The sequence below is a fragment of the Streptomyces sp. NPDC005878 genome (assembly GCF_040629815.1).
Lineage (GTDB): Bacteria > Actinomycetota > Actinomycetes > Streptomycetales > Streptomycetaceae > Streptomyces.
The window spans coordinates 617,719-672,930 of sequence record NZ_JBEXWK010000001.1; the positions used below are offsets into that span (position 1 = coordinate 617,719).

Annotated in this window: 55 protein-coding genes, 2 pseudogenes and 1 riboswitch (1 of these 58 only partly in view); of the genes and pseudogenes, 35 read left to right on the top strand and 22 right to left on the bottom strand. The window is 72.6% G+C overall.

Going from position 1 to position 55,212, the window contains the following annotated elements:
• The first annotated feature begins 29 nt into the window (after positions 1–29).
• Entirely contained in the window at positions 30–680 is a 651-nt protein-coding gene (locus tag ABZ404_RS02965; RefSeq protein ID WP_358990055.1) for a TetR family transcriptional regulator, read from the top strand.
• A 437-nt stretch (positions 681–1,117) separates the two neighbouring features.
• On the opposite strand, the gene def is transcribed toward ABZ404_RS02965, so the two are convergent.
• Positions 1,118–1,675, bottom strand: coding sequence for a peptide deformylase (gene def / locus ABZ404_RS02970; RefSeq protein WP_358836096.1), 558 nt, complete (start codon positions 1,673–1,675; stop codon positions 1,118–1,120).
• A gap of 117 nt (positions 1,676–1,792) precedes the next feature.
• On the opposite strand from def, the gene ABZ404_RS02975 reads away from it, so the two are divergent.
• From ABZ404_RS02975 to ABZ404_RS03005, 7 genes are all read left to right on the top strand, one after another.
• Positions 1,793–3,031: a MurT ligase domain-containing protein gene (locus ABZ404_RS02975; protein WP_358836097.1), complete on the top strand. Its 1,239-nt coding sequence runs from the start codon at positions 1,793–1,795 to the stop codon at positions 3,029–3,031.
• Between the two features lie 22 nt (positions 3,032–3,053).
• Entirely contained in the window at positions 3,054–3,782 is a 729-nt protein-coding gene (locus ABZ404_RS02980) for a glutamine amidotransferase (protein WP_358836098.1), read from the top strand.
• 172 nt (positions 3,783–3,954) lie between these two features.
• Positions 3,955–4,980, top strand: coding sequence for a 6-phosphofructokinase (locus tag ABZ404_RS02985; protein WP_358836099.1), 1,026 nt, complete (start codon positions 3,955–3,957; stop codon positions 4,978–4,980).
• Between the two features lie 105 nt (positions 4,981–5,085).
• Positions 5,086–6,036, top strand: coding sequence for a cytochrome c oxidase assembly protein (locus tag ABZ404_RS02990; protein WP_358836100.1), 951 nt, complete (start codon positions 5,086–5,088; stop codon positions 6,034–6,036).
• 83 nt (positions 6,037–6,119) lie between these two features.
• The gene (locus ABZ404_RS02995; protein WP_180357116.1) at positions 6,120–6,278 is read left to right on the top strand and encodes a hypothetical protein; all 159 of its coding nucleotides are present in this window, start codon (positions 6,120–6,122) and stop codon (positions 6,276–6,278) included.
• Positions 6,279–6,318: 40 nt separating this feature from the next.
• Positions 6,319–7,020, top strand: coding sequence for a lysophospholipid acyltransferase family protein (locus tag ABZ404_RS03000; RefSeq protein WP_358836101.1), 702 nt, complete (start codon positions 6,319–6,321; stop codon positions 7,018–7,020).
• Between the two features lie 64 nt (positions 7,021–7,084).
• Positions 7,085–8,113, top strand: a complete 1,029-nt coding sequence (locus ABZ404_RS03005; RefSeq protein WP_358836102.1) for an NAD-dependent epimerase/dehydratase family protein — start codon at positions 7,085–7,087, stop codon at positions 8,111–8,113.
• A 61-nt stretch (positions 8,114–8,174) separates the two neighbouring features.
• Here ABZ404_RS03005 and ABZ404_RS03010 read toward each other — a convergent pair whose 3' ends face one another.
• The 8 genes from ABZ404_RS03010 to ABZ404_RS03045 all read right to left on the bottom strand — a co-directional run bounded on the left by ABZ404_RS03010 (position 8,175) and on the right by ABZ404_RS03045 (position 15,091).
• Positions 8,175–9,737 carry an alpha/beta hydrolase gene (locus tag ABZ404_RS03010; RefSeq protein ID WP_358836105.1) on the bottom strand — a complete coding sequence of 521 codons (1,563 nt, stop codon included), beginning with the start codon at positions 9,735–9,737 and terminating at the stop codon, positions 8,175–8,177.
• A gap of 124 nt (positions 9,738–9,861) precedes the next feature.
• Positions 9,862–10,647: an urease accessory protein UreD gene (locus ABZ404_RS03015; RefSeq protein ID WP_358836103.1), complete on the bottom strand. Its 786-nt coding sequence runs from the start codon at positions 10,645–10,647 to the stop codon at positions 9,862–9,864.
• Entirely contained in the window at positions 10,635–11,312 is a 678-nt protein-coding gene (ureG, locus tag ABZ404_RS03020) for an urease accessory protein UreG (protein ID WP_358836104.1), read from the bottom strand. Before ureG ends, ABZ404_RS03015 begins: the two co-directional genes overlap by 13 nt.
• Positions 11,313–11,495: 183 nt before the next feature.
• Positions 11,496–12,170 (bottom strand): urease accessory UreF family protein, encoded by a 675-nt coding sequence (locus ABZ404_RS03025; RefSeq protein WP_358990058.1) that lies wholly within the window; start codon positions 12,168–12,170, stop codon positions 11,496–11,498.
• A gap of 76 nt (positions 12,171–12,246) precedes the next feature.
• Positions 12,247–13,968, bottom strand: a complete 1,722-nt coding sequence (locus tag ABZ404_RS03030) for an urease subunit alpha (RefSeq protein WP_358833499.1) — start codon at positions 13,966–13,968, stop codon at positions 12,247–12,249.
• Complete coding sequence (locus ABZ404_RS03035) at positions 13,961–14,272, bottom strand: urease subunit beta (protein ID WP_358833498.1); 312 nt, start codon at positions 14,270–14,272, stop codon at positions 13,961–13,963. Before ABZ404_RS03035 ends, ABZ404_RS03030 begins: the two co-directional genes overlap by 8 nt.
• Before the next feature lie 15 nt (positions 14,273–14,287).
• Complete coding sequence (locus tag ABZ404_RS03040; protein ID WP_358833497.1) at positions 14,288–14,590, bottom strand: urease subunit gamma; 303 nt, start codon at positions 14,588–14,590, stop codon at positions 14,288–14,290.
• 219 nt (positions 14,591–14,809) lie between these two features.
• Positions 14,810–15,091, bottom strand: a complete 282-nt coding sequence (locus ABZ404_RS03045) for a type II toxin-antitoxin system Phd/YefM family antitoxin (protein ID WP_358833496.1) — start codon at positions 15,089–15,091, stop codon at positions 14,810–14,812.
• Positions 15,092–15,173: 82 nt separating this feature from the next.
• Here ABZ404_RS03045 and ABZ404_RS03050 point away from each other — a divergent pair, with 82 nt between their 5' ends.
• The 3 genes from ABZ404_RS03050 to ABZ404_RS03060 all read left to right on the top strand — a co-directional run bounded on the left by ABZ404_RS03050 (position 15,174) and on the right by ABZ404_RS03060 (position 17,097).
• Complete coding sequence (locus ABZ404_RS03050; protein ID WP_358833501.1) at positions 15,174–15,806, top strand: ATP-dependent Clp protease proteolytic subunit; 633 nt, start codon at positions 15,174–15,176, stop codon at positions 15,804–15,806.
• Between the two features lie 5 nt (positions 15,807–15,811).
• The gene (locus ABZ404_RS03055; RefSeq protein ID WP_358833495.1) at positions 15,812–16,120 is read left to right on the top strand and encodes a hypothetical protein; all 309 of its coding nucleotides are present in this window, start codon (positions 15,812–15,814) and stop codon (positions 16,118–16,120) included.
• Between the two features lie 333 nt (positions 16,121–16,453).
• Positions 16,454–16,620, top strand: a riboswitch (cyclic di-AMP (ydaO/yuaA leader).
• Between the two features lie 3 nt (positions 16,621–16,623).
• Positions 16,624–17,097 (top strand): C40 family peptidase, encoded by a 474-nt coding sequence (locus ABZ404_RS03060; RefSeq protein ID WP_358833494.1) that lies wholly within the window; start codon positions 16,624–16,626, stop codon positions 17,095–17,097.
• Between the two features lie 98 nt (positions 17,098–17,195).
• Here the strand turns inward: ABZ404_RS03060 and ABZ404_RS03065 are convergent, their stop codons facing one another.
• Positions 17,196–17,627 (bottom strand): ATP-binding protein, encoded by a 432-nt coding sequence (locus ABZ404_RS03065; protein ID WP_358833493.1) that lies wholly within the window; start codon positions 17,625–17,627, stop codon positions 17,196–17,198.
• A gap of 242 nt (positions 17,628–17,869) precedes the next feature.
• Between ABZ404_RS03065 and ABZ404_RS03070 the strand changes: the two genes are divergently transcribed.
• Positions 17,870–18,727 (top strand): helix-turn-helix transcriptional regulator, encoded by an 858-nt coding sequence (locus ABZ404_RS03070; protein WP_358833492.1) that lies wholly within the window; start codon positions 17,870–17,872, stop codon positions 18,725–18,727.
• 10 nt (positions 18,728–18,737) lie between these two features.
• The gene (locus ABZ404_RS03075; protein ID WP_358833500.1) at positions 18,738–18,983 is read left to right on the top strand and encodes a DUF397 domain-containing protein; all 246 of its coding nucleotides are present in this window, start codon (positions 18,738–18,740) and stop codon (positions 18,981–18,983) included.
• 16 nt (positions 18,984–18,999) lie between these two features.
• On the opposite strand, the gene ABZ404_RS03080 is transcribed toward ABZ404_RS03075, so the two are convergent.
• A complete protein-coding gene (locus tag ABZ404_RS03080) occupies positions 19,000–20,142 on the bottom strand; it encodes an 8-amino-7-oxononanoate synthase (protein ID WP_358833491.1) in 1,143 nt (380 codons plus the stop codon).
• A 144-nt stretch (positions 20,143–20,286) separates the two neighbouring features.
• Here ABZ404_RS03080 and bioB point away from each other — a divergent pair, with 144 nt between their 5' ends.
• The 9 genes from bioB (at position 20,287) to ABZ404_RS03125 (ending at position 31,326) form a co-directional block, all read left to right on the top strand.
• Positions 20,287–21,474 (top strand): biotin synthase BioB, encoded by a 1,188-nt coding sequence (gene bioB, locus ABZ404_RS03085; protein ID WP_358833490.1) that lies wholly within the window; start codon positions 20,287–20,289, stop codon positions 21,472–21,474.
• Positions 21,467–22,774, top strand: coding sequence for an adenosylmethionine--8-amino-7-oxononanoate transaminase (locus tag ABZ404_RS03090; protein WP_358833489.1), 1,308 nt, complete (start codon positions 21,467–21,469; stop codon positions 22,772–22,774). The genes bioB and ABZ404_RS03090 overlap by 8 nt, the downstream gene beginning before the upstream one ends.
• Position 22,775: 1 nt before the next feature.
• Complete coding sequence (gene bioD, locus ABZ404_RS03095; protein ID WP_358833488.1) at positions 22,776–23,468, top strand: dethiobiotin synthase; 693 nt, start codon at positions 22,776–22,778, stop codon at positions 23,466–23,468.
• Positions 23,468–23,821 (top strand): VOC family protein, encoded by a 354-nt coding sequence (locus tag ABZ404_RS03100; RefSeq protein WP_358833487.1) that lies wholly within the window; start codon positions 23,468–23,470, stop codon positions 23,819–23,821. The genes bioD and ABZ404_RS03100 overlap by 1 nt, the downstream gene beginning before the upstream one ends.
• A gap of 217 nt (positions 23,822–24,038) precedes the next feature.
• Positions 24,039–24,710: a class I SAM-dependent methyltransferase gene (locus ABZ404_RS03105; protein ID WP_358833486.1), complete on the top strand. Its 672-nt coding sequence runs from the start codon at positions 24,039–24,041 to the stop codon at positions 24,708–24,710.
• 130 nt (positions 24,711–24,840) lie between these two features.
• Entirely contained in the window at positions 24,841–25,848 is a 1,008-nt protein-coding gene (locus ABZ404_RS03110) for an ABC transporter ATP-binding protein (RefSeq protein WP_358833485.1), read from the top strand.
• 6 nt (positions 25,849–25,854) lie between these two features.
• Positions 25,855–28,419 (top strand): FtsX-like permease family protein, encoded by a 2,565-nt coding sequence (locus ABZ404_RS03115; RefSeq protein WP_358833484.1) that lies wholly within the window; start codon positions 25,855–25,857, stop codon positions 28,417–28,419.
• Between the two features lie 304 nt (positions 28,420–28,723).
• Positions 28,724–30,310, top strand: a complete 1,587-nt coding sequence (locus tag ABZ404_RS03120) for a hemolysin family protein (RefSeq protein ID WP_358833483.1) — start codon at positions 28,724–28,726, stop codon at positions 30,308–30,310.
• Positions 30,307–31,326, top strand: coding sequence for a hemolysin family protein (locus ABZ404_RS03125; RefSeq protein ID WP_358833482.1), 1,020 nt, complete (start codon positions 30,307–30,309; stop codon positions 31,324–31,326). The genes ABZ404_RS03120 and ABZ404_RS03125 overlap by 4 nt, the downstream gene beginning before the upstream one ends.
• Before the next feature lie 72 nt (positions 31,327–31,398).
• Here the strand turns inward: ABZ404_RS03125 and ABZ404_RS03130 are convergent, their stop codons facing one another.
• On the bottom strand, positions 31,399–31,689 hold the full coding sequence (locus ABZ404_RS03130; RefSeq protein ID WP_358833481.1) for a holin: 291 nt from the start codon (positions 31,687–31,689) through the stop codon (positions 31,399–31,401).
• Between the two features lie 605 nt (positions 31,690–32,294).
• Here ABZ404_RS03130 and ABZ404_RS03135 point away from each other — a divergent pair.
• Genes ABZ404_RS03135 through mug form a run of 3 tightly spaced genes read left to right on the top strand, consistent with a single transcriptional unit; the run spans position 32,295 to position 35,222 of the window.
• Positions 32,295–33,122, top strand: a complete 828-nt coding sequence (locus ABZ404_RS03135) for an SGNH/GDSL hydrolase family protein (RefSeq protein ID WP_358833480.1) — start codon at positions 32,295–32,297, stop codon at positions 33,120–33,122.
• A gap of 59 nt (positions 33,123–33,181) precedes the next feature.
• Positions 33,182–34,624, top strand: coding sequence for an adenylosuccinate lyase (gene purB, locus ABZ404_RS03140; RefSeq protein WP_358833479.1), 1,443 nt, complete (start codon positions 33,182–33,184; stop codon positions 34,622–34,624).
• Between the two features lie 40 nt (positions 34,625–34,664).
• Positions 34,665–35,222 (top strand): G/U mismatch-specific DNA glycosylase, encoded by a 558-nt coding sequence (gene mug / locus ABZ404_RS03145; RefSeq protein WP_358833478.1) that lies wholly within the window; start codon positions 34,665–34,667, stop codon positions 35,220–35,222.
• Positions 35,223–35,267: 45 nt separating this feature from the next.
• On the opposite strand, the gene ABZ404_RS03150 is transcribed toward mug, so the two are convergent.
• The 4 genes from ABZ404_RS03150 to ABZ404_RS03165 all read right to left on the bottom strand — a co-directional run bounded on the left by ABZ404_RS03150 (position 35,268) and on the right by ABZ404_RS03165 (position 37,996).
• Positions 35,268–35,708 carry a hypothetical protein gene (locus ABZ404_RS03150; protein WP_358833477.1) on the bottom strand — a complete coding sequence of 147 codons (441 nt, stop codon included), beginning with the start codon at positions 35,706–35,708 and terminating at the stop codon, positions 35,268–35,270.
• 90 nt (positions 35,709–35,798) lie between these two features.
• Positions 35,799–36,236, bottom strand: coding sequence for a hypothetical protein (locus ABZ404_RS03155; protein WP_358833476.1), 438 nt, complete (start codon positions 36,234–36,236; stop codon positions 35,799–35,801).
• 68 nt (positions 36,237–36,304) lie between these two features.
• Positions 36,305–37,051, bottom strand: a complete 747-nt coding sequence (locus ABZ404_RS03160; protein ID WP_358833475.1) for an ABC transporter permease — start codon at positions 37,049–37,051, stop codon at positions 36,305–36,307.
• 3 nt (positions 37,052–37,054) lie between these two features.
• Positions 37,055–37,996 carry an ATP-binding cassette domain-containing protein gene (locus ABZ404_RS03165; RefSeq protein ID WP_358833474.1) on the bottom strand — a complete coding sequence of 314 codons (942 nt, stop codon included), beginning with the start codon at positions 37,994–37,996 and terminating at the stop codon, positions 37,055–37,057.
• Positions 37,997–38,103: 107 nt separating this feature from the next.
• Between ABZ404_RS03165 and ABZ404_RS03170 the strand changes: the two genes are divergently transcribed.
• The 3 genes from ABZ404_RS03170 to ABZ404_RS03180 all read left to right on the top strand — a co-directional run bounded on the left by ABZ404_RS03170 (position 38,104) and on the right by ABZ404_RS03180 (position 41,282).
• Positions 38,104–39,276, top strand: coding sequence for a histidine kinase (locus ABZ404_RS03170; protein ID WP_358833473.1), 1,173 nt, complete (start codon positions 38,104–38,106; stop codon positions 39,274–39,276).
• 109 nt (positions 39,277–39,385) lie between these two features.
• Positions 39,386–40,036: a response regulator transcription factor gene (locus tag ABZ404_RS03175; RefSeq protein ID WP_358833472.1), complete on the top strand. Its 651-nt coding sequence runs from the start codon at positions 39,386–39,388 to the stop codon at positions 40,034–40,036.
• 88 nt (positions 40,037–40,124) lie between these two features.
• The gene (locus ABZ404_RS03180) at positions 40,125–41,282 is read left to right on the top strand and encodes an ROK family transcriptional regulator (RefSeq protein WP_358833471.1); all 1,158 of its coding nucleotides are present in this window, start codon (positions 40,125–40,127) and stop codon (positions 41,280–41,282) included.
• Between the two features lie 221 nt (positions 41,283–41,503).
• On the opposite strand, the gene ABZ404_RS03185 is transcribed toward ABZ404_RS03180, so the two are convergent.
• Entirely contained in the window at positions 41,504–42,265 is a 762-nt protein-coding gene (locus ABZ404_RS03185) for a GntR family transcriptional regulator (protein ID WP_358990062.1), read from the bottom strand.
• A 250-nt stretch (positions 42,266–42,515) separates the two neighbouring features.
• Positions 42,516–43,454 carry an RNA polymerase sigma factor SigJ gene (gene sigJ, locus ABZ404_RS03190; protein WP_358836763.1) on the bottom strand — a complete coding sequence of 313 codons (939 nt, stop codon included), beginning with the start codon at positions 43,452–43,454 and terminating at the stop codon, positions 42,516–42,518.
• 237 nt (positions 43,455–43,691) lie between these two features.
• Here sigJ and ABZ404_RS03195 point away from each other — a divergent pair, with 237 nt between their 5' ends.
• Positions 43,692–44,522, top strand: coding sequence for an alpha/beta fold hydrolase (locus ABZ404_RS03195; RefSeq protein ID WP_358836764.1), 831 nt, complete (start codon positions 43,692–43,694; stop codon positions 44,520–44,522).
• 51 nt (positions 44,523–44,573) lie between these two features.
• On the opposite strand, the pseudogene ABZ404_RS03200 reads toward ABZ404_RS03195, so the two are convergent.
• A pseudogene (locus ABZ404_RS03200) lies at positions 44,574–45,467 on the bottom strand (DMT family transporter); the annotation flags it as partial.
• On the opposite strand from ABZ404_RS03200, the gene ABZ404_RS03205 reads away from it, so the two are divergent.
• Positions 45,458–46,963 (top strand): PLP-dependent aminotransferase family protein, encoded by a 1,506-nt coding sequence (locus tag ABZ404_RS03205; RefSeq protein WP_358836762.1) that lies wholly within the window; start codon positions 45,458–45,460, stop codon positions 46,961–46,963. The pseudogene ABZ404_RS03200 and the gene ABZ404_RS03205 overlap by 10 nt on opposite strands.
• 121 nt (positions 46,964–47,084) lie before the next feature.
• On the opposite strand, the gene ABZ404_RS03210 is transcribed toward ABZ404_RS03205, so the two are convergent.
• The gene (locus tag ABZ404_RS03210) at positions 47,085–47,498 is read right to left on the bottom strand and encodes a VOC family protein (RefSeq protein WP_358836761.1); all 414 of its coding nucleotides are present in this window, start codon (positions 47,496–47,498) and stop codon (positions 47,085–47,087) included.
• Positions 47,499–47,793: 295 nt separating this feature from the next.
• On the opposite strand from ABZ404_RS03210, the gene ABZ404_RS03215 reads away from it, so the two are divergent.
• Together ABZ404_RS03215 and ABZ404_RS03220 are read left to right on the top strand one after the other, a co-directional pair.
• Positions 47,794–49,377 (top strand): alkaline phosphatase D family protein, encoded by a 1,584-nt coding sequence (locus tag ABZ404_RS03215; protein ID WP_358836760.1) that lies wholly within the window; start codon positions 47,794–47,796, stop codon positions 49,375–49,377.
• Between the two features lie 169 nt (positions 49,378–49,546).
• A pseudogene (locus tag ABZ404_RS03220) lies at positions 49,547–50,902 on the top strand (GNAT family N-acetyltransferase); the annotation flags it as partial.
• Here ABZ404_RS03220 and ABZ404_RS03225 read toward each other — a convergent pair.
• On the bottom strand, positions 50,889–52,154 hold the full coding sequence (locus ABZ404_RS03225; protein ID WP_358837088.1) for a PLP-dependent transferase: 1,266 nt from the start codon (positions 52,152–52,154) through the stop codon (positions 50,889–50,891). The pseudogene ABZ404_RS03220 and the gene ABZ404_RS03225 overlap by 14 nt on opposite strands.
• Before the next feature lie 59 nt (positions 52,155–52,213).
• On the opposite strand from ABZ404_RS03225, the gene ABZ404_RS03230 reads away from it, so the two are divergent.
• Positions 52,214–52,744: an Lrp/AsnC family transcriptional regulator gene (locus ABZ404_RS03230; RefSeq protein WP_358837089.1), complete on the top strand. Its 531-nt coding sequence runs from the start codon at positions 52,214–52,216 to the stop codon at positions 52,742–52,744.
• Between the two features lie 50 nt (positions 52,745–52,794).
• Positions 52,795–54,477 carry a DUF885 domain-containing protein gene (locus ABZ404_RS03235; protein WP_358837090.1) on the top strand — a complete coding sequence of 561 codons (1,683 nt, stop codon included), beginning with the start codon at positions 52,795–52,797 and terminating at the stop codon, positions 54,475–54,477.
• 74 nt (positions 54,478–54,551) lie between these two features.
• On the opposite strand, the gene ABZ404_RS03240 is transcribed toward ABZ404_RS03235, so the two are convergent.
• Entirely contained in the window at positions 54,552–55,040 is a 489-nt protein-coding gene (locus ABZ404_RS03240) for a rhodanese-like domain-containing protein (protein ID WP_358837091.1), read from the bottom strand.
• 94 nt (positions 55,041–55,134) lie between these two features.
• Here ABZ404_RS03240 and ABZ404_RS03245 point away from each other — a divergent pair, with 94 nt between their 5' ends.
• A protein-coding gene (locus ABZ404_RS03245; protein ID WP_358837092.1) for an Lrp/AsnC family transcriptional regulator crosses the window boundary here: on the top strand, positions 55,135–55,212 show its beginning. It continues 369 nt past the right edge of the window; the window shows 78 of its 447 coding nt (coding positions 1–78); its start codon is at positions 55,135–55,137; its stop codon lies beyond the right edge, outside the window.

Consider the following 55,212-nt stretch of genomic DNA (forward strand, 5'->3'; position numbering starts at 1 on the left):
AGGACGAGTACGGGCGGGGAGACGAAGCCATGGAGACCACACACCAGGCCGAGCAGCAGCGGACGTCGGCCGAGAGCCGTCGGCGGGAACTGCTGGAGGCGGCGGACCGGGTGGTGCTCCGGGACGGCCCCAAGGCGTCGATGAACGCGATCGCCGCGGAGGCCGGGATCACCAAGCCGATCCTCTACCGGCACTTCGGGGACAAGGGCGGCCTCTACCGCGCCCTCGCCCAGCGCCACACGGACGCGCTGCTCGCGGCGCTGCGGGCGGCGCTGGACGCGCCCGCGGGCCGCCGCGAGCGGGTCGAGGCGACGCTGGAGACGTATCTGGTGGCGATCGAGGCGCGGCCGCAGGTGTACCGCTTCCTGATGCACCCCGCGGAGGACAGCGGCGGCGGTGAGCACGCCGGGTTCGACGTGGGCCGCCACTCCGCGCCGCTGCTGCGGCGGATGGGCGAGGAACTGGGCGTGGTGATAGCCGAGCGGATCGACCTCGGGCCGGGGAGCGAGGCGCTGGCGCGGGTGTGGGGGCACGGGATCGTCGGCATGATGCACGCGGCGGGCGACTGGTGGCTGGGGGAACGGCCGTGCTCGCGGGCGGAGTTGGTGCGGGGGCTGGCGGATCTGCTGTGGGGCCGCCTGGCCGCGGCATCGGACCGTGCCGGAGGCCCGGGCTTCTAGCGGGGCCTCCGGCCCCGCACCCCGGTTGGCGCTCATCCGCGGGCCGGTGAGGGCTGGTCGCGCAGTTCCCCGCGCCCCTGAAGACCCGGGGCTCCGCCCCGGCCCCTCTCCGCAAACGCCGGAGGCGCTGAAGGCGCGGCGTCCCAAGACACCAAGGGGCCCGGGGACCGCCGCGAGCACCCAACCGCGCCCCGACAAGGGGCGCGAGGAACGGCGCGACCAGCCACCCACCGGCCCGCAGACGAACACCGGGCCCTGAAGGGGCGCGGGGAACTGCGCGACCAGCCCCCACCGGCCCGCAGACAAAGTCCGGGCCCAAAAAGGGGCGCGGGGAACGGCGCGAGGAACCCACCACCGGCCCGCAGACGACATCCGGGCAAAAAGGGGCGCGGGGAATGGCGCGAGCGGCCACCACTACCCGCGGACGCATCCCCCGGTCAGGACAACCCCCGCCCCGGAAACCCCAGCCCCGCCCGGCGGGCAGCCCGTACCGCCCGCCCCCTCCTCCACCCCGTCAAGCGATCCGCGTACACCAACCCCTCCAGGTGGTCCATCTCGTGCTGGAGGCACCGCGCGAAGAACCCCGTCCCGGACACCCGCACCGGCTCCCCCGAGACCGTCCACCCCTCCACCACCGCCTCGTCGTACCGCTCCGTACCGGCCTCCAGGCCCGGCAGGGACAGGCAGCCCTCGGGGCCGCGGACCACCACGCCGTCCGTCGACACCAGTCGGGGGTTGACGAGGTGTCCGAGGTGGCGGACGTCCTCGTCGTCGGGGCAGTCGTGGACGAACACCCGCAGGCCCACGCCGATCTGATTGGCCGCGAGGCCGACTCCCTGTGCCGCGTACATCGTCGCGAAGAGGTCCTCGACCAGTCGGGCGAGGGAGGGGCCGAAGTCGGTGACGGGCTCGCAGGGGGCGTGCAGCACCGGGTCGCCGAGGAGAGACATCTCTCGTACGGTGCCGGAACTGCCGGGAATCGGACGGTGGCGCATGGCCGCAAGCGTACGTTCCGGGCGACGCGGAGCCGCGCTGGTGGTGGCGCGGTTCGGGCCGCTGTCCGGATCTCGATAGGCTGAGGTCCGACCCAGGCGCAAGGAGGATCAAGGACGATGGCAGGCAACGCGGAGCCGCTGTCACCGCGGGCCAAGCTCGCCGTGACGGCGGGCAAGGCCGCTGCGGCGGTGTCGCGCGCGGCGGGGCGGGGCAGTGGATCGGTGATCGGCGGCCGGGTGGCGCTCAAGCTGGACCCCGATCTGCTGGGGCGGCTGGCGAACCACCTGGACGTGGTCCTGGTCTCGGCGACGAACGGCAAGACGACGACGACCCGGCTCATCGCCGAGGCGCTGCGGGCCAGCGGCCCGGTGGTGTCCAACGCGCTGGGCGCCAACATGCCCGCGGGCATCACCTCGGCGCTGGCGGGCGGCTCGGACGCCCGCTTCGGCGTCATCGAGGTGGACGAGAAGTACCTCTCGGGAGTCGCTCGCGATGTGACGCCCAAGGCGATCGCACTGCTCAACCTGAGCCGCGACCAGCTCGACCGGGCCGCCGAGACCCGGATGCTCGCGGAGAAGTGGCGCGAGGGGCTCCAGGGCACCAAGGCCGTGGTGATCGCCAACGCCGACGACCCGCTGGTCGTCTGGGCCGCGTCCTCCTCCCCCAACGTGGTGTGGGTGGCGGCCGGTCAGGAGTGGAAGGACGACGCCTGGTCGTGCCCGGCCTGCGGCGGTGTGATGCAGCGCCCCGGCGACGACTGGTTCTGCGGTGAGTGCGGCTTCCGCCGTCCCGCCCCGAGCTGGGTGCTCAGCGGCGACTATGTCCTGGACCCGCACGGCTCGGCCTGGCCGATCCACCTCCAGCTGCCCGGCCGCGCCAACAAGGCCAACGCCGCCACGTCCGCCGCGGTCGCCGCGGTCTTCGGGGTGCCGCCGCAGGTCGCCCTGGAGCGGATGTACCAGGTGCAGGCGGTCGCCGGCCGCTATGACGTCGTCTCGTTCCAGGGCCGTGAGCTGCGGCTGCTGCTGGCGAAGAACCCGGCGGGCTGGCTCGAAACGTTTTCCCTGATCGACCCGCCGCCCACGCCGGTGATCCTCTCCGTCAACGCCCGCGGCGCCGACGGCACGGACACCTCGTGGCTGTGGGACGTCGACTACACCCGGCTGGCCGGCCACCCGATCTTCGTCATCGGCGACCGCAAGCTGGACCTGGCGGTCCGCCTGGAGGTCGCGAACCTGGACTTCCGGGTCTGCGAGAGCCTCGCGGAGTGCGTCCAGCTCGCGCCCCCCGGCCAGATCGAGCTGATCGCCAACTACACCGCCTTCCAGGACGTGCGCCGCACGGTCGGCAACTGAGACCCTTAAGGAGCAAGCGAGCATGAGCGACAACAGCCTGCGCCTCGTGTGGGTCTACCCCGACCTGCTGAGCACCTACGGCGACCAGGGCAACGCGCTGGTCGTGGAGCGCCGCGCCCGCCAGCGCGGCCTCGACGTGGCCCGCCTGGACGTCCGCAGCGACCAGCCGGTGCCGTCGTCCGGCGACATCTATCTGATCGGCGGCGGCGAGGACCGGCCGCAGCGGCTCGCCTCCGAGCGGCTGCGCCGCGACGGCGGCCTGCAGCGCGCCGCCGCCAACGGCGCGATCATCTTCTCGGTCTGCGCCGGATACCAGATCCTGGGCCACGAGTTCATCAACGACCTCGGCGAGCGCGAGCCCGGCCTCGGTCTGCTCGACGTGGTCTCCACCCGGGGCGAGGGCGAGCGCTGCGTGGGCGACGTCCTGGGCGACATCGACGAGCGCCTGGGCCTTCCGCAGTTGACCGGTTTCGAGAACCACCAGGGCATCACGCACCTGGGCCCCTCGGCCCGCCCGTTCGCCCGGGTCCGCCTGGGCAAGGGCAACGGCACCGGCGACGGCACCGAGGGCGCGTACAACGAGACCGTGTTCGGCACGTACATGCACGGTCCCGTGCTCGCGCGGAACCCGCAGATCGCGGACCTGCTCCTGAAGCTGGCCCTCGATGTGAACGCGCTGCCGCCGACCGACGACCGGTGGTACGAGGCGCTGCGCGCCGAGCGCATCGCCTCGGCGACCCAGCCCGCCTGATCCGGCCCGCTGATCCGGCCCGGCCTCCGACGGCCGGTGTTCGTACGTTCCTCCGACGTCCATCAGTCGGACGTCTGATTCGGCCCCGCCACCCTGCGCCGGTAGGGTGGCGGGGATCCAACCGGACGACGTGGTCCGGTCGTCGGCCCACGTTGCAAAGGTTTTCCGGGCAATGCGAATTGGTGTGCTCACCTCCGGCGGCGACTGCCCCGGCCTCAACGCCGTCATCCGTTCCGTCGTGCACCGCGCGGTGGTGGACCACGGCGACGAGGTCATCGGTTTCCACGACGGCTGGAAGGGTCTCCTGGAGGCCGACTACCGCAAGCTCGACCTCGACGCGGTCGGCGGCATCCTCGCCCTCGGCGGCACCATCCTCGGCTCCTCCCGCGTCCAGCCCGCGCATCTGCGCGACGGCGTGGAGCGCGCCCGGGGCCATGTCGCCGAGCTCGGCCTCGACGCGATCATCCCGATCGGCGGCGAGGGCACGCTCAAGGCCGCCCATCTGCTGTCCGAGGCAGGTCTGCCCATCGTCGGCGTGCCGAAGACCATCGACAACGACATCGCCTCCACCGACGTCACCTTCGGCTTCGACACGGCCGTGGGCGTGGCGACCGAGGCCCTGGACCGGCTGAAGACGACCGCCGAGTCGCACCAGCGCGTGCTGATCGTCGAGGTCATGGGCCGCCACACCGGCTGGATCGCCCTGCACTCCGGGATGGCCGCCGGCGCCCACGCGATCGTGGTGCCCGAGCGCCCCTTCGACATCGACGAGCTGACCGAGCTGGTCGGCCGCCGCTTCTCGGCGGGCAAGAAGTTCGCGATCGTGGTGGTCGCCGAGGGCGCCAAGCCGCGCGAGGGCTCGATGCGCTTCGACGTGGGCAGCACCGACATCTACGGCCACGAGCGCTTCGCCGGGGTCGCCAGCCAGCTCTCCGTCGAGCTGGAGCGGCGCCTGGGCAAGGAGGCCCGCGCGGTCATCCTCGGCCACGTCCAGCGCGGCGGCACCCCGACCGCGTACGACCGCGTCCTGGCCACCCGGTTCGGCTGGCACGCGGTGGAGGCCGTGCACCGCGGCGAGTTCGGGATGCTCACCGCCCTGCGCGGCACCGACATCACCATGGTCCCGCTCGCCGAGGCGACGGCGACGCTCAAGACCGTCCCCGCCGAGCGCTACGCCGAGGCGGAGTGCGTGCTCTGAGGAGCGCGTCGTCCCGGACTCCACGAGCCGCCCCCGGTCGCGATCGCGACCGGGGGCGGCTCTACTCTGGGTGCGGACAACCGGTACGAAATCAGGAGTCAGCGGATGGATCACAGCGGGCACGGCATGACCATGGATCTGCCGCCGTTCACGCTGGGACGCGGCCTGGAGTGGTCCACGGACCCGTTCTTCCTGATCGGCTGCGTCGCCGGCCTCGGCCTGTACGGCTACGGCGTGCTGCGGCTGCGCAGGCGCGGCGACAGCTGGCCGGTGAGCCGGCTGGTCTTCTGGACCCTCGGGCTGCTGAGCATCGCCCTGGTGATGTGCACGAAGCTCAACGACTACGGCATGGTCATGTTCAGCGTGCACATGGTCCAGCACATGGTCATCAGCATGCTCTCGCCGATCCTGCTGCTGCTCGGCGCGCCGGTGACGCTGACGCTGCGGGCGCTGCCGGTGGCCGGGCGCGGCCGCAAGGGCCCGCGCGAGCTGCTGCTGGCGCTGCTCCACAGCCGCTATCTGAAGGTGATCACGCATCCCGCGTTCACCATCCCGATGTTCATCGCCAGCCTGTACGCGCTCTACTTCACCCCGCTCTTCGACTTCCTGATGAGCTCGAAGACCGGGCACATCGCGATGATGGTCCACTTCCTCGCGGTCGGCCTGATCTTCTTCTGGCCGATCATGGGCGTGGACCCGGGCCCGCACCGTCCCGGCTACATCATGCGGATGCTGGAGCTCTTCGCGGGCATGCCCTTCCACGCCTTCTTCGGCATCGCCCTGATGATGGCGACGCAGCCGATGGTCGGCACGTACAAGAACCCGCCCGCCTCGCTCGGGATCGACGCGCTCGCCGACCAGGAGGCGGCCGGCGGCATCGCCTGGGCGTTCAGCGAGATCCCGTCCGTGGTGGTCCTCATCGCGCTCGTCTTCCAGTGGTACGCCACCGAGAAGCGCGAGGCGAAGCGGCAGGACCGGGCCGCCGACCGCGACGGCGACAAGGAGCTGGCCGCCTACAACGCCTATCTGGCGTCGCTCGACGCACGCGGTCGGTAACGGCCGGTGCGTCCCTCTGGCGCGGCGGGGCTCCTGGGGGCGACCATGGACTCCACGGCAGCGGCCGGGAGGAAGGGGACCCCATGCCCGGCACGACGAAGGCGATGGTGGTGCTCACCGTCGTGGCGCTGGTGATGATCACTGCCTACACGGTGGCGCTCGGCAGCAGCGGCTGGCTCTGGTTCGGCTGGGTGGTCCTCGGCCTGGCGACGGTGGGCATGGCGGCTTCGCGCAGCGCCTGAGCGGCGGCCCGGCGGGCGGGCCGAGTGAGGAGCTGGTGCGTTGCTGTACTACGTGCTCAAGTACGCCCTTCTGGGGCCCCTGCTCAAGCTGCTCTTCCGGCCGAGGATCGAGGGCCTGGAGCACGTCCCGGACGAGGGGGCGGCGATCGTCGCGGGCAATCATCTGTCGTTCTCCGACCACTTCCTGATGCCGGTGATGCTCAAGCGGCGCATCACCTTCCTCGCCAAGCAGGAGTATTTCACCGGACCCGGCGTCAAGGGCCGGCTCACGGCCGCCTTCTTCCGCGCGGTCGGGCAGATCCCGGTGGACCGCTCCGGCAAGGAGGCCGGGCAGGCGGCGATCCGCGAGGGCCTCGGGGTGCTGAGCCGGGACGAGCTGCTCGGCATCTATCCGGAGGGCACCCGCTCGCACGACGGACGGCTCTACAAGGGCAAGGTCGGGGTCGCCGTGATGGCCATCAGGGCAGGCGTGCCGGTGATCCCCTGCGCGATGGTCGGCACCTTCGAGATCCAGCCGCCCGGCCAGGTGATGCCGAAGATCCGCCGGGTCACCATCCGGTTCGGCGAGCCGCTGGACTTCTCCCGCTACGCCGGGATGGAGAACGAGAAGGCGGTGCTGCGGGCCGCCACCGACGAGCTGATGTACAAGATCCTGGAGCTGTCGGGGCAGGAGTACGTCGACCGGTACGCGGCCGAGGTGAAGGCCGAGGCGGCGAAGAAGTTCCCCAGGATCCTCGGCTGACAGCGGATCCGCGCAGGGCGCAACCCACTGCCCCCGGTGATCACCGGGCCGTAGCGTCGGGCGCATGGGCAGAGGAACAGCGTTCGTCATAGGCGCCACAGGACAGATCGGGCGGGTCGCGGTGCGCGTGCTCGCCGAGGACGGATGGGAGGTGCGCGCCGCCTCGCGCGGCGGCGGGAGCGATCCGCACTGGCCGGACGGGGTGCGTCCGCTCGCGCTCGACCGGGACGCGGAGGGCGGTCTGGCCACGGCACTCGGGGACGGCTGCGACGTCCTGGTGGACATGGTCGCGTACGACGGCGGCCACGCCCGGCAACTGGCCTCGCTCACGGACCGGATCGGCTCGGCCGTGGTGATCTCCAGCGGGGCGGTGTACGAGGATGGGCGGGGCCGCAGCTTCGACACCCAGGGCGAGCCGGACGGCTCCCCGTGCTATCCGGTGCCGATCCCGGAGTCGCTGGCCACGGTCGCACCGGGCGGGCAGACGTACGGCACGCGCAAGATCGCGCTGGAGCGGGAGCTGCTCGCCTCCGAGCTGCCCTCGACGCTGCTGCGGGCGGGCGCGGTCCACGGGCCGCACTGCCGCGCCCCGAGGGAGCTGTTCTTCGTGAAGCGGGCCCTGGACCGGCGGCCGGTGCGGATCCTCGCGTACGGCGGGGCGAGCCGCTTCCATCCGGCGCACGTCGCCAACATCGCCGAGCTGATCCGGCTGGCCGCGCTCCGGCCGGGTTCGCGGGTGCTCAACGCGGCCGATCCGCAGGCGCCGACGGTCGCCGAGATCGGCGCGGCCATCGACGAGGTGCTCGGCGTGCGCAGCGAGACGGTGACCGTCGAGGGGGCGCCGGAGGCGGGCACGGTGGGCCTCACCCCGTGGAGCGCGCCGCACCCGGTCGTCTACGACATGTCGGCGGCCGAGCGCGAGCTGGGCTACCGGCCGGTGACCGGGTACGCGCAGTCGCTGCCCGGGACGGTCGCCTCGATCGCGGACCGGCTCGGGGGCGGCGACTGGCGGGAGGCGTTCCCCGGGATGTCCGCGTACCCGGACTTGTTCGACTACGCGGCGGAGGACGCCTGGCTGGCGGCGCGGGGCTGAGGGGAAACGGAAGGGGGCGGCCGGAGTTCCCGGCCGCCCCCGCCTCAGCGGTGCTGTGCGGTCACGGCTTCGGCGTGGCGTGCGGGGCGCACGTCACATCGGCGCTGTCGACCTTGCCGGTCAGGAAGTAGGCCTCGACCCGCGTGTTGATGCACGGGTTGACCAGACCGGTCACGCCGTGCGAACCCGCGTCCTTCTCGGTGATCAGGCGCGATCCCTTGAAGCGCTGGTGGAGCGAGACGGCGCCCTGGTACGGGGTGGCGGCGTCCCGGGTGCTCTGGACGATCAGGACGGGCGGCAGGCCCTTGCCGGTCCTGACCTCGACCGGCGTCTGCTGCTTGGTCTGCCAGGTGGCACACGGCAGGTTCATCCAGGCGTTCGCCCACGTCATGAACGGGTTGTTCTTGTGGAGCCGGGTGTTGTCCCGGTCCCACTTCTTCCAGCTGGTGGGCCACTTGGCGTCGGCGCACTCGACGGCGGTGTAGACCGCGTTGCCGTTCTCGGCGCTGATGTTGCCCTTGGTGTCCGACATGTCGGGCGCGGCGGCATCCACCAGCGCCTGGGTGTCGCCCGCCACGTACTTGCTCCACGTCTGGGCGGTGGGCACCCAGGAGGAGTCGTAGTACGGGGCGTTCTGGAAGTACGCGATGAGCTCGGCGGGGCCGACCACGCCGCCGATGGGGTTCTTCTTGGCCGTGGCGCGCAGCTTCAGCCACTGCTGCTCGACCTTGGCGGCCGTGTCGCCGAGGTGGAAGGTCGCGTCGTTCTGGGCGACCCACTTCTCCCAGTCGCTCCAGCGGCCCTGGAAGGCGACGTCCTGGTTCAGGTTGGCCTGGTACCAGATGTTGTCGCGCGCCGGGTCGACGACGCTGTCGACCAGCATGCGGCGCACGTGCGAGGGGAAGAGCGTGCCGTAGACGGCGCCCAGGTAGGTGCCGTAGGAGACGCCCAGGTAGTTGAGCTTCTTCTCCCCGAGCGCGGCGCGGATGACGTCCAGGTCGCGGGCGGTGTTCGGGGTGGTCATGAACGGCAGCATCCAGCCGCTGCGCTCGGCGCAGCCATCCGCGTACTCGGCGGCGAGCTTGCGCTGGGCGCGCTTGTCGGCCTCGCTGGAGGGCACCGGGTCGGCCTTGGGCGCCTTGACGAACTCCTGCGGGTCCACACAGGAGATCGGCGTGGAGTGGCCCACGCCGCGCGGGTCGAAGCCCACGAAGTCGTACGCCTTGGCGGTGTTGACCCACAGGGGGTTCTTGGCCGTCACCCGGGCCGGGAAGCGCATGCCGGAGGCACCGGGTCCGCCCGGGTTGTAGATGAGGGCGCCCTGGCGCTCGGCCGGGGTGCCGGTGGAGGAGATGCGGTCCACGGCGAGCTTGATCTGCTGACCGTAGGGGTGGGCGTAGTCGAGCGGAACGCTGACGTAACCGCACTGGATCGGCTTGGCGAAGCCCCAGTCGGCCGGGCAGTCGGTCCAGTCGACGCCCTTCTTGGCGGCCCGCTCGGCGGCGAGCTGGACGCCGCGCGCCTCGGACGTGCCGTGGTGACGGCTTTCGGCGGTGGCCGCCGGTGCCGCCATCGCGCCGGCTATGAGCGTGCCCGCTATCAGAGTGCCGGCCGAACCGAGCACTGCGGTGCGTCTCAAGTCGTTCCTCCCCCAGATGAGGTGCGCCGCGTCGGAGCGGCGCGTTCCATGGTCTCGGGGGATCCTCGCGCCTCGATGCCTGTCGAGAACAGGTCGTACTGGTGTTTCTTTACCGAACCGATAGCCGGGGAGCCGAGTCCCGCTGAGCGGTGCGGACTTCGTCGAGTACGCGCCGCAGCAGCCGGGCGTCCGGCGCCAGGGCTGTCACCAGGAAGGCGGGCCCGGCCAGCGGAGTCAGCACCGCGCTCTCCCCGAGCATCCGCGCCGGGAGGGGGTTTTCGGCCAGCTCCGGGTCGACGACGAGGAGCTGCCCCACCGCCCGGTGCCCACCCAGGACCGCCGATCCGTTCCAGCCACCGGGCGCGCCCGGGCCGTACGCCAGCTCCTGGTCCAGGAGCGGGCGGCCCGCGCGGTGCACGGTGAGCCGGGTGGTGAGCGTGCCGGGGTCCTCGCCGTGGCGCCCGAGGATCTGCTCCTCGCGCAGCACGAACCGCGCGTCGGGCGCGAGCTCGACCCGGGTGCGCATCCGCAGATCGCTGCCGCGCGCCGAGATCAACTGCTCGGGCAGCCAGTGCAGTTCGCCGCCGCCGGGGCCCACGGTCAGCCGCACGTCGTAGCGCGCGGCCTCCCCGGTGCGGCCGGGCAGGGCGATGGTGGCGGCGGCCGAGTCCACGGTGAGCCGGGCCCCGTCCCGCACCTCGGCCTCCACGGCGAGGCGGTCACCGCCGAGCGGGGCGCTCATCGCCCCGACGACGGTGACCCGGTGGCATCCGCCGGTGGCGCGGGTGCGGCGCAGCGCCAGCGGCCCCTCCCCCGCCAGCACGGGCAAGCCCTCGGGGGTGGCGACGATCCGCGCGGTGGCGCGCACTCCGGCGCCGGTGGTCATCGCCGCCATGCCGCGAGCCGTTCCCGTACCCACGCGGCGACCGCGTCCACGCCGTCCTCGGAGCGCAGCGACTGGAAGACCACGGGCAGTCCGGCCCGCTGCCGCTCGGCGTCGCGGGCCATCCGCTCCAGGTCGGAGCCGACGTACGGGGCGAGGTCGGTCTTGTTGACGACGAGCAGGTCGGCCGTGGTGACCCCGGGCCCGCCCTTGCGGGGGATGTCGTCGCCGCCCGCCACGTCGATGACGAAGATCTGGGCGTCGACCAGACCCTTGGAGAAGGTGGCGGTGAGGTTGTCGCCGCCGGACTCGACCAGGATCAGGTCGAGCGGCCCGACCGCCTCCTCCAGGTCCTCGACGGCTTCGAGGTTGGCGGAGATGTCGTCCCGGATGGCGGTGTGCGGGCAGGCGCCGGTCTCCACGGCCTGGATCCGCTCGGGCGGCAGCACGGCGTTGCGCAGCAGGAACTCGGCGTCCTCGCGGGTGTAGATGTCGTTGGTGACGACGGCCAGCGAGTAGCGGTCCCGCAGGGCGCGGCAGAGCGCGGCGACGGTCGCGGTCTTCCCGGACCCGACGGGCCCGCCGAGCCCGACGCGCAGCGCGCGGCGCGTCCCGTCGGGCCGGTGGGCGTCGGCGCTGACGGCGGCGGGGCCGTGGTGGGAATGGTCGAGATGCATGGGGCGGCTCCACTCTTTCGGTTGGCCGGGCGACGTGAGCCGGTCCGGGGAAGGTCAGCCCGTCCGGCGTTCGAGTTCGAGGACGAGCCCGTGCAGGGCGACAGGGGGTCCGGGGGCGGAGCCCCCGGCAACGCGGTCCCACCCGCCCCCGCGGGGTCGCGGGAAGGGGCGGGGCGGGGAGGGCTAGGACGCGAACAGCCGCACCGGCCAGGCCGCGTGTGCCTCGGCCATGACGTCGAGCAGCGGCGCGGAGGCGGCGGGCAGCACCTCCAGCCCCTCCACGGCGGCCGAGGCCGCCCACCGCGCGGCCCGCGCGGCCACGGCGTCCAGCTCGGGCGCCAGCCGGGCGAGCACCCCCGTGGCGTCGTACGGATCGAGGCTCAGCAACCGCACCACCGCGGTCGCCGGGCCGCTGACGCACTCGTACGCCACGCAGTGCGCCGCGTCCTCGGGCCCCAGCCCCGCCGCCCACGCCGCGAGCCCGAGCACGACCGGCTGGTGGGCACCGCGCGGCCGGGCCGCGGCGAGCGCGGCCAGCTCCGCGCCGGGCCAGGTGGCCCGGGCCGCCCGCATCATCTGCCGGCCGAGCCTGCGCGCGGTGGCCCGGAGCGCGGGAGAGGGGGTGCGGGCGTCGGCGGCCTCGTCCAGGGCGAGCGGGTCGAGGCCGAGGGCGGCCGCCGCCGCGAGCGAGGCGGCGACGAGCCCGGCCGTGTGCAGCCGGCCCCGGCAGAACTCCGCCAGACCGTCCGCGTCGCGGACGCGCCCCGCCCGCACGGCGGCTTCGGCGCCCCCCGAGTGGGCGTGGCCACCGGCCGGGAACCGGCCGTCGGCAAGGACGAGCAGTGCTGCGCGAGACATCGGCCGGCCGCTTTCGTACAGACATCGGGACAGGGGTGGGGACAGGCATCGGGACGGGCGTGGGGAGAGCGGTGCATCAGAACAGGAAGTACCGCTGCGCCATGGGCAGTTCGGCGGCGGGCGCGGGCTCGACCGCCTCCCCGTCGATGGTCACCGTGAAGGTGTCCGGGTCGACCCGGACGTCCGGCAGCGCGTCGTTCTCGCGCATGTCCGCCTTGCCCACCCGGCGGGTGCTCTTGATGGCGGTGAACCTCTTGTCCAGGCCGAGCCGTTCGGGCAGCCCGTCGTCGAGGGCCGCCTGCGCCACGAACGTGAGCGAGTTGGCCGCGGGAGCCTTCCCGTACGCGCCGAACATCGGGCGGGGCAGCACCGGCTGGGGGGTGGGGATGGACGCGTTGGCGTCGCCCATCTGCGCGTACGCGATCTGGCCGCCCTTGATGACGAGCTGCGGCTTGACCCCGAAGAACGCGGGGTCCCACAGCACCAGGTCCGCGAGCTTGCCCGGCTCGACCGAGCCGATCTCGTCGTCCAGGCCCTGGGCGACCGCCGGGTTGATCGTGTACTTCGCGACATAGCGCCGGGCCCGGTGGTTGTCCGCGCGGCCGTCGCCCGGGAGCGCTCCCCGGCGCGCCTTCATGACGTGCGCGGTCTGCCAGGTACGCAGGATGACCTCGCCGATCCGGCCCATCGCCTGGGAGTCGGAGGAGAGGATGGAGATGGCGCCCAGGTCGTGCAGGATGTCCTCGGCCGCGATGGTCGAGGGCCGGATGCGCGACTCGGCGAACGCCAGGTCCTCCGGCACCGACGGGTTCAGGTGGTGGCAGACCATCAGCATGTCGAGGTGTTCCTCGATGGTGTTGACGGTGTGCGGCCGGGTCGGGTTGGTGGAGCTCGGAAGCACATAGGGCTCGGAGACCACGGTGATGATGTCGGGGGCGTGCCCGCCGCCCGCGCCCTCGGTGTGGTAGGCGTGGATCGAGCGGCCCGCGATGGCGGCGAGGGTGTCGCCGACGAAGCCCGCCTCGTTCAATGTGTCGGTGTGGATGGCGAGTTGGGCGCCGGTCTCGTCGCAGACGGACAGACAGGCGTCGATGACGGCCGGGGTGGCGCCCCAGTCCTCGTGGATCTTGAATCCGAGGGCTCCGCCGCGCAGCTGGGAGTGCATGGCCTCGCGCGACATGGTGTTGCCCTTGCCGAGCAGGCCGATGTTGACGGGCGCGTTCTCCAGGGCCGCGAACATCCGGGCCAGATGCCAGGGGCCGGGGGTGACGGTGGTGGCCTTGGTGCCCTCGGCGGGGCCGGTGCCGCCGCCGACGAGGGTGGTGATGCCGCAGGAGAGCGCCTGGTCGATCAGGGTGGGCGAGATGAAGTGGACGTGGGTGTCGACCCCGCCCGCGGTGAGGATCTTCCCGTTGCCCGCGATGATCTCGGTCTCGGGGCCGATGACGAGGTCGGGGTGGACGCCGTCCATGGTGTCGGGGTTGCCCGCCTTGCCGAGCGCGGTGATCCGGCCGTCCCGGATGCCGAGGTCGCCCTTGACGATCCCCCAGTGGTCGAGGACGACGACGCCGGTGATCACGGTGTCGGGGGCGCCCTCGGCACGGGTGGTGCGGGCCTGGCCCATGGACTCGCGGATCACCTTGCCGCCGCCGAACACGGCCTCGTCGCCCGCGCGTCCGGGCCCGCCGGCGCGGTCCTCCTCGATCTCGATCAGCAGATCGGTGTCGGCCAGGCGGATGCGGTCGCCGGTCGTGGGGCCGAACAGGTCGGCGTGGACGGCACGGTGGAGCTCAGCCATCGAGGGGGCCTCCGATCGCGCCGCGCAGCCCGAGGACGGTCCTGCGTCCGGCGAGGGGGACGAGTTCGACATCGACGGGGATGCCGGGTTCGAAGCGCACGGCGGTGCCCGCGGCGATGTTCAGCCGCAGCCCGCGGGCGGCGGCGCGGTCGAAGTCAAGGCCGGGGTTGGCCTCGGCGAAGTGGTAGTGCGAGCCGACCTGGACGGGCCGGTCGGCGGCGTTGAGGACGGTCATCGTGGTGGTCTCGCGGCCCTCGTTGAGGACGACGGGTCCGTCCGCGAACAGGATCTCTCCGGGGATCACGCGGCGCTCCCCCCGTCAGACGATGGGCTCGTGGACGGTGACGAGCTTGGTGCCGTCCGGGAAGGTCGCCTCGACCTGTACGTCGTGGATCATCTCCGGGATGCCCGGCATGACCTCGTCGCGGGAGAGCACCTCGCGTCCGGACACCATGAGTTCGGCCACGGTCCGGCCGTCGCGGGCGCCTTCGAGGATGTGCGAGGTGATGAGGGCGACGGCCTCGGGGTGGTTGAGCCGCACCCCCCGGGCGCGGCGCTTGTCCGCGACGTCCGCGGCCACATGGATGAGCAGTCTCTCCTGCTCGTGCGGCGTCAGTTGCACGCTTCCCACCTCACAGTCGTGCCCGGAACGGGGGAATCCCGTTCTCGACGCTGCGGGACCCTATCCAAGTTCAACACTCTGTTGACCTGGGGTTCCCTGCTCCACAGCGAGGCATTGCACGTTACGGCGGAAGTTTTTCCGGCTCGTTAACTCACGCTTTGCATATCCATGGCCAATGCATCCATCGCGGACCCGCCCGCCCGGGGCGGTCCGGGGCCCTCAGTCGCCCGCCGGCGGCTGCCGGTGCTCGGCCGCGATGCCGAACCGGCGCCGTTCGCCGGGAGCGGACGCGGCCGGGCGCACCGAGGACACCGAACGGATCACCTGCTCCTCGGCCGGTTCCGCCGCGCCCTCCAGTCGCTCCAGGTCAGCGGCGGACACCAGGGCGACCAGGGGCTTGCCGTGCCGGGTCACCACGACGCGCTCCCCGCCGTACACCACGCGGTTGATCAGCTCGGCGAGCTCAGCTCGGGCTTGCGTCACCGGAATCTCATAGGCCATGCTCCCCATCATAACGGCCTGTACGTCCTGTACATTTTTTACAGACGACGGCATGAGAGCCACGCCAGAGAAGAGGTACGTCATGCACGGCCCGTCCGCCCGTTACGTCCTGCCCGAGTTCTCCGAGCGCACCTCGACCGGGATCCGCACCCTCGACCCGTACTCCAAGCTCCTGGAGGAGCGGATCGTCTTCCTCGGCACCCCGGTCGACGACACCGCGGCCAACGACGTGATGGCGCAGTTCATGCAGCTGGAGTACGCCGACCCCGACCGCGACATCTCGCTCTACATCAACTCCCCCGGCGGCTCCCTCACCGCGATGACGGCGATCTACGACACGATGCGGTTCGTCACCTGCGACGTGGAGACCGTGTGCATCGGCCAGGCCGCCTCCGCGGCGGCCGTCCTGCTCGCCGCGGGCACCCCCGGCAAGCGGCTCGCGCTGCCCGGCGCGCGCGTTCTGATCCACCAGCCCTCGGTCGCCGAACCGATCCAGGGCCGGCCGTCCGACCTGGAGATCTATGCCGCCGAACTCCAGCGCGGCCGCGAGCTGTTGAGGGATCTCCTCGTCCGGCACACCGGGAACTCCGTCGAGCGGGTCGACGCGGACCTCGAACGGGACACCATCCTCGACGCCGCCTCGGCGGCCGTGTACGGGCTGGTCGACCACGTCGTCGTCGGCCGCGGGAACTCGGCCGCCACGCAAGGGAAGTAGGAACCGTGCTGCCCGAACTGCCGCCGCTGCCCGCCCTGACACGCGCCGAGGGCGAGTTCATCGACGCCTACCTCGACGCCCTCGACAAGCTCGGCCGGATCAATCCGGCCCGGCACCGGGACACCTACGGCGCGCTGCGCTCCGCGCAGGCCCTGGTCGGGCGGGCCGTGGCGCTGCGCGACGCGCTGGCGACCATGCACCGGCGCGGGGAGACGGAGCTGCACTCCGAGACGCTGGCACGGGCACTGCGGGTGCTCGACGGGGAGCGCCGCGCGGGGCGGGTCGCGGTGCCGCCGCCGTCATCCGCGAGTTGACGCTCCGGCGTCCGTTCACCCCCGCGCCGGTACGAGGCGGCGTCCCCCGTTCGCACCATCCGATGGTCCGAACGACGTACCGGCGATATTGCTCCGTCTGCGCAGACACCGGACGGAATGAATCGTTCCGTCGCCGGTACGACGCAGGTCGGACACCCCGTCAGGGAGCTTGAAACATCGATGTCCACCCGAACGGGTCAGTCGTGAGGAGCCTCACAAAACGCCGTTTCGGCTCGGAAATCCGACACTTGGTGGGTCAAGATCCCTACCGACGACAAGCCCCCGCCACCGCGGCGGGGCGGTCCGGGCGGACGCCGAGTCCTGCCGCCGTACCCGGATGACTGGTCGAACGCACGGATCGGCAGGAGTGGAGGACCCAAGCAGTGCGGGGCCGCCGGGCAACCGGAAGGCCCCTGGGGTGAAGCCGTGAGAGCGGCCGGGCATCTTCGCCAGTCCGAACCCGACAGGTCATCCTTCGCAGGCGGTTTGACGAAGGGTCGCGCATGTCTGCGCTGAATCACGTTCCGTCCCTGCTGACCCGAGTCGGGGCGGTCTCCGCCCTCACTCTCGCCGCCGTCGGCGGCACGATGCTGGCGCCGGGCGCCAGCGGTGAGGCGAGTGCCGCCACGTCGGGAACGAAGGCGCTCAACGTCGCCGCGTCGAAGAGGGGCGCCCCGTACAAGTACGGCGCCAGCGGTCCGCACCGCTTCGACTGCTCGGGGCTCACGCTCTACTCGTTCAAGCAGGCCGGCAAGAAGCTGCCGCGCACCACGCAGCAGCAGTACAACAGCACCAGGCACATCTCCTCGTCCGCCCGCCAACGCGGCGACCTGGTGTTCTTCCACTCGGGCTCGAACGTCTACCACGTGGGGATCTACGCGGGGGACGGAAAGATATGGCACTCCCCCAAGACGGGGTCCGTGGTCCGGCTGGAGAAGATCTGGTCGAAGAGCGTCTGGTACGGGCGCGTGCGCTGACGCACGCCGTCCCCGGGGCCGGTCGGTGCGGGCGGGTGGGCGCGCCCGCACTCACCGGCCCGCGGCCCGTACAGGGGCGCCCGAGCCGCCCCCGGGGCTCAGCTCTGGACCGGCGCCGTCCACGGCAGCGCGATCCAGACGGTCTTGCCGCCCTCCGGCGTCGGGGTGACCGAGAGACGCCCCCCGCACTCGGCGGCGAGCCAGCGGATGATCACCATGCCCCGGCCGTTGTCCTGCTGGACGGCCGCGGGAAGCCGTTTCGGCCAGCGGGGGTGGCTGTCCGTCACCCCGATGTGCAGCTGCTCGTCGCGCTCCAGGCGCAGGTCCACGGTGAAGGTCGGCGACAGGCCGAAGGTGTGCTGCACGGCGTTGGTCGCCAGCTCGGAGACGATCAGGCGGATCGTGTCGGCGGTGTCGGCGTCCGACGGAAGACCCCACTCGGTGAGGACGCCGGCGACGTGTCTGCGGGCGGCGGAGACCGAGGCGGGATCGCTCGGCAGAGTGAGGGTCGATTCTTGGTGGTCTGCCATGGCGACGCTGTCCCTTTCCCACCCGGACCGGTCTGCTGGACTCGCGGCGAGCGGACAAACACGAGGACGGCCCGGACTTGTGCTTCGCGCCAGAGTGCCACTCATCGTGCCGCCGGATGCGCCGATCCACCAAGATGTGCATATATCTGTCGCTCAAAGCGGTGAACTCTGCGACGAAGGACCGTATTTGGGCGCCACACTTGCCCATCACCCGAATCCCGCCCGGGTGGAAGGAGGCCGACATGTGGCACGGGCCCGCGGTACGCCGTCGCAAACTGGGCGAGGAACTGCGCCGGCTGCGCTGCGCGGCCGGCCTCACGAGCGGCCAGGTCGCCGGGCGGCTGGGCTGGCACCAGTCGAAGGTGAGCCGCATCGAGACCGGCCGCAGCGGGGTGAAGGCGGCCGACGTCGCCTGCCTCCTGGAGGTGTACGGGGTGGACGACCCCGGGCTGCGGGCGTTGCTTGAGGCGCTGGCGGGCGCGGGGGACGGGCGCGGCGGCCAGTGGTGGCAGGCCTACCGGGGACTGCTGCCGCCGCAGTACCGGGACTTCATCAGCCTGGAGTCCCAGGCGTCGGCCGCGCGCACCCTGGAGACGTCGGTGGTGCCGGGGCTGCTCCAGACGCCCGAGTACGCCCGCGCGGTGACCCGGGCGGCCGTCGGCGGGCTCGACGCGGCACGGGTGGACTCCCTGGTGGACGTACGCCTGGCGCGCCAGGAGGTGCTGCGGGCCGATCCGCCGCTGGAGCTGAGCGCGGTGGTCGACGAGGCGGCGCTGCACCGTGCGGTGGGCGGCGCGGCCGCGATGCGGCGGCAGCTGCGCCATCTCCTGGGGACGGCTCAACTGCCCCAGGTGCGGCTGCGGGTGCTGCCTTTCAGCTGCGGTGGCCATGTCGGTCTCACCGGTTCTTTCATTATCTTCTCCTTTCCGCACATTTCCGATCTGGACGTTGTGGTTATCGACCACTTGACGAGTAGCCTCTATCTCGAACGGAGAGAAGACCTTGAGGCGTACAGCGCCGCGTTCCATACGGTCGAGGCGCAGGCCCTCTCGTTCGAGGAATCACTGAATCTCATCGCCGTGATGGCTGACGGCGTGTAAGGGAGGCATGGTGCCCGTACCCCCCACGCATGCACCTTCCAGCACTTCTCTGAACGGTGCGCAATGGCGGCGCAGCAGCCGTAGTACAGGAATGAACAATTGCGTCGAGACCGCTTTCCTCGACGCCGGACTCCTCGCCGTCCGCGACTCCAAGCGGACCGCCGGACCCGCGCTGCTCTTCGGAGCGCGGGCCTGGCGCGGCTTCCTCGCCGGACTGCCCGTCGACCTCGACGAGGCGCCCGACTGCGGGAGTTGAGCGTGCGAACGGGGGACTAGGCGGTGGGCGCGGTCCGCAGGATCGTGTCCACCGCCCACTGGATCCGCTGATCCGTCAGGTCGGCCCGGGCGGTCAGCCGCAGCCGGGAGACGCCGTCCGGCACCGACGGCGGCCGGAAGCACCCGACCGCCAGACCCGCGCTCCGGCAGTCAGCCGCCCAGGCCACCGCCCGCTCCGGCGAGGGCGCCCGCACCGAGACCACGGCCGCGTCCGGGCGCGCCGCCCGAAGACCCGCCGCCGTCAGCCGTTCGTGCAGCTCGGCCGCCACCGCCCGGGCCCGGGCGGCCCGCTCCGGCTCCGCTTCGAGCAGCCGCAGCGCAGCCAGCGCGCCGCCCACGGCCGCGGGGGCGAGGCCGGTGTCGAAGATGAACGTACGGGCGGCGTTGACCAGGTGCCGGATCACCCGGGCCGGGCCCAGGACCGCCCCGCCCTGGCTGCCGAGCGACTTCGACAGGGTGACGGTCGCCACCACGTCCTGCGCGCCCGCGAGCCCGGCTGCGTGCGGACCGCCCCGGCCGCCCTCGCCGAGCACCCCGAGGCCGTGGGCGTCGTCCACCACCAGCGCCGCCCCGTACTCCCGGCAGGCGGCGGCCAGCCCCGGCAGCGGGGCGGCGTCGCCGTCGACCGAGAAGACCGAGTCGCTCACCACGAGCGCGGGCCCGCCATGGGCGTCCAGGGCCTTGCGCACGGCCTCGGGATCGGCGTGCGGGACCACCTCGGTGCCGGCGCGCGCCAGCCGACAGCCGTCGACGATCGAGGCGTGGTTGCCCGCGTCGGAGACGATCAGCGTGTCCCGTTCGCCGAGCGCGGTCAGCGCGGCGAGGTTGGCCGCGTACCCGGAGGAGAAGACGAGCGCCGCCTCGAAGCCGCAGAACCGGGCGAGCGCCTCCTCCAGCTCGGTGTGGAGCGCGGTGGTGCCGGTGACCAGGCGCGAGCCGGTGGCACCGGCGCCCCAGCGCAGCGCCGCGTCGGCGGCGCCCCGGGTGACCGCCGGGTGCCGGGTGAGCCCCAGGTAGTCGTTGCCCGCCAGGTCCAGGAGGTCCTGGTCGGCGGCGCGCGGCCGCAGCACCCGTACGAGACCGGCGCGCTCGCGCCGCTCGGTCGCTCCGTCGATCCAGTCGAATGGCGCTCGGGGCATGGTGGAGATCCCTTTTGTAGGCAGCGCACAGACCCTATTCCGGCGCGGACGAGGACAGGGTGTGGCGATACACACACCTTCAGGGAGCGCAGTTGTACGATCCCTCCTTGGCTGGAAGCGGGGTCTTGGGCAAGGATCGGCGCCATGGACCTGCTGAACACGCTGGTGGACAAGGGGCTGCGGCGCGAGCTGCCGAGCCGTGAAGAGGCGCTCGCCGTACTGGCGACCTCCGACGAGGAACTGCTCGACGTGGTGGCCGCCGCCGGAAAGGTGCGCCGGCAGTGGTTCGGGCGCCGGGTGAAGCTGAACTACCTGGTGAACCTGAAGTCCGGGCTGTGCCCGGAGGACTGCTCGTACTGCTCGCAGCGGCTGGGCTCGAAGGCCGAGATCCTCAAGTACACCTGGCTGAAGCCGGACGAGGCGTCCAGGGCCGCCGCCGCCGGTGTCGCGGGCGGCGCCAAGCGCGTCTGCCTGGTGGCCAGCGGACGCGGCCCGACCGACCGCGACGTGGACCGCGTCTCGCAGACCATCGAGGCGATCAAGGAGCAGAACGAGGGCGTCGAGGTGTGCGCCTGTCTGGGCCTGCTCTCCGACGGCCAGGCCGAGCGGCTGCGCGCGGCGGGCGCCGACGCGTACAACCACAACCTCAACACGTCCGAGGGGACGTACGGGGACATCACGACCACCCACACCTACGCCGACCGCGTCGACACCGTGCGGAAGGCGCACGGGGCCGGGCTCTCCGCCTGCTCCGGTCTGATCGCGGGCATGGGCGAGAGCGACGAGGACCTGGTCGACGTGGTCTTCGCGCTGCGCGAGCTCGACCCGGACTCGGTGCCGGTCAACTTCCTCATCCCGTTCGAGGGCACCCCGCTCGCCAAGGAGTGGAACCTCACCCCGCAGCGCTGTCTGCGGATCCTCGCGATGGTCCGGTTCGTCTGCCCCGACGTCGAGGTGCGGCTCGCCGGTGGCCGCGAGGTGCACCTGCGCTCGATGCAGCCCCTCGCCCTGCACCTGGTCAACTCGATCTTCCTCGGCGACTACCTCACCAGTGAGGGCCAGGAGGGCAAGGCGGACCTGGAGATGATCGCGGACGCCGGCTTCGAGGTGGAGGGCGCGGGCACCACGACGCTGCCCGAGCACCGCGCCGACGCGATCGCCGCCGCGGGCTGCGGCTCGCACGCGGCGAGCGGCTGCGGTTCGCACGAGGGCGGCGGCTGCGGCCCGTGCGGCGAGAGCGTCCCGGCCGCGGCCGAGGTCCCCGAGGCGCGTACGGACCTGGTGGCGGTGCGCCGCCGGGGCGCCGGAACGGACCTCGCCCCCAATGCCTGATCCCCACTACGACGTCGCCGAGCTGCGGGCGCTGGACCGCCGGCACGTCTGGCACCCCTACGGCCCCATGCCGGGCCGCCAGGAGCCGCTGGTCGTGGAGTCCGCGTCCGGGGTCCGGCTGCGCCTGGCCGAGGAGGTCCACGGGCAGCGCGAGCTCGTCGACGGCATGGCCTCCTGGTGGTCGGCGCTGCACGGCTACAACCACCCGGCCCTGAACGCCGCCGCGCATGGCCAGCTGGACCGGATGAGCCACGTGATGTTCGGCGGGCTCACCCACGAGCCCGCCGTGCGCCTCAGCGTCAAGCTCGTGGAGATCACCCCGGAGCCGCTCCAGCACGTCTTCCTCAGCGACTCCGGCTCGGTCTCGGTCGAGGTCGCCATCAAGATGTGCCTCCAGTACTGGAAGTCGGCCGGGCGCCCGCGCAAGCAGCGGCTGCTCACCTGGCGCGGCGGCTACCACGGCGACACCTGGCAGCCGATGTCGGTGTGCGACCCGGACGGCGGGATGCACTCCCTGTGGTCCGGCCGCCTGCCGGAGCAGGTCTTCGCGGACGCGCCGCCCACCGGGTACGACGCGGAGCCGGACGAGGCCTACGTACGCCATCTGCGGGAGACGGTCGCCGCCCACGCCGACGAGGTGGCGGCGGTGATCGTCGAGCCGGTGGTGCAGAACGCGGGCGGGATGCGGTTCCACTCCCCCGGCTATCTGCGGGTGCTGCGCGAGCTGTGCGACGAGCACGACGTGCTGCTGGTGTTCGACGAGATCGCCACCGGCTTCGGCCGCACCGGCACGCTCTTCGCCTCCGAGCACGCCGCCGTGGCGCCCGACGTGCTGTGCGTGGGCAAGGCGATGACCGGCGGCTACCTCTCGATGGCCGCCACGCTCTGCACCACCCGGGTCGCCGAGGGCATCTCCTCCGGCGAGGTCCCGGTCCTGGCCCACGGCCCCACCTACATGGGCAACCCGCTGGCCGCGTCCGTCGCCTGCGCCTCGATCGACCTGCTGCTCGCCCAGGACTGGCAGGCGGAGATCAAGCGCCTGGAGACGGGGCTGCGGGACGGCCTGGGCGCGTTCGCCGACGCGCCCGGGGTCAAGGACGTCCGCGTCCTCGGCGCCATCGGCGTCGTCCAGCTCGACCACGAGGTGGACATGGCGGCCGCGACCCGGGCGGCGGTCCGTGAGGGCGTGTGGCTGCGCCCGTTCCGCGACCTCGTCTACACGATGCCGCCCTATGTGACCGACGACGAGGACCTGGCGCGCGTCTGCCGTGCCGTGGGCGCTGCGGCTCGGGAGGGCTGAGATGGCGGTACTGGTAGTGAGCGGTACGGGCACGGAGATCGGCAAGACCGTCGTCACCGCCGCCGTCGCCGCGGTGGCCCGCGCCGCCGGGCGCACGGTCGCCGTCCTCAAGCCCGCCCAGACCGGGGTCGCGCCCGGCGAGCACGGGGACGTGGCGGAGGTGCTGCGCCTGGCGGGCGACGACATCACCGGCGCCGAACTCGCCCGGTTCCCCGACCCGCTGGCCCCCAACACGGCGGCCCGGCGGGCCGGGATGCGCGCGGTGCGGCCGGAGGAGGTCGCCGAGGCGGCCGAGAAGCTGGCCGCCGAGCACGATCTGGTCCTGGTGGAGGGCGCGGGCGGGCTCCTGGTCCGCCTCGACGACGAGGGCGGCACCCTCGCGGACGCGGCCCGGCTGCTCGGCGCGCCCGTCCTGGTCGTCACCCCCGCCGGCCTCGGCACGCTGAACATGGCGGCCCTGACCGGCGAGGCGCTGCGGACCCGCGGCCTCGCGTGCGCGGGCGTGGTCGTGGGGAGCTGGCCCGCCGAGCCGGATCTGGCGTCCCGCTGCAACCTGGCGGACCTGCCGGAGTCCTCGGGCTCGCCGCTGGTGGGGCTGGTGCCGGAGGGGGCGGGGCGGCTCCCGGCCGCCGACTTCCGTGCCTCGGCGGCGCGTTGGCTCGGTCCGGAGCTCGGCGGCGACTGGAGCCTGTGATGGCGGTCTTACGGGCACGGCTGCGCCAGACGGTCGTCGACTGCGCCGCCCCGGACCGCCTGGCGCGGTTCTGGGCGGCGCTGCTCGGCGGCACCCCGGTGGTCCGCGACGCGGGCTGGGCCCACCTCGACGCGCCGGGCACCGCACGGCTCGCCTTCCAGCGGGTGCCGGAGGCGAAGGCGGGCAAGAACCGCCTCCACTTCGACCTCGCGGTGGAGGACGTGGCCCGCGCCCGGGCGGCAGCGGTGCGGCTGGGCGCGCGGGCGGTGGGCGGGACCGCGACGGACGCCCAGGGCACGTTCCAGGTGATGCGCGACCCGGAGGGGAACGAGTTCTGTTTCGTGGGCGAGTGATGGGGGCTCGGGGGCGGGGTGGCCCGGGTTCGGGCTCGTGACGTGGCCGGGGCGGGTGCCCCGGCCTTGGGGGTGACCCGGCCGGGGCCGGGGCCGGGGCCCGGGTGACGTGGCCGGGGCGGGCGACCCGGGGGCCTGGGAAGGGTGACGTGGGGCCGGGGCGGGGACAATTCCGGTGTCCGCCCCGCCGTTCTCCGCCCCTGGTTGGAGGGTCCCCATGGAGCAGCGCGCCAAGATCGCTCCGGACGCCGTGCACCATCCCCTGTTCGCCCGTTTCTACGGCCGGTTCAGCGGAGGCGCCGACCGCCGGGCGGGACTGGCCGCCCACCGCCGTGAACTGCTGGCCGGGCTCAGCGGCCGGGTGATCGAGATCGGCGCGGGCAACGGCCTCAATTTCCCGCACTATCCCGGCACCGTCTCCGAGGTGGTCGCCATCGAACCCGAGCGCGGGCTGCGCGGGCTCGCCGTCCGGGCGGCCCTGCGCGCGGACGTGCCGGTCGACGTCGTGCCGGGCGCGGCCGAGGCGCTGCCGGTGAAGAGCGAGGCGTTCGACGCGGCCGTGGTCTCGCTCGTCCTGTGTTCCGTACGGGACGTGCCGCGCTCGCTGGCCGAGATCCGCCGGGTCCTGCGCCCCGGCGGCGAGCTGCGCTTCTTCGAGCACGGCCGGGCCGAGGGCCGCCTCCTGACGACCGTCCAGCGGGTGGCGGACCGGACCCTGTGGCCGCTGCTGTTCGGCGGCTGCCACACCTCCCGCGACCCGGTCGCGGCGATCGGGGCGGCCGGCTTCGAGGTGACCGGGATCCGCCGGCTGCGGCTGCCCGAGAACGGGCCGCGCCACCCGGCCTCACCGTGCGTCCTGGGCACGGCACGGCGCCCGGATCTCGGCTGACGCGCCGGCGCCGCCCGGACGGGCCGGATCTCCCGCTGCCGTCGGATGGCCGGGGACCGGTCCGCGCCTCTACTCTCGTATGCCGTACGGGAGTCGGTCCGGCCACGACGCAACGACCCGGGAGGCGGCCTTGTCCACAGCTGCAGCGGCGAGTGAAGGGGCCGCCGCGCGGGCCCGGGCGCTGACCAAGGCGTACGGCACGGGCGAGACGGCGGTACTGGCGCTGGACTCGGTCGACGTGGACATCGCGCGTGGCCGGTTCACGGCGGTCATGGGCCCCTCCGGCTCGGGCAAGTCGACCCTGATGCACTGCCTGGCCGGGCTCGACTCCGTCTCGGCGGGGCAGGTGTGGCTCGGCGGCACCGAGATCACCGGCCTCAAGGAGCGCGAGCTGACCCGGCTGCGCCGGGACCGTGTCGGCTTCATGTTCCAGTCCTTCAACCTGCTGCCGACGCTGACCGCCGCCGAGAACATCACGCTGCCCATGGACATCGCGGGGCGCAAGCCCGACCCGGAGTGGCTGGACCGGGTCATTGACACGCTCGGGCTGCGCGACCGGCTGCGGCACCGGCCCGCCCAGCTCTCCGGCGGCCAGCAGCAGCGGGTGGCGTGCGCGCGGGCGCTGGCCTCCCGCCCGGAGCTGATCTTCGCGGACGAGCCCACCGGCAATCTCGACTCGCGGGCCGGCGCCGAGGTGCTCACCTTCCTGCGGGAGGCGGTGGACGGGCTGGGCCAGACCGTCGTCATGGTCACCCACGACCCGGTCGCGGCGGGCCGTGCCGACCTGGTGCTGTTCCTGGCCGACGGCCGGATCGTCGACGAGATGCCGAGGCCGACGGCCGAGGCGGTACTGGACCGGCTGCGGCTCTTCTCGGGAGGCGCCGGGACGGAGGCGGAGGCGGCGGGGGACGGACGGGCGGCGGGCGGTCGTTCACCGGAAAGCCGTTCGACGGACGGTGGTTCGTCAAGCGGCGGTCCGCCGGAAGGCCGCTCGGCAGACGGTGGTTCGTCAGGCGGCGGTCCGCCCGAGGGCCGATTGCCAGGCGGCGGTTCACCGGGTGGTGGTGCGCCCGGTGGCGCCTCGCCGGGCGGTGCCCAGGACGGCGGCTCCGGCTTCGACCCCCTGCGCAAGGGCTGAACGGCCGTGCTGAGGGCGACCCTGCGCGGCTTCCTCGCCCACAAGGGACGGCTGCTGCTGTCCGCGCTCGCGGTGATCCTCTCGGTGGCGTTCGTCGCCGGTTCGCTGGTCTTCTCGGACACCGTGGCCCGTACCTTCGACCGCCTCTTCGCCTCGACCTCCGCCGATGTGACGGTCGGGCCCCCCAAGGGGCTCGACGAACGGGTGTCGTCCGGGGTCATCCGCACGGTCCCGGCCTCCCTCGCCGCGCGGATCGCGAGCGTGGAAGGCGTGGCCGCCACGCGCGTGGACGCGGCCGTCGAGAACATCACCGTCGTCGACCGCGCCCACCACGCGGTCGGCCCGGTCGGCGGCGCCCCCACCATCGCGACCAACTGGTCGCCCACCAGGCGCAGTTTGGTGAAGCTGACCAGCGGGCACGCGCCGCACGGCCCCGGCGAGGCGCTCCTCGACAAGGGCACCGCCGACCGGAAGCACGTCCGCCTCGGGGACCCGCTCACCGTTCTCGCCCAGCCCGGCTCCTTCCGGGTGAAGGTGGTCGGCATCGCCACCTTCACCACCACCAACCCGGGCGCGGCCCTGCTCTTCCTGGACACCCCGACCGCACAGACCCGCCTCCTGGGCACGTCGGAATCCGCCACCTCCATCTCGGTGGACGCGGCTCCCGGAGTATCGGACGAAGAGCTGAAGCAGCGGGTCACGGCCGCCGTCGGCGGCTCGTACGAGATCAGGACGGCCGCCCAGCGGGCCAAGTCGGCCACCGACGAACTCGGCGGATTCCTCGACGTCGTGAAGTACGTGATGCTGGGGTTCGCCGGGGTCGCCACGCTGGTGGGCGTCTTCCTGATCGTCAACACCTTCTCGATGCTGATCGCCCAACGCACCCGCGAGCTGGGCCTGTTGCGGGCGCTCGGCGCGGACCGGCGGCAGGTGCGCCGGTCGGTGCTGGTCGAAGCGCTGCTGCTCGGCCTGGTCGGCTCCACCCTGGGGTTCGGCGCGGGGATCGGCCTGGCGGCCGGGCTGATCGCGCTGATGGGCATGTTCGGGATGAAGCTCAGCACCGCCGAGATGGTGATCGGCTGGGGGACGCCGGTCGCGGCGTGCGCGGTCGGCGTCGGCGTGACGTTCGTGGCCGCGTACCTGCCCGCGCGCCGGGCCGCCAGGGTCTCCCCGATGGCGGCGCTCGCGGACGCCGAAGTATCCGGCGCGGGGCGGCCCTTGCGCGTGCGGGCCGTGGTGGGGGCGGTGCTCGCGGCGGCGGGAGCGGCGGCGATCACCGGGTGCGTCACCTCCACGAAGACGGCGGCCTCCTCCTCACTGCTCGGGCTGGGCGTCGTGCTCACCCTGATCGCGACCGTGGCGGCCGGGCCGCTCCTGGTCCGGCCGGTGATCGGGGTGCTCGGCGCGGCCTTCCCCCGGCTGTACGGGCCGGTGGGCCGGATGAGCCGGCGCAACGCCCTGCGCAACCCGCGCCGCACCGGTGCCACCGCGTCCGCCCTGATGGTGGGGATCGCGCTGGTGACCGGGTTGTCGGTGGCCAGCGCCTCCATGACCGAGTCGTTCGACCAGCAGATCGACAAGACCCTGGGCGCCGACTTCGTCGTACAGAACAGCGCCTTCCAGCCCTTCCCCCGGGAGATCACCGACAAGGTGCGCGCGGTCCGGGGCACGGAGACCGTCGTCCGCCAGCGATTCGCCCCGCTGCGGCTGACGCTGCCCGACGGGAGGACCCCCCGTACGACCGCCTCCGGCTACGACCCCCAGCTCGACGACGTCGCCCACCTCACCTACGCGGCGGGCGGTTCGGCCCAGGCTCTCGCCCCCGGCAACCTGGCGATGGACCGCGACTACGCGCGCGACCACCGCGTACGCCTCGGCGACACCCTCCCCGTCACCTTCGCCACCGGCGCTCACGCGCGACTGCGGGTGGCGGCACTGACCGCCATGGACACCTCGGGCGGGTTCGGCGTGGAGGGCGGGGTCTTCATGGGGCTGGCGACCGTGGAGCGCTACCTTCCGGGCGGCCAGGACGCGGCGCTGTACGTCAACGCGCACGGCGGCACCGGCGCGGACCGGCTGCGGGGCGCGCTGGAGAAGACCCTGGAGCCGTATCCCCAGGTGCAGGTGAGGGACCGGGCGGACTACAAGGAGCTGGTCCGTGACCAGATCGCGGTGATGCTCTATCTGGTCTACGCGCTGCTGGGCCTCGCGATCGTCATCGCGGTGCTCGGTGTGGTCAACACCCTGGCCCTGTCGGTGGTGGAACGCACCCGCGAGATCGGACTCCTACGGGCCATCGGCCTCTCCCGGGTCCAGCTGCGGCGCATGATCCGGCTGGAGTCGGTGGTGATCGCGGTGTTCGGGGCGCTCCTCGGGCTCGTCCTCGGCATGGTGTGGGGCGTGGGCATCCAGCAGGTGCTGGCGCTCCAGGGCCTCAAGGCGTTCGCCGTGCCCTGGTCCACGGTGGTCGCGGTCGCCGTGGGCGCGGCGGCCGTGGGCCTGCTGGCGGCGCTGCTCCCGGCGCTGCGGGCGTCGCGGATGAATGTGCTGGCCGCGATCGCGCACGAGTAGGGGTGGGCTGGGCCGATCGCGTAGAGGGGGCGGAGTGGGGCAGCGGGTGTGGGTGTGGGGCCGGGCGACGTGGGCAGTCTCCTGGCCCCCCCCCGCCCCGGCCCTGGCCTCAGCCCCGGCCAGCGGCCCCGGCAGGCACCCCATCCCGTCACTTTGCCAGTGCTTTACCATGGGTGCACCTACCCACGACTGAAAGGTGTGAGCGTCCGCCCATGGGCGAGCCTCCCAGTACCCATCGCCGTACCGGTACACGACATCGCGCGATCCTCCCCGCCCTGCCCGATCATGGGACGGAGGTGAACCGATGACCGAAGTGCTTCTGCTCGTGGTGGCCGTGCTGCTGTCGCTGGCCTGCGGGGCCTTCGTGGCGGCCGAATTCTCCCTCACCACCGTGGAGCGCGGCGAGCTGGAGCGGGCCGTCGAGAACGGCGAGCGCGGCGCGAGCGGCGCCCTCAAGGCCGTCCGCAGCCTCACCTTCCAGCTCTCCGGCGCCCAGCTCGGCATCACCGTCACCAATCTGGTGATCGGCATGCTCGCCGAGCCCTCGATCGCCAAGCTGATCAGCGGCCCCCTCGGCTCGATCGGCCTGTCCGGTTCGACGGCCCGCTCCGTCGCGCTGGTCCTCGGCACCGCCCTTTCGACGGTGTTCCTGATGGTCGTCGGCGAGCTCGTGCCCAAGAACTGGGCGATCTCCTCGCCGCTTGCGGTGGCCAAGGTCGTGGCCACCCCGCAGCGCGTCTTCAGTTCCGCCTTCCGCCCCTTCATCAGCCACCTCAACAACACCGCCAACCGCATGGTGCGCCGGCTCGGCCTGGAGCCCGCCGAGGAGCTGGCCTCCGCCCGCAGCCCGCAGGAGCTGGTCGCGCTGGCGCGCCACTCCGCCAAGCAGGGCGCCCTCGAAGCGGACACCGCCGAGCTCTTCGTCCGTACGCTCAGCCTGGCGGAGCTCGACGCGGAGAACGTGATGACGCCCCGCGTGCAGGTCACCGCCCTGGAGGTGCACGCCACCGCCGAGGACGTCGCCAATGCCACGCGCGCGACCGGTCTGTCGCGCTTCCCCGTCTACCGGGGCAGCCTCGACACCGTCGTCGGCATCGCCCACATCAAGGACGTCCTCGCCATCCCCGTCGAGCAGCGGCCGCGCCACCCCGTCACCGAGCTGCTGCGCGAGCCGCTGCTCGTACCGGCCACGCTGACCGTGGACCGGCTTCTCGACCAGCTGTACGGGCGGCGGACCATGGCCGTCGTCATCGACGAGTACGGCGGTACGGCCGGCGTCGTCACCATGGAGGACATCGTCGAGGAGGTCGTCGGCGAGGTACGCGACGAGCACGATCCGCACGAGACGTCCGACCTGGCCCGGGCCGGCGAGGACGCCGACGGGCGCATCCTCTACTCCGCCGACGGCGCCGCCCGCACCGACCAGCTGGAGGCCATCGGCCTGCGCGTGCCGGAGGGCCCGTACGAGACGCTGGCCGGCCTGATCGCCACCGGGCTCGGCCGCATCCCGGCCCTGGGCGACAGCCTGGAGCTGGGCGGCTGGCGACTCGACGTCGTCGACGCGTCCGGCCGCCGCGCCGCCCGCGCCCTGCTGCACGCGCCGCTGCCCGGCGACGGGGACGCGGACGACGAGGGCGGGCCGGGACACCGCCGACGGCGGGAGCACCGGGGCGCCGGGCACCGTGAGCACGGGGGCGCGTGGCGGGGCCGGGGCGACCGACGCGAGGCCCGCGAGACTCGTGAGGCCCACGAGACCCACGTGGACCACGAGGCTCGTGAGACCCGCGAGGCCCATGAGCCCGCTCCCGGCCGCGAGGACACCGCCGCCCACAAGGACACCGCTGTCCGTGACGACCTGCGGGATTCCGACGACGAGGGGGCCGGCCGATGACCGTCATCCAGTTGCTGATCGGTCTGGCGACGCTGGTCGTCAACGCCTTCTTCGTCGGCGCGGAGTTCGCACTGATCTCGGTGCGCCGCAGCCAGATCGAACCGCTCGCCGAACAGGGCAACCGCCGCGCGCGCAGCGTGATCTGGGGGCTGGAGCACGTCTCCGCCCTGATGGCGGCGGCACAGCTGGGCATCACGCTGTGCACCCTGGTGCTCGGTGTGGTCGCCGAGCCCGCCATCGAGCACCTGCTGGAGCCCGTGTTCCACCTGGTCGGGGTGCCCGAGGCCGCGGCGCGTCCGGTCTCCTTCTTCATCGCGCTGGCCCTCGCCACCTACCTCCACATGCTGCTCGGCGAGATGGTGCCGAAGAACATCGCGCTGGCCGAACCCGCCAGGACCGCGCTGCTGCTCGGCCCGCCGCTGGTCACGCTCGCCCGCGCGTTGCGCCCGGTGATCTTCGCCATCAACGCCTTCGCCAACACGCTGCTGAAGCTCTTGCGGGTGGAGACGAAGGACGAGGTGGCGGCGACATTCTCCGACGACGAGCTGGCCCGGATGGTCCGGGACGCGGGCGACGCCGGGCTGCTCGACGACCGGGCCGCCGAGCGGCTCCACGACGCCCTTGAGCTGGGGCGGCGCCCCGTCCAGGACGTGGTCGTCCCCCTGGAGAAGGTGGTGCACACCCCGGTCGGCACGACCCCGGAGGAGCTGGAACGGCTCGCCGCGCTGTCGGGCTTCTCCCGCTTCCCGGTCGTGGACACGGGCGATCGCATCCTCGGCTATCTGCACGTCAAGGACGCGCTCGACGCGATGCCGCGCGACGTGCCGTTCCCGGTGACGGCGCTGTGGCCGATCGCCCGGGTCCGGACCTCGACACCGCTCGACGACGCGCTGACCGCCATGCGCCGCAGCCGTACGCACCTCGCGGCGGTACTCGACGAGGACGGACGGCTGGCGGGCCTGGTCGCGATGGAGGACGTCCTGCGCGAGCTGGTCGGCAGACCGGACACGGCGTAGGGGGCGGCACCTAGGGGCGGGACCAAGGGGGCGGGGGCCCCGCGCCCGCCGCCCCCAGCGGGCTCTGGTCCGTTACACCGCGGGCTTGGGGGCGGCTTCGGTGCCCGGCGCGGCAGGCACCGGCTTGGCGGGGGCGTCCGGCTCCGTGGTCTCGGTGAGGCCCGGGCCCGGCCGCCCCAGGCCCGACGAGCCGATGGCCATCAGCACAGCGGCGAGGGTGGCCAGGCCCGCGGTGGCGAGCGCCGCCTTCCAGTCCACGTCGAAGAGGTTGGTCGCCCCGGCCGTCAGGACGGCCGCGAGCGACTGCGCGAACGTACGGACGGCCCGCTCGGCAGTCGCCTTCCAGAAGGCTTTGGTGAACATGGAACGCTCGCTCTCTCGTGCGTCGTTACGTGATTGCGTGGTGCGTGGTGCGTGGTTGCAGTGTTGCGTCGTGGCGTGGTTTGCGCGGTGACCTGTCTACGTAGTCTGCGTGGCCAAGTGCCCCGGACAGAAGCGGAATTGAGGCCGGGCCTGCGGACCGGGGCGCCCGGGGCCGGTGGTGTTCCCGGCATACCGCGGAACGCCCCGCACCGACAGGCCCCGCGCGCCCCGGACCGGCCGAGTTCCCGCCGGGGAGGCAGTGGCGCCGGGCGCCGGCGATCGGCGAGGGGTTCCGGTGAGGGCACCAGGTTCCGGTGGGAACGCCGGGTTCCGGAGGGCGCCGGGTTCCGGTGAGGGCGCCGGGGCCAGCCAGTGCCTACGATCGGCGGCCGATGGTCAGACCGCCGCCGCGGCCGAGAAGGCATCAAGCGAGTCAGCGTCACAGGTGCCCCCGGCAGCGACCACCCCCACCGGCACCTCCACCAACGCCCCCGCCCGGGCCCTCACCAGGGCCCCAGCCCGCGCCTGTTCCAGCCCCTCGCCCATCCGCTTCCCCCTCTCCACCCGGACCGCGTGACACTACCGCGCGGTACGATCGCTCCGCCATGGAGATGAATGCCAGCTACACCAGCTTTGTCGCGCTCGGTGACTCGTTCACCGAGGGCATGTCCGACCTCCTGCCCGACGGCTCCTACCGCGGCTGGGCGGACCTGCTCGCGGCCCGGCTCGCCGCGCGGACGCCCGGCTTCCGCTACGCCAACCTCGCCGTACGCGGCAAGCTCATCGGTCAGATCGTCGACGAGCAGGTCGCGCCCGCCGCCGCGATGCGGGCGGACGTGGTGACCCTGGTGGGCGGCCTCAACGACACCCTGCGCCCCAAGTGCGACATGGGCCGGGTGCGCGGGCTGCTCACCGAGGCCGTGGAGACGCTGGCTCCGTCCTGCGGCCGGCTCGTCCTGATGCGCAGTCCCGGCCGCAACGGCCCGGTCATGGAACGCTTCCGTCCCCGTATGGAAGAGCTCTTCTCGCACATCGAGGACCTCGCCGCCAAGCACGACGCCCTCGTGGTCGACCTGTACGGAGCGGCGGTGCTCGGCGATCCGCGCCTGTGGGACGTCGACCGGCTCCATCTGACCGGCGAGGGCCACCGCCGGGTGGCCGAGGCGGTCTGGCAGAAGCTCGGACTTCCCGCCGAGGACGACTGGCTCGCCCCGCTGCCGAACGGGCCGCGTCCCCGCTGGGCGACGCGCCGGGTGGCCGATGTCCGGTTCGCCCGCCGGCACCTCGCCCCGTGGATCGGCCGCCGCCTCACCGGCAGGTCCTCGGGCGACGGCCGCCTGGCGAAGCGCGGGGAACTCCTGCCGTACGACCTCACTCCGCCCGTGGTGGACGGACCGGACACGGCCTCCGGCGACGTGACCGCGCTCTCGTAGCAAGCCACAAACCGGACCGGGGCGCTGGCCTGCAGAAATCGCCAGTAGAATCTGGACACGTGACTGCTGTGTCTGCGAAGCCTCGCATCCCCAATGTCCTGGCCGGCCGCTACGCCTCCACGGAGCTGGCCGTCCTCTGGTCCCCCGAGCAGAAGGTGAAGCTGGAGCGTCAGCTCTGGCTCGCCGTGCTGCGCGCGCAGAAGGACCTCGGGATCGAGGTGCCGGACGCCGCCCTCGCCGACTACGAGCGCGTACTCGACCAGGTCGACCTCGCCTCGATCGCCGAGCGCGAGAAGGTCACCCGCCACGACGTGAAGGCGCGGATCGAGGAGTTCAACGCCCTCGCCGGGCACGAGCAGGTCCACAAGGGCATGACCTCCCGCGACCTGACCGAGAACGTCGAGCAGCTCCAGATCCGCCTCTCGCTGGAGCTGATGCGCGACCGGACCGTGGCCGTCCTCGCCCGGCTCGGCAAGCTCTCCGGTGAGTACGCGGAGCTGGTCATGGCGGGCCGCTCGCACAACGTCGCCGCGCAGGCCACCACCCTGGGCAAGCGCTTCGCCACCGCCGCCGACGAGCTCCTCGTCGCCTACGGCCGTCTGGAGGAGCTCCTCGCCCGTTACCCGCTGCGCGGCATCAAGGGCCCCGTCGGCACCGCGCAGGACATGCTCGACCTGCTCGGCGGCGACGCCTCCAAGCTCGCCGAGCTCGAACAGCGCATCGCCGGTCACCTCGGCTTCGCCCACGCCTTCACCTCCGTCGGCCAGGTCTACCCCCGCTCCCTCGACTACGACGTCGTCACCGCCCTGGTGCAGCTCGCCGCCGCGCCTTCCTCGGTCGCCAAGACGATCCGTCTGATGGCCGGGCACGAGCTGGTCACCGAGGGCTTCAAGCCTGGCCAGGTCGGCTCGTCCGCGATGCCGCACAAGATGAACACCCGCTCCTGCGAGCGCGTCAACGGCCTGATGGTCATCCTGCGCGGCTACGCCTCGATGACCGGTGAGCTCGCCGGCGACCAGTGGAACGAGGGCGACGTCTCCTGCTCGGTCGTCCGCCGTGTCGCGCTGCCGGACGCGTTCTTCGCCTTCGACGGTCTGCTGGAGACCTTCCTCACCGTGCTCGACGAGTTCGGCGCCTTCCCCGCCGTCGTGGCCCGCGAGCTGGACCGCTACCTTCCCTTCCTCGCCACCACCAAGGTGCTGATGGCGGCGGTACGCGCCGGGGTCGGCCGCGAGGCCGCGCACGAGGTCATCAAGGAGCACGCCGTCGCCTCCGCGCTCGCCATGCGCGAGCAGGGTGCCGAGCGCAACGAGCTCCTCGACAAGCTGGCCGCCGACGACCGCATGCCGCTCGACCGCGCCCAGCTCGACGCCCTGATGGCCGACAAGCTGTCCTTCACCGGTGCCGCCGGTGACCAGGTCGCCGCCCTGGTCTCCCGGATCGAGGAGATTCTCAAGCAGCACCCGGCCGCCGCCGCGTACACTCCCGGTTCGATCCTCTGACCCGGCCTCGGGCCACCGACGTCACCGACGGGACCACCCGATGACTCCCGAGGAACTCCAGGCCGCTCGCGACAACGTCATCCCCGACGTGGTCGCGGGCGGTCTGTCCGTGCTCTTCTGCGGCATCAACCCCGGTCTGATGTCCGCCGCCACCGGCCACCACTTCGCCCGCCCGGGCAACCGCTTCTGGCCGGTCCTGCACCTCTCGGGCTTCACCCCGCGCCGGCTGAAGCCCTCCGAGCAGAACGAGCTGCTCACCTACGGCCTCGGCATCACCAACGTCGTCGCCCGGGCGAGTGCCCGAGCCGACGAGCTCAGCGCCGAGGAGTACCGCGAGGGCGGCCGCCTCCTCACCGCCAAGGTTGAGCGGCTCCGCCCGCGCTACCTCGCCGTGGTCGGCGTCACCGCCTACCGCACCGCCTTCGACGACCGCAAGGCCCGCATAGGCCCCCAGGCCCGCACCATCGGCGGGACCCGCGTCTGGGTCCTCCCCAACCCCAGTGGCCTGAACGCCCATTGGACGGCCGAGACGATGGCCGAGGAGTTCGCCCGCCTGCGGAGAGCAGCACAAGCGGAACCCGGCCAGGCGGACGGATAGCCGCGGGTACCTCGTCCCCCGGTTCAGACTGTGCGCCCCCTCTCCTCACCCCGCCGCTTCCGGCCCCCGTCTCCGCAGGCGGATGTCCGTGTCCATCGCATAGCTCTGCGTCCAGGTGCGGCCCGCGTCCGACTTCCAGGTCACGTGCGCCGTCGAGATCGCCCCCTCCACCTTGACCCGGTCCACGGTCATCGACCGGTCGCCGTCCCGTACGTCACCGCGCCGCAGATCCTGCGCCTTGACCGACACGGGCTCGCTCGGCGCCAGGTTCTCCGCTTCGTCCGCCGCCCGCACCAGCGCCGCCGCCAGCTCCCGGGCCCGCGCGGGGGTGAACTCGGCGACCGACGCCTCACCGCCTCCCGCGTAGCCGGTCATCTGCACCACGCCGTCCGCCACGACGGACACTTCCGTCGTACCGCCGCCCAGGTCCGCCACTGCGTACGCCATCACGATCTCCTCACCCGCCGGCAGGAGACGGCGACGCATCAGGACGTTACGCCACCTCGGACCCCCGACCCGCCGCTCCCTCCCCCGGCGGCCATGCACCTCCCCCGTACGGCACCTTGTGCCTGGTCCCTACGGTGGATTGACCTCCGTCACCACCGCCATCAACTGGAACTCCAGCTCCGTGTCCCACTGCGAGACTCCGACGGCTACCCAGCGTCCGTCCGTCTGCCAGATGTGGAGATACGGGACGCTGCCGCTCAACTCGTCCCATGGCGCGGCTATCTCCTCTCCTTCCATGCTCCGGGTCAGCACACTCCAGAGGCTGACCATCTGCGCCTCACCCCACCGCCTGCTCAACAGCCCGGCCAGGGCCTCGCACTCCGCCTCGTACTGCTCCTGCACTTCGACGCGTCTGCTGCCGTCGTCGTCCCAGAAGTCCTCGCTGGTACGGAGCTCCACCAGGTGGTAGCCCGGGCCGCTGGTGATCGCTCCCGACCTCCCGCGCTCCGCGGGGAAGTCGCGGACGCGCAGCAGGTCGATGACTTCGAGATGCCGTGCGGTGGTCATGCAGTCAGTAAACCCGTCGGCACTGACAATTGGCCTCCCAAGCGTCTGGTCTCCCGGGCGCTGGTCTCTCAGGCGTCCCGCCTCCGGAGCGCCCACCAGCCCGCCGCCACGGTCACAGCACTCCACAACGCGAGCACCGCCATACCGCTCCAGGCTCCCAATGGCCCTTCCGGCTGGAGCAGCAGGATCTGCCGCCCCGCCCGGTCCGGCAAGAAGTCCTGGGCGCCGGAGCCCTGCGACACGTCCCCCACGACGAAGGGCACGATCAGGAACAGCGGCACGAGCAGGCTCATGGCCCCGGTGACGCTGCGCAGCAGGGCCGCCAGGCCCGCGGCCAGGAGGCTGAGCAGGGCCAGGTACAGGGCGCACCCGAACACCGCGCGCAACGCCCCCGGGTCACCGATGCCTATGCCGAACCCCTTGTCCATGAGCGCCTGTCCGGCCAGGAACGACGTCAGGCTGGTGACGAGGCCGACGGCGAGGACCAGACCACCGATCACGGCCAGTTTCGCCCCATAGAACAGCCCCCGGTCGGGCACGGCGCCGAGCGAGATCCGTATCCCTCCGTTCTTGTACTCCGCGGCCATGGCTATCGCCCCGAAGGTGAGGGCCGCCATCTGCCCGAAGTTCAGGCCGTAGTACGAGAACAGAACAGGATCGAAGTCGGTGCTGTCCGGCTCCGGACGCCCCAGCGCGGCGACCGCGAGGACGGTCAGTCCGGCTGTGGCCAGGAACACGGATATCAGCGACCCGACGAGGGACCGCAGCGAGCGGACCTTGATCCACTCAGCGTGGAGAACTGCGGGGAACGACACGGCTCATACCTCCTGGTCGCGATGAGGGTTTCCGGGCATGGCGGACGCGAACTCCGCCTCACCGGCTGTCAGGTCGAGATAGGCCTGCTCCAGCGTGGCCTCCTCTGTCGCCAGTTCGAGGATCGGGATGCCCTCCGCCGCGGCGATCGGGCCCACGTCCTCGACCCGTGCGCCCTCGACGGTCCAGCGGCCGTCCTCACCCTGGACGGGTGCGAAGCCCCGGGAGGTGAGGATCGTGCGCAGGCGGCCGCCTTCGGTGGTCCGCACGCGCACCCGCGGCTGGATACGCGAGTCGATGAAGTCCTTCATGGGAGTGTCGGCCAGCAGCCGCCCCCGGCCGAGGACGACGAGATGGTCGGCGAACGAGGCGGTCTCGTTCATCAGATGGCTGGAGACCAGGACGGCCCGGCCCTGCCGCGCCAATCCGCGCATCAACTCCCTTATCCAGATGATTCCTTCCGGGTCGAGGCCGTTGGAGGGTTCGTCGAGGATCAGCACCGAGGGGTCGCCGAGCAGGGCCGCGGCGATGCCGAGCCGTTGGCGCATACCGAGGGAAAAGGTCTTGACGCGCCGGTCCGCCACACTGGCGATTCCCGCCTCCTCCAGCACCTCGTCCACGCGGCGAGCCGGTATTCGGTTGCTGGCGGCGAGGACGCGCAGATGGTTCCGCGCGGTGCGCGAGCCGTGCGCGGCCTGGGCGTCGAGGAGCGCGCCGACGTGGTGCAGCGGCTCCTCGTATTCCGCGTACGCGCGGCCGCCGATCATGGCGGTGCCCGAGGTCGGCCGGTCAAGGCCGAGCACGAGGCGCATGGTCGTGGACTTGCCTGCGCCGTTGGGGCCGAGGAAGCCGGTGACCTGGCCGGGCCGGACGCTGAAGGTCAGGCGGTCCACGGCGCGGGTGGTTCCGTACTCCTTGGTGAGCTCTTGGACGTCGATGCTGGTCATGTCTCAACATTCGCCGTCGGGCCAGGTCCTGGGCCTCCCCCGTGCGTGGGGATCATCTCCCCCGTGCGGGGGAGCCGCGGCGATCCGGGCGCTGGCACGATGACGACATGTTCCGTTTCCTCCGCCCGCTGGGCCGCTCCGTGACGTACACGCGATGGCTGCATCTGTCGATGCCCGTCGCCGTATACGGCATTTGGCTGTTCATCGACATGGAAAAGCCCTACGTCCCGTTTCTCGCCCTGCTGTTGATAGGACTGATACCGGCCGTGCGCCTGGCCGAGGGGATACAGGTCCAGTTGCTCGTCGTGCCGACGGAGCGGGGCCGCCATGACGCGACCGTCTCCGCGGCGTCGTCGGCCAGTTGGGCCGAGCGGTGGCGGACCGTCGCGTGGCTGGAGATCCGTCTGGCCCTCGCGCTGGTGACCATGGTGGCCTCGGTGTGGCTTCCCATCATCACGTACGAGTTGCTGACCGCCCCGGCGGGCCACGGGGCCAGCGAGATTCCCGTCCTGCGCGAGATGGAACCGCACTGGTGGTGGTGGGCGCTCGCCCCGCTGCCCCTCCTCCTCATGCTCGGCTGTGTCGCGGCCCTCGGCGAGCTGAACGCCACCATCGCGCGGCATCTGCTCGGTCCGTCGAAGGAGGAGCGGCTGACCGCGCTGGAGGCGAGGACGGAGCAGCTGCTCGAACGGAACCGGATCGCTCGCGAGATCCATGACTCGATCGGGCACGCGCTGACCGTCGCCGTGGTGCAGGCCGGCGCTGCCCGGACGGCGGGAGATCCGGCGTTCACCGCCAGGGCGCTGGCGGCGATCGAGGAGACGGGCCGGGCGGCGCTGGACGATCTGGAGCGCGTCCTGCTGGTCCTGCGGGAGAGCGGCGGGCCGGTGGGGCAGCGGCCGACGCTCGACGAGGCCGACCGGCTCCTCGAATCGGCGCGGGCGTCGGGGGCGAAGGTGGAGTCCGAGCTGAGCGGCCCGCTGACCTCGGTGCCGGGCCCCGTCTCCCGGGAGGGGTACCGGATCCTCCAGGAAGCACTGACCAACGTGCTGCGGCACTCGGGACCGGTGCCCGTGCGGGTGCGAATAGCGGTGTCAGGTGAACGATTGGAGCTCGATGTGACGAATCCACTGCCGGGTCCCGTGCCCAGGGGACAGGGCGGCAGCGGGCTGCGCGGCATACGGGAGAGGGCGGCGCTGCTGGGTGGCGAGGCCCGATCGGGTCCACAGGAAGGAGAGTGGAGGGTGCGCGTGCGGTTGCCGCTGGACGGGCTGTGCTGATGGACCGCCCCGGGTGTGCCTTTTCGTAGAGCGAGGACCACGCCGCAGACGTGTGTGCCGACCCCCGCGACTGAGGGAGGAGCCCCAGGGCAGGCCCTAGGCTGGTCGGATGCCGGTTACCGTTCTTCTCGTCGACGACGAACCCCTGGTCCGAGCGGGTCTGCGGGCCGTTCTCGAGGCTCAGCCCGACATCGAGGTGGTGGGCGAGGCCGCTGATGGCGCCGCCGTCATCCCGTTGGTGCGCCAGTTGCGCCCCGATGTGGTGGCGATGGATGTGCGGATGCCGTTGCTCGACGGCATAGAGGCCACCAGGGCGGTGCTGCGTACCGTGCAGGATCCGCCGAAGATCTTGGTGGTCACGACGTTCGAGAACGACGAGTACGTCTACGAGGCGCTGCGGGCGGGGGCCGACGGGTTCCTGCTGAAGCGGGCGCGGCCCGCCGAGATCGTGCACGCGGTGCGGCTCGTCGCGGAGGGCGAGTCGCTGCTGTTCCCGGCCGCGGTCCGTGCGCTCGCGGCCGAGTACGGCAACCGGGAGGCGAAGAAGGCGCTGGACAAGGCGGCGCTCACCGAGCGTGAGGCGGCCGTTCTGCGGCTGATGGCGCGCGGACTCAACAACGCGGAGATCGCCGCCAAGCTGATCGTCGGTACCGAGACGGTGAAGACGCATGTCAGCGCCGTGCTGGCGAAGTTGGGCGCCCGGGACCGGACCCAGGCGGTCATCGCGGCGTACGAGTCGGGTTTCGTGGCTCCGAGCTGATGCGCCTCCGTGACCATCCGCCACTCGCCGTATACCTGACCAGCGAGTACGATCCGGCAGACACGCGTACGAGCTGGGAGGACACACGTTGGGGCGGCTGACCGGCGGGGATCCCTCTCTGCTGCGGCGGATCAATTCCGCAGTGGTTCTCCATGCACTGCGTGGGGCCGAATCCCCCACTCTGACCGATCTGACCCGGATCACCGGTCTGTCGAGACCGACGGTCGAGGGTGTGGTCGAGGGACTCATGGAGGGCGGGCTCGTCGTCGAGTCGGCTCCCGAGGAGGGCGAGGCGCGCCGCCAGGGGCGTCCCGCGCGCCGGTTCAGGTTCCGGGCCGAGGCGGGCCATCTGCTGGGCATCGAGATCGGCCCGCACCGGGTGGCGGCGCTGCTGTCCGGGCTCGACGGGCGCATCGTCGGCGCCGGATCCCGCGAGGTGTCCGAGACGGCCTCCGCCGACGAGCGCCTGGAACGGGTCAGGGCGACGGTCGCCGATCTGCTGCGGCGAGCCGGAGTGGCACGCAGCTCACTCCGCGCGGTCGGTGTCGGCAGTCCGGGCATAGTGGAGGCCGACGGCACCGTACGGCTCGGGACGGCGCTCCCGGAGTGGACCGGTCTGCCCCTGGGCGAGCGGCTGCGGCGGTCGTTCCGCTGCCCGGTGCTGGTCGAGAACGACGCCAACGCGGCGGCGGTGGCCGAGCACTGGAAGGGCGCGGCGACCGACTCCGACGACATCGTGTTCGTCCTGGCGGGGCTGAGCCCCGGGGCCGGATCGCTGATAGGCGGGCGGCTGCACCGGGGCTTCGGCGGCGCGGCCGGCGAGATCGGCGCGCTGCATCTGCTGGGCCGGGATGTGACGCCGGAGAGGCTGCTGTCGACGACCGAGGAGCCGTTGCACCCGCTGGACGAGCAGGCGGTCGCCGATGTGTTCGCGCTGGCCAAGCGGGGGGACAGCGGTGCGCAGGAGGCGGTCGAGCGGTTCATCCAGCGGCTGGTCCACGACGTGGCGGCCCTGGTGCTCGCCCTCGACCCGGAGCTGGTCGTCGTGGGCGGCTGGGCGGCCGGGATCGACGGAGTGCTGGAGCCGCTGCGTCAGGAGCTGGCGCGGTACTGCCTGCGGCCGCCGCGTGTGGCCCTCTCCCTGCTGGGGGAGGCCGCGGTGGCGACCGGTGCGCTGCGGTTGGCGCTCGACCATGTCGAGGAGCAGTTGTTCGCGGTCGAGGGCACGGTGACGGCTCGCCGCTGAGCCGGGCCGACGGACAGCCGACAGGTGGGCGAGCGGGCGAGGCGGCATTCCAGCGGACGGGCGGGCAGGCGTTCTGCTGCCCTGCCTGGAGCAGGGCAAGAAGGGCCTCGTCTCCCCCGGCCCCCCTCCCTCCCTGGTCACACTCTCCAACCGCAGCCGCAACAGATACGGCCCGCCGCTGACAGCGGCGGGCCGTACCGGAGAAACCGTGGGGCAGCGGGTCAGGATGCCTGGCGGTGGCCGTCGTGGCTGATCTGAACGTCGCCCGAGTCGCCGAAGGTGAGGCGGCAGGTGTCGGCGCGGTAGGTCGCCACCGAGACGGCGACGGTCCGGCCCTGGGAGAAGTAGCGCGTGGTCACGACGAGGACGGGCGCGCCCGGCAGCCGGTCGAGTTCCTTGGCGTCGTCCGCGCGGGCCGAGCCGAGCTCGACCGCGCGGTCCTGGCCTTCCAGGTCGAGGCGCTGGAGCTCGCGCAGCACGCTGCGCGCGCGGGCCGGTCCGGACGGCGCGTCGATCGAGGTGAGGTCCGGTACCGAGGACGCCGGTACGTAGAGGAGCTCGGCGGCGACGGGCTGGCCGTGCGTGGTGCGGGTGCGGCGGACGGTGTGCACCTCGTCGAGCGCCTCGGCGGCGAAGAGCCGGGCCACCGAGAGCGGCGGGGCGCCGACGGCGCAGTCGACGGCCTGCCAGGCGTCACCAGCCGTGCCGGGCCAGTCGTGCTGCTCGGTGCCGACGGAGACGCCCACGCGCGGCGGGGCGACGGTCGTGCCGACACCTCGGCGGCGTTGCAGCCTGCCTTCGAGTTCGAGCTGCTCCAGAGCCTGGCGGAGCGTGGCGCGCGCGACGCCGAAGCGGGCGGCCAGTTCACGCTCGTTGGGCAGGATCTCTCCCACCGCGAAGTCCGAGTCGAGCGCCTCGCTCAGCACGGCCTTGAGGTGCCAGTACTTCGGCTCCGGCACCGTTTCCAGCTGCGTGGTCCCCACCCTGTCCTCCGCAATCGCCGTGCCCCGGCGGCTTTTCTGCGCCCTTGTTTATTAAAGGTTCCTGCACTAACTCTGCGACCATAGGACGGCCCACCCCCTTGGTCAAGACCAATCCTCGTTCCGTTACGGAACGAATCCGAGTCCTGGCGCAGAGCGTTCACACGACGTTCGCGCATCCGTGCACCAGGCGCGGCAAAACTCCGTGCCCGGATCCGGGCACGGGGGTCATGGCTGCTGGGGCGGGGTGGGACTAACGGGGCGACTGGTCCACGTACTCCTCGCGACCCTCGCACCTCTCGCGTTCTTCCTTCCGGATGAGCGCGATCAGTTTGTCCGGGTTGCGTACGACATAGACGCAGTGGATGCGGCCGTCGAGGAGGTCGAGCTGGAGCACACTGTCGGGCGTTCCGTCGTACAGGACCAGGACGGCCGGGCCGCCGTTGATCTCCGTAATACGGAATTCGCTGTCCGGCCCGCCCTCGTGCGACACCGCGTAGAGGAAGCGTCCGACCTTGTCGGCGGATTCGATGATTCTGGTCGGGGCCTTGGACTTGCCGCCGCTGTCGCCGATGAAACGGACGTCGGGGGCAAGCAGGGCGAGCATGGAGTCCAGGTCGCCGCCGCCCGCCGCGGCCATGAACCGCTCGGTGAGGTCGCGGCGGTGCGCGGGGTCGACGTCGTAGCGCGGCTTGCGCTCGTCGACATGGCGCCGGGCGCGCCCCGCGAGCTGGCGCACCGCGGGCTCGGAGCGGTCCAGGGTGGCCGCGATCTCCGCGAAGGGGAAGCCGAACGCCTCGCGCAGGACGAAGACCGCCCGCTCCAGCGGCGAGAGGGATTCGAGGACCACCAGCACGGCGAGCGAGACGGAGTCGGCCAGCATGGCCTGTTCGACGGTATCGGGGACCGCGGGCCCGAAATCGGTCGCGATCAGCTCCGGCAGCCAGGGACCCACATAGGCTTCGCGCCGCGCCTGGATCTGCCGGAGCCGGTCGAGCGCGAGCCGGGTGGTGATCCGTACGAGGAACGCGCGCGGGTCGCGCACGCTCTCGCGATCCCGCGCCGACCAGCGCAGCCACGCCTCCTGCACCACGTCCTCGGCGTCGGTGACACGGCCCAGCATGCGGTAGGCCACGCCCGTGAGGACGGACCTGTGGTCTTCGAAGAGATCGGCGGCGGTGGGGGCAGTCACCGCTCCATCCCAGCCGACCGGCTCCCGGCTGTCCAGAAGGAGAACCCGCGCTGTTCGAATATCCGTCCCGCGCACGCTGTCCTGGACCCGCCCCTTGAACTCCAAGCTACCGAAGGGTAATTGTTGCTGACACGGTGTCTACCGCCGTCCGCGTCCACCACCCTCCACGCGCGTTCGTCCGTCCGCACAGGGCCCCCCGCCCATGACCGGGAGCAGCAGATGACCGGGAGCAGCGCCATGACCGAAGAGGTCTCCTTCACGACCGGCTCCCCCCGGGGCAGCCGCACCGTCACCGTCTCCTACCGCAGGGCCGGCTCCGGCGAGCCCCTGCTCCTGCTCCACGGCATCGGCCACCACCGCCAGGCCTGGGACCCGGTGTTCGACCTACTGGCCGTCGAGCGCGATGTCATAGCCGTGGACCTGCCGGGTTTCGGCCGCTCCCCGGCGCTGCCCGAAGGCCTCTCGTACGACCTGTCCACGGTCGTACCGGTCCTGGGCGCGTTCTGTGAGGAGCTGGGCATCGAGCGGCCTCATGTGGCGGGCAACTCCCTGGGCGGGCTGCTGGCGCTGGAGTTGGGGCGCGAGAAGCGCGTACGGTCGGTGACGGCCTTCTCCCCCGCCGGGTTCTGGTCCCCGGCGGAGCGCCGCTACGCCTTCGCGACGCTGAGCGCGATGCGGCGGGGGGCGAAGATGCTGCCGCTGCCGGTCATCGAGCGGTTGTCCCGGAGCGCGCCGGGGCGCGCGGCGCTCACCAGCACCATCTACGCGCGCCCCGGGCGCCGTTCACCCGAGGCCGTCGTCGCCGAGACGCTCGCGCTGCGGGAGGCCGGCGGCTTCGACCAGACGCTGCGGGCGGGGATCGACGTGCGGTTCACCGATGACGTGGCGGGAGTCCCGGTCACCGTCGCCTGGGGCACCAAGGACCGGCTGCTGCCGCGCCGGCAGGGCATCCGCGCCAAGCACACCCTCCCCGGTGCCCGGCTGGTGCGGCTGCCCGGCTGCGGCCATGTCCCGATGAACGACGACCCCGCCCTGGTCGCGCGCGTCATCCTCGACACCAGCCGCTGAGCCGCCGCGCCGGGGGCGCCCGCCCAGCACCCCGGCGCCCAGCGCGACCCCGGCGCCGACCAGCGCACTGCCCACCCCCTGCGCCGTGCCGTACGCCCCGGCGCCGACCAGCGGGGCGGTGAGCGCGGCCGACACCGGGATGAGGCCGGAGAAGAGCGTCGCGCGTTCGGCGCCGATGCGCTGCACACCCATGTACCAGCAGACGAAGCCGATCACGGTGACCACGGCGGCCTGCCACACCAGGGCCGCCGTTTCGGTGGCGTCGGGCAGCCGCAGTGCCGCCCGCCCGTCCAGTACGACGGCGAGCACGGCGGACTCGACGGCCGCGACGCCGCAGACGGCCGCCGAGAGCAGCTTGGGTCCGAGCGGGCGCAGCACCGGCACCGCCAGCACCGCGAACCCCACCTCACCCACCAGTGCCCCCGCCGACCACGCGATGCCCACCGCGTCCGTGCGGCCCCAGCCCTGCACGGTGAAGGCTCCTGCGGCCACCAGGAGCGCTCCGTGGAGCACCGGCCGGGTGGGCCGGCGTCCGTCGAGCAACGGCACCAGGACCGCCACCACGACCGGCGCGCACCCGACGAACACACCGGGGACGGCGGGTTCGGCCGTGCGCTCGGCGGCCAGCACGGCCATGTTGAAGCCCACCATGCCGACGGCGGAGAGCAGCGCGAGCCGGCCCCACTGTGCCGCGCCCAGGCGGCGCAGCGGCGCGGTGCCGCCCCGGCCGAGCAGCGGGAGCAGCAAGAGGCAGGCCAGGGCGTACCGCAGGGCCTGGCCGCCGGCGTGCGGATAGTCGCCGAGGACGCTGTTGGCGGTGAAGGACCCGCCGACGAGGACGCAGGCGACGGCGGCGAGCGCCGCGCCCCGAAGCTGTGACACGTTCATGGGCCCGACGCTAGGCAGCCCGGTGGTCTTGTTTAAGGTCCACTTCCATGACGTCATCGGGGACCACTTCGCCCGCCGCGCCGCACGGCGACGAGGGGCGTCCGTCGTGGAATGCGGCCTGGGAGCTGCTGCTTCCGGCCGCCGCGGCTCCCGCCCGGCAGCGCGGCAGACTGCTCCAGTCGGCGTTCCGGGAGGCCGTCCGTTCGGGCCGGCTCGCGGCCGGGACCCGGCTGCCGTCGAGCCGTGAGCTCGCCGCCGACCTCGGTGTCTCACGCGGCCTGGTGACCGAGGCGTACGAACAGCTCACCGCCGAGGGTTATCTGCGCAGCGGCCGGGGCTCGGGCACCTGGGTGGGCGGGGCGGCGCGCGCCGCCGACGCGCCACGCGCGCGGGATCTGGCGCCGCGCGACCCGGGCGCGCGGGTCGACTTCCTGCCCGGCACCCCGGACCTGTCCCTGTTCCCGCGCGCGGCCTGGGCCGCCGCGCACAAGGGCGTACTGGAGCGGCTGCCGCACCGCTCACTCGGCTACCCCGATCCCCGCGGCCTTCCCGAGCTGCGGACGGCGCTCGCCGCGCTGCTCGCCCGGCGGCGCGGAGTGGTCGCCGACCCGGAACGGATCGTGGTGTGCTCCGGGGTCGCCCAGGCCACGACGCTGCTCGGTTTCGCCCTGGGAGAGCGCTTCTCCCTCGGGGAGTCCCACGGCCCCGGGGAAAGGGACGAGCCGGCCGTGGGGGTCGAGGACCCCGGCAGCCCCGAGCACACCGCCCTGTTCGCGGCCACGGGCGTACGGACCCGGCGGCTGCCGCTCGACGACGAGGGCCTGGCCATGGACCCGCTGTACGCGAGCGGGGTGCGGGTCGCGGTGACGACCCCGGCCCACCAGTTCCCGTCCGGAATCGCCTACTCCGCGCGGCGGAGGGCCGAACTCCTGGACTGGGCGCGGGCGGTGGACGGGCTCGTCGTCGAGGACGACTACGACGGGGACTTCCGTTACGACCGGGCGCCGGTGGGGGCGCTCCAGGGCCTCGACCCCGAACGTGTGGCGTACACCGGGTCGGTGAGCAAGTCGCTCGCCCCCGGTCTCCGGCTCGGCTGGCTGCTGGCGCCCGAGCGGCTGACCGGTGCGATCGTCGCCCGCAAACGCACCATGGACCTCGGCAATCCCGCGTTGGACCAGGCACTGCTCGCGGACTTCGTCACCAGTGGCGCGTACGACCGCCAGCTGCGCCGGTGCCAACGCGCCTACCGCGAGCGGCGGGACGCGCTGGTCGGGGCGCTGGGCGAGCACCTGCCGGGCACGGAGGTGAGCGGCATCGCGGCCGGGCTGCACATCATCGCGCGGTTGCCCGCCCGGTACGGGCCCGAACCGCGCCTGCTCGAACGCGCCGCCCACGCGCGCGTGGCCGTGCGCCCGCTCTCGTACTACCTCTCCTCCGGGGCCGGGCCGGGAGACGAGGTCCCGCTGGTGCTCGGATACGCCCATCTGACGCCGTCGGACATCGCGCGCGGGGTACGGCTCCTCGCAGGGGCGTTGGGCCCGGGCGCCGCCTGAGGTGTGTCCGCCGGTTCCTGTCCGGGGCACGGCGGCCGGTGCACACGGCCACCACGCCCGCGCGGGAGAACCGCGCACACCCGCGCGGCAGGGCCCGGCCCGACAGGATCCGTAAGGCGCCCTAGGAGTTGGACCAGCCCCGCTTGCACAGCACCAGCCGGTACCCGTCCGGGTCCTCGATCGTCACGCCCCACTCGTTCCAGTACGGGTTGGGCGACAGCACCCGCGTGCCGCCGTGCGCCTCCAGGCGGGTCACCAGCTCCGCCGGGACCTCCTCGTCCACATAGACGACCAGCAGGTCCTCCTCGGTCGGCCGGGGCTCGACGGTCCCGGCCGACACCTGGACCAGTTCCAGATGCCAGTCGGCGTCGGGCCAGCCGACCATCAGCAGCGCGTGCTCGCCGGGGCCCGTGGTCTCCGCGTCGTGCCGCCACACGACGTCCAGGCCCAGGCCCCCTACCCAGAAGCGCTCCGCCGCCGCGAGGTCGCGCGAGGGGCGGGCGATACGGATGTGTGAACGGCCTCCGACGGGCATGGGAGCCTCCTGGGCTTTCGCTGGTGCTGAACGAGGGACGCGCGGCCGTGATGACGGCTCGTACCGACCGTACCCGTCGAAGATCACCAAGGCGATCGTCCCCTGGTCCCCGGCCGCCCGCCCCAGGTCCACACGTTGTCGGCCATGCGGGGCCGGCGGCTCGTGCCGCCGGGGTGGCCTCCCGGTGTTCACCCGGGGTTCGCGCCCGCGCCGCAGCCGGGCAGTAGGCATGGCTCTGATCCACACGCGCCGGACCACCGCCCTGACCCACCACCCCGCCCCAGGAGGCGCCTCCATGCCGTACCGCCCTCGGATCCCCTCGCCCAACCGCCGTACCGTCCTGAAGGGTTCGCTCGCCGTGTCCGCGGGTCTCGCCCTGCCCGCCGGGCTCGCCGCGGCCGCGCCCGCGCTGGCGCTCTCCGGGCGGCCGAACGCCGGCTGGGGCGTGCAGGCCGGTGACATCACGGCGTCGTCGGGGCTCGTGTGGGTCCGGTCCGACCGGCCCGCCCGGATGGTCGTGGAGACCTCCGCCAGCGCGTCATTCCGCCGCGCGCGCACCTGGCCCGGCCCGCTGCTGGGGCCGGGCACCGACTTCACCGGGACGACGCGACTGCGCGGACTGCCCGCCGGTGAGCAGGTCCACTACCGCGTCACCCTCGCCGACCCCGACGATCCCCGCCGTACGGGGAAGCCGGTGTACGGCACGTTCCGTACCGCGCCCGCCTCGCGCCACCGGGACGTGCGCTTCCTGTGGTCCGGCGACATCGCGGGGCAGGGCTGGGGCATCAACCCGGACATCGGAGGCTTCCGCGTCTACGACGAGATGCGGCGGCTCGATCCGGACTTCTTCCTGTCCAGCGGCGACACCATCTACGCGGACGGGGTCATTCCGCCCAGCGTGACGCTGCCCGACGGCCGCGTCTGGAGGAACGTCACGACCGAGGAGAAGTCCAAGGTCGCGGAGACGCTGGCCGAGTACCGGGGCAACTTCCGCTACAACCTGCTCGACGAGAACGTACGGCGGTTCAACGCCCAGGTGCCCTCGATCGTCCAGTGGGACGACCACGAGGTGCGGAACAACTGGTACCCCGGGCAGATCCTGGACGACGCCCGCTACACCGAGAAGAACGTCGACGTGCTGGCGGCCCGTTCGCTGCGGGCCTTCAGCGAGTACGTCCCGGTCTCGACGCTGCGGCCGGGCAGCCGGGAGGGGCGTGTGCACCGGGTCGTGCGCCATGGTCCGCTGCTGGACGTGTTCGTCCTCGACATGCGTACGTACCGCGACGCCAACTCCCCCAATCGCCGGGCCGACGACACCGTGGGCATCCTCGGCGCGGAGCAGTTGGCGTGGCTGAAGCGGGAGCTGTCCCGCTCCCGGGCGGTGTGGAAGGTGATCGCCGCCGACATGCCGCTCGGTCTGGTCGTTCCCGACGGGCCGGCGAACTTCGAGGCCGTGGCGCAGGGCGACCCGGGCGCGCCGCTCGGGCGCGAGCTCCAGATCGCGGAGCTGCTGCGGTTCGTCAAGCACCGCCGGATCACCGGCACGCTGTGGCTCACGGCCGACGTGCACTACACGGCGGCCCAGCACTACGACCCGTCGCGGGCCGCGTTCAAGGACTTCGCCCCGTTCTGGGAGTTCGTGTCGGGGCCGCTCGCGGCGGGCGGGTTCCCGGCGAACGCGCTCGACGCGACCTTCGGCCCCGATCAGGTCTTCGTCCACGCGCCCGCCCGGGCCAACGCCTCCCCGATGGAGATGCCGCCGAACTTCGGCGAGGTCGAGATCGACGGCGGCAGCGGCGAACTGACGGTGCGTCTGCGCGCGCAGGGCGGTTCGGTACTCTTCACCAAGGTGCTGAAGCCGGGGCTGGTGGGCCAGTAGCCCCGCGGGGCCGCCAAGGGGGCGTACGGAGTGTGGCAGCGGGGCGGTCATTCCGCGCCACAAGTCGTAGGAAACGGCCAGAAAGGCACCAGAACCACACTTAACCCATCAGTCACAAAGCGTTCGCGATCACGCAACACCGCTCGGTCACAGTGAAAGCATGACTGAGATGCCCGAGTTGACTGTCCACGGGAACACCCGCCGCCACCACTGGCGGCGGGACCTGATCGAGCTGGCCGCGATGTTCACGGCCGTGGCGGTGGCCGACGCCGTGGCGAACACGGTCGCCCACGGTCCGGACGGACCGTTCCTGCTGATCGCCTCGGCGGTCGCGCTGGTCGCCACGGCGGCGTTCCACACCTGGTGGGCCCGGCGCCACAGCCACGCGCCCCCGGCGGACGCACCCGTCGATACGGGCGCGGCGCGCGGTTCCGCCGCCGCCGCGCCCGCCGAAGGGTCCTGCGAAAACGGCGCCGCCTCCCGCGAGACCTCGTTGTGGCGGATGCGGGCCACCGTGCGCGACGAACCGGGAAGTCTGGCCGCGCTGTGCACCGCACTCGCCCGCAGCGGCGTCGACATCCTCACCCTCCAGACGCATCCGCTGGCCGAGGGCACGGTCGACGAACTCCTGCTGCGCGCCCCCGCCGAGCTCTCGGCCGACCACCTCACGCGGGACATCGCGGGGGCGGGCGGCGGCGACATCTGGCTGGAGCGCGCGGACGCGCACGACCTGGTGGACGCGCCCACCCGGGTGCTCGGGCTGGCCACCCGCACCGCTCTCGACGCGGCCGAACTGCCTCTCGCGCTGCGCCAGCTACTGGGCCGGTGCACCATCCACTCGCTGCCCGCCGTGTCCCTGTCCGGCCGGCCGACCGGTGAGACGGCGCCGGTCGAGGGCGTCCTCGAAGCGACCACCATGCGGCTGCGCGACCCGAACGGCGGGGTCATCACCATCGACCGGCCCTACCTCCCCTTCACCCCGACCGAGTTCGCGCGGGCGCGCGCGCTGGTCGAGCTGGACGCGCGGCTCGGCCCGCGCATCCCCCGCAGCCAGGACGTCCTCACCCTGCCCGAGGGCAACGAGATCACCGTGCGCCGGGCCGGCCAGGACGACGTCGAGGCCGCCAAGGCCATGCACGAGCGCTGCTCCGACCGCACGCTGGGCCTGCGCTACCACGGCCCCGTCGGCGACGCCGACCGCTATCTGAACCACCTGCTCAGCCCCCGTTACGGGCGCACCCTCGCCGCCGAGTCGGCCTCCGGGCGGCTCGTCGCCCTCGGCCATCTGCTGTGGGACGGCGACGAGACCGAGGTGGCGCTGCTCGTCGAGGACGACTGGCAGCGCCGGGGCATCGGTTCCGAGCTCCTGGAGCGCCTGGTGGCGCTGGCGGCCGAGGCCGGCTGCGAGAGCGTCTACGCGGTGACGCAGTCCTCCAACACCGCGATGGTGGCGGCGATGCGCGGCCTCGGGCTGCCGCTCGACTACCAGATCGAGGAGGGCACCCTGGTGGTCACCGCACGGCTGCCGAAGGCTCGCGCGGCGGCGCGTCCGTCGGCCGCTCTGCCGACGTCAGGACGTCCGCTGACCGAACGGTCGTCGGTGGAGCGGTCGTCGTTCGAGCAGGCGGAGCGCTGAGCGCGCGGCTCAGATCGCTCCACAGGTCCTCCACGTCCTCCAGACCGACCGAGAGCCGCAGCAGCCGGTCGCTCACCCCGGCGGACCGCCGGTCTCCCTCGGCCACGATGCGGTGGCTGATGGAGGCCGGGTGCTGGATGAGGGTGTCGACGCTGCCGAGGCTCACGGCGGGGGTGATCAGCCGCACGCCCGCGATCACGGCGTGCGGGTCACCGTGCACCTCGAACGCGACCATCGCCCCGCCCACCGCCGGATAGTGGACCCGGGCCACCCGCGGGTCCTCGGTCAGTCTGCGGACGAGTTCCGCGGCACTGCTGGCGGCGGCCCGCATCCGTACCGGGAGCGTCGCCAGGCCCCGCAGCAGCAGATAGCCCGCGAGCGGGTGCAGGACGCCACCGGTGGCGAACCGCACCTGGCGCAGCTGCCGCGCGAACGCGTCGTCGCACGCGACCACCCCGCCCATGACGTCACCGTGGCCGCCCAGGTACTTGGTGGCGCTGTGCAGCACGATCCGCGCGCCCTGCTCCAGCGGACGCTGGAGCACCGGGGTGGCGAAGGTGTTGTCGACCAGCAGCGGCACCGAGCCGCAGGCATGGGCGACGGCCCGGATGTCGACCTCGGCGAGGGTGGGGTTGGCCGGGGTCTCCACGATCACCAGACCGGTGTCGGGCCGCAGGGCGTCGGCGATGCCCGCCGGGTCCACCCAGGTCACCTCCGTACCGAGCAGCCCGGCGTCCAGGAGGTGGTCGCTGCACCCGTACAGCGGCCGGACGGCGACCACGTGCCGCAGGCCCGCCGAGGCCCGGGAGAGCAGCACCGCGGAGAGGGCGGCCATGCCGCTGGCGAAGGCCACGGCTCCCTCGGCGCCCTCCAGCCGTGCGAGGGCTGTCTCGAAACGGCCTACGGTGGGGTTGTCGAGACGGGCGTACACCGGCGGTCCCTCGGGCAGCAGCCCGGTGGCGGCGAAGGCGTCGATCCGGGCGGCCTCGGCCGCGCTGTCGTACGAGGGGTAGGTCGTCGACAGGTCGATCGGCGGGGCGTGCAGTCCGAGTCCCGCGAGGTCGTCGCGGCCGGCGTGGACGGCTTCGGTGGCCAGGGCACGGGGTGCGGCCTGGGCGCGGTCCTGCGTGTCGGTGTCCATGGCGGCACTGTGCAACCGTGACCGGAATCGGGCGCCGAGGTCCGTGCTACGTTCGGCCAATGGCTGATTCCGTCGTACTGGACCCGGTGGATCTGGACATTCTGCGCCTTCTGCAGAACGACGCCCGGACCACCTACCGCGATCTCGCGGCGCAAGTGGGCGTCGCCCCCTCCACCTGCCTGGACCGGGTCACCAGACTGCGCCGCTCCGGAGTCATCCTCGGACACCAGCTCCGGCTCGACCCGGCGAGAATGGGCCGGAGCCTGGAGGCTCTCCTCTCCGTGCAGGTGCGGCCACATCGGCGTGAACTGATTGGTCCGTTCGTCGAGCGCATCCGGGCGCTGCCGGAGTCCCGCGCCCTGTTCCACCTCACCGGCCCGGACGACTACCTGGTCCACGTGGCGGTGACCGGCACGGCCGACCTCCAGCGGCTGGTCATCGACGAGTTCACCTCACGGCGCGAAGTCGCCCGCGTCGAGACGCGGTTGATATTCCAGCAGTGGGAGTGCGGCCCTCTGCTGCCCCCGTCGTCGACAACGGCGCCGCCTTCCGCTTCGCCCTCTCCCTCCCCTTCCGTCCCTGGTGGCTGAAGGTCGCCTGTGGGTGACGCGGGGCCCGTGCTCGTACGAGTATGTGGACCATGCCAGACACTTCCAGCAGCGTGCTGCCCCGCCAGGTCGCCGACGCCCATGTCGACGCACTCATCGAACTCGACCCCATCACCGGTACCTATCTGGGCGTGCGCGAGAGCGCCCGGCTGCTTCCGGACTTCACGCCCGCCGGGCAGGAGGCCGTGGCCTCCCTGGCCCGCGCGACGCTGGCGCGGCTCGACGAAGCGGAGCGGGCACCGGGCGCGGACAGCGACTCGGAGCGGCGCTGCGCCAGACTGCTGCGGGAGCGTCTGACCTCCGAACTCGCGGTCCACGACGCGCAGGAGGGGCTGCGCTGCATCAGCAACCTGCGCTCGCCCGTCCACTCCGTGCGTCAGGTGTTCACCATGATGCCGGTCTCCGACGAGGCGGACTGGGCGGACGTGGCGGCGCGGCTCACGGCCGTTCCCGCCGCCCTGGAGGGCTACCGCGCGTCCCTGCAACTGGGGCTCGAACGCGGCCTGTTCGCCGGGCCGCGCGCCACGGACACCTTCATCGGCCAGCTCACCGAGTGGATCGGTACCGACCGCAACTGGTTCACGGAGTTCGCGGCGCCGGGACCCGGGGCCCTGCGCGCCGACCTCGACGCGGGCGCGCGCGTGGCGGGCGAGGCGCTCGTCGCGCTGCGCGACTGGCTGCGCGACGTGTACGCGCCCGCCATCGCCGGGGCTCCCGACACGGTGGGCCGTGAGCGGTACGCCCGCTGGGTGCGCTACTTCAACGGGACGACGCTGGACCTCGACGAGGCGTACGCGTACGGCTGGTCCGAGTACCACCGCATCCTCGGCGAGATGAAGACCGAGGCCGACAAGATCCTGCCGGGAGCGGGGCCCTGGGAAGCGCTGGCCCACCTCGACGAGCACGGCACCCACATCGAGGGCGTGGACGAGGTCCGCGCATGGCTCCAGAGGCTGATGGACGAGGCGATCGAGGCCCTGGACGGCACGCACTTCGAACTCGCCGAGCGGGTACGGAAGGTGGAGTCGCACATCGCCCCGCCCGGCAGCGCGGCCGCGCCCTACTACACCGGCCCCTCCGAGGACTTCTCGCGGCCCGGCCGCACCTGGCTGCCCACGATGGGCGAGACCCGCTTCCCCGTGTACGACCTGGTCTCGACCTGGTACCACGAGGGTGTGCCCGGCCACCATCTGCAGATCGCGCAGTGGCGGCACGTCGCGGACCGCCTCTCGCGCTACCAGGCCACCATCGGGACGGTGAGCGCCAACGCCGAGGGCTGGGCGCTGTACGCCGAGCGGCTCATGGACGAGCTGGGCTTCCTGCCCGATCCGGAGCGGCGCCTGGGGTATCTGGACGCGCAGATGATGCGGGCGTGCCGGGTCATCGTCGACATCGGCATGCACCTGGAGCTGGAGATCCCCGAGCACGCGCCGTTCCATCCCGGCGAGCGGTGGACACCGGATCTCGCCCAGGAGTTCTTCGGCCGCCACAGCGGGCGACCGGCGGACTTCGTGGAGAGCGAGCTCACCCGGTACCTGTCCGTGCCCGCGCAGGCGATCGGCTACAAGCTGGGCGAGCGCGCCTGGCTGATGGGCCGCGAGAACGCCAAGAAGCACCACGGTGACGCGTTCGACGCCCGCGCCTGGCACATGGCCGCGCTGTCGCAGGGGCCGCTGGGGCTGGACGACCTGGTGGACGAGTTGTCCAAGCTCTGAGCGCCACGCTCCGAGCCGTCGCGGTGGCGGGCCCGCCGGCCCGTCCCCGCGACACCGCGCACACCGCGGCGGTGTCAGCAGCCGCAGTCGTCCGCGCCGACGGGCGCGGTCAGCGCGTCGGCCTCGCGCTTCTCGAGGCCCTCCCAGGTCTCGAACGCGAAGCCCTCGCGCACCCAGTACTCGAAGCCGCCGAGCATCTCCTTGACCTGGTAGCCGAGTTCGGCCAGGGCGAGGGCCGCGCGGGTGGCGCCGTTGCAGCCGGGGCCCCAGCAGTAGGTGACGACCGGCACGGACCTGTCGAGCAGGTGCTCCGCCTGTTCGGCGATCAGCGCGGTCGGCAGGTGCACGGCGCCCGGTACATGGCCCTGGTCCCAGGCCTCGGTGGAGCGCGAGTCGAGCACGACGAAGCCCGGCTCGCCGCCCCGGGCCAGCACCGACGCCACGTCGGAGACGTCGGCGTGGAAGACCAGGCTGGCGCGGAAATAGGCGGCGGCGTCCGCGGGCGCGGCCGGGGCGACGCGCAGGACGGGGTTGGCGGCGGTGGCGAGCTGCGTTGTTGTCATGGCCAGAAATCTACGGCCGTTGATCATCGGCCGGAAGGCGCGATCCCCGGAACATCCCTTGATTCGCCGGGGAATCCCCTGTTGTCTGGCAGCCATGACCGAGTATTCCCCGGACGCCACCGACTGGCGCATCCTGGACGCCCTCCAGCAGGACGGCCGGGCCACCTTCGCG

Bases quoted from the DNA above. Each gene is read 5' to 3' on its own strand.
- def (WP_358836096.1), bottom strand. From the start codon at position 1,675: ATGCGCCACCGTCCGATTCCCGGCAGTTCCGGCACCGTACGAGAGATG.
- ABZ404_RS02975 (WP_358836097.1), top strand. From the start codon at position 1,793: ATGGCAGGCAACGCGGAGCCGCTGTCACCGCGGGCCAAGCTCGCCGTG.
- ABZ404_RS02980 (WP_358836098.1), top strand. From the start codon at position 3,054: ATGAGCGACAACAGCCTGCGCCTCGTGTGGGTCTACCCCGACCTGCTG.
- ABZ404_RS03015 (WP_358836103.1), bottom strand. From the start codon at position 10,647: ATGGCGGCGATGACCACCGGCGCCGGAGTGCGCGCCACCGCGCGGATC.
- ABZ404_RS02985 (WP_358836099.1), top strand. From the start codon at position 3,955: ATGCGAATTGGTGTGCTCACCTCCGGCGGCGACTGCCCCGGCCTCAAC.
- ABZ404_RS03175 (WP_358833472.1), top strand. From the start codon at position 39,386: ATGCCGGTTACCGTTCTTCTCGTCGACGACGAACCCCTGGTCCGAGCG.
- ABZ404_RS03230 (WP_358837089.1), top strand. From the start codon at position 52,214: ATGGCTGATTCCGTCGTACTGGACCCGGTGGATCTGGACATTCTGCGC.
- ABZ404_RS03025 (WP_358990058.1), bottom strand. From the start codon at position 12,170: ATGTCTCGCGCAGCACTGCTCGTCCTTGCCGACGGCCGGTTCCCGGCC.
- ureG (WP_358836104.1), bottom strand. From the start codon at position 11,312: ATGCATCTCGACCATTCCCACCACGGCCCCGCCGCCGTCAGCGCCGAC.
- mug (WP_358833478.1), top strand. From the start codon at position 34,665: ATGACTCCCGAGGAACTCCAGGCCGCTCGCGACAACGTCATCCCCGAC.
- ABZ404_RS03130 (WP_358833481.1), bottom strand. From the start codon at position 31,689: ATGTTCACCAAAGCCTTCTGGAAGGCGACTGCCGAGCGGGCCGTCCGT.
- bioB (WP_358833490.1), top strand. From the start codon at position 20,287: ATGGACCTGCTGAACACGCTGGTGGACAAGGGGCTGCGGCGCGAGCTG.
- ABZ404_RS03235 (WP_358837090.1), top strand. From the start codon at position 52,795: ATGCCAGACACTTCCAGCAGCGTGCTGCCCCGCCAGGTCGCCGACGCC.
- ABZ404_RS03205 (WP_358836762.1), top strand. From the start codon at position 45,458: ATGACGTCATCGGGGACCACTTCGCCCGCCGCGCCGCACGGCGACGAG.
- ABZ404_RS03100 (WP_358833487.1), top strand. From the start codon at position 23,468: ATGGCGGTCTTACGGGCACGGCTGCGCCAGACGGTCGTCGACTGCGCC.
- ABZ404_RS03125 (WP_358833482.1), top strand. From the start codon at position 30,307: ATGACCGTCATCCAGTTGCTGATCGGTCTGGCGACGCTGGTCGTCAAC.
- ABZ404_RS02965 (WP_358990055.1), top strand. From the start codon at position 30: ATGGAGACCACACACCAGGCCGAGCAGCAGCGGACGTCGGCCGAGAGC.
- bioD (WP_358833488.1), top strand. From the start codon at position 22,776: ATGGCGGTACTGGTAGTGAGCGGTACGGGCACGGAGATCGGCAAGACC.
- ABZ404_RS02995 (WP_180357116.1), top strand. From the start codon at position 6,120: ATGCCCGGCACGACGAAGGCGATGGTGGTGCTCACCGTCGTGGCGCTG.
- ABZ404_RS03105 (WP_358833486.1), top strand. From the start codon at position 24,039: ATGGAGCAGCGCGCCAAGATCGCTCCGGACGCCGTGCACCATCCCCTG.
- ABZ404_RS03005 (WP_358836102.1), top strand. From the start codon at position 7,085: ATGGGCAGAGGAACAGCGTTCGTCATAGGCGCCACAGGACAGATCGGG.
- ABZ404_RS03135 (WP_358833480.1), top strand. From the start codon at position 32,295: ATGGAGATGAATGCCAGCTACACCAGCTTTGTCGCGCTCGGTGACTCG.
- ABZ404_RS03225 (WP_358837088.1), bottom strand. From the start codon at position 52,154: ATGGACACCGACACGCAGGACCGCGCCCAGGCCGCACCCCGTGCCCTG.
- ABZ404_RS03240 (WP_358837091.1), bottom strand. From the start codon at position 55,040: ATGACAACAACGCAGCTCGCCACCGCCGCCAACCCCGTCCTGCGCGTC.
- ABZ404_RS03030 (WP_358833499.1), bottom strand. From the start codon at position 13,968: ATGGCTGAGCTCCACCGTGCCGTCCACGCCGACCTGTTCGGCCCCACG.
- ABZ404_RS03170 (WP_358833473.1), top strand. From the start codon at position 38,104: ATGTTCCGTTTCCTCCGCCCGCTGGGCCGCTCCGTGACGTACACGCGA.
- ABZ404_RS03210 (WP_358836761.1), bottom strand. From the start codon at position 47,498: ATGCCCGTCGGAGGCCGTTCACACATCCGTATCGCCCGCCCCTCGCGC.
- ABZ404_RS03155 (WP_358833476.1), bottom strand. From the start codon at position 36,236: ATGACCACCGCACGGCATCTCGAAGTCATCGACCTGCTGCGCGTCCGC.
- ABZ404_RS03065 (WP_358833493.1), bottom strand. From the start codon at position 17,627: ATGGCAGACCACCAAGAATCGACCCTCACTCTGCCGAGCGATCCCGCC.
- ABZ404_RS03150 (WP_358833477.1), bottom strand. From the start codon at position 35,708: ATGCGTCGCCGTCTCCTGCCGGCGGGTGAGGAGATCGTGATGGCGTAC.
- ABZ404_RS03195 (WP_358836764.1), top strand. From the start codon at position 43,692: ATGACCGAAGAGGTCTCCTTCACGACCGGCTCCCCCCGGGGCAGCCGC.
- ABZ404_RS03090 (WP_358833489.1), top strand. From the start codon at position 21,467: ATGCCTGATCCCCACTACGACGTCGCCGAGCTGCGGGCGCTGGACCGC.
- ABZ404_RS03120 (WP_358833483.1), top strand. From the start codon at position 28,724: ATGACCGAAGTGCTTCTGCTCGTGGTGGCCGTGCTGCTGTCGCTGGCC.
- ABZ404_RS03165 (WP_358833474.1), bottom strand. From the start codon at position 37,996: ATGACCAGCATCGACGTCCAAGAGCTCACCAAGGAGTACGGAACCACC.
- ABZ404_RS03080 (WP_358833491.1), bottom strand. From the start codon at position 20,142: ATGCCCCGAGCGCCATTCGACTGGATCGACGGAGCGACCGAGCGGCGC.
- ABZ404_RS03070 (WP_358833492.1), top strand. From the start codon at position 17,870: ATGTGGCACGGGCCCGCGGTACGCCGTCGCAAACTGGGCGAGGAACTG.
- ABZ404_RS02990 (WP_358836100.1), top strand. From the start codon at position 5,086: ATGGATCACAGCGGGCACGGCATGACCATGGATCTGCCGCCGTTCACG.
- ABZ404_RS03045 (WP_358833496.1), bottom strand. From the start codon at position 15,091: ATGGCCTATGAGATTCCGGTGACGCAAGCCCGAGCTGAGCTCGCCGAG.
- ABZ404_RS03215 (WP_358836760.1), top strand. From the start codon at position 47,794: ATGCCGTACCGCCCTCGGATCCCCTCGCCCAACCGCCGTACCGTCCTG.
- ABZ404_RS03060 (WP_358833494.1), top strand. From the start codon at position 16,624: ATGTCTGCGCTGAATCACGTTCCGTCCCTGCTGACCCGAGTCGGGGCG.
- ABZ404_RS03050 (WP_358833501.1), top strand. From the start codon at position 15,174: ATGCACGGCCCGTCCGCCCGTTACGTCCTGCCCGAGTTCTCCGAGCGC.